General features: G+C 62.2%; 53 protein-coding genes and 1 tRNA gene (2 of these 54 cut by a window edge). 28 read left to right on the top strand and 26 right to left on the bottom strand.

The annotated features are described in order from the left end of the window. Together FFS37_RS17215 and FFS37_RS17210 are read left to right on the top strand one after the other, a co-directional pair. A protein-coding gene (locus FFS37_RS17215; RefSeq protein ID WP_137932147.1) for a bifunctional [glutamine synthetase] adenylyltransferase/[glutamine synthetase]-adenylyl-L-tyrosine phosphorylase crosses the window boundary here: on the top strand, positions 1-1,122 show its final stretch. 1,845 nt of this gene lie to the left of the window's left edge; the window shows 1,122 of its 2,967 coding nt (coding positions 1,846-2,967); the start codon falls outside the window, past its left edge; it ends in the stop codon at positions 1,120-1,122. A 42-nt stretch (positions 1,123-1,164) separates the two neighbouring features. After that, the gene (locus FFS37_RS17210) at positions 1,165-1,641 is read left to right on the top strand and encodes an EF-hand domain-containing protein (RefSeq protein ID WP_137932146.1); all 477 of its coding nucleotides are present in this window, start codon (positions 1,165-1,167) and stop codon (positions 1,639-1,641) included. 45 nt (positions 1,642-1,686) lie between these two features. Here the strand turns inward: FFS37_RS17210 and FFS37_RS17205 are convergent, their stop codons facing one another. Next, on the bottom strand, positions 1,687-4,008 hold the full coding sequence (locus FFS37_RS17205; RefSeq protein WP_137932145.1) for a PAS domain-containing sensor histidine kinase: 2,322 nt from the start codon (positions 4,006-4,008) through the stop codon (positions 1,687-1,689). Between the two features lie 187 nt (positions 4,009-4,195). Continuing rightward, positions 4,196-6,841: an aminopeptidase N gene (pepN, locus tag FFS37_RS17200; protein WP_137932144.1), complete on the bottom strand. Its 2,646-nt coding sequence runs from the start codon at positions 6,839-6,841 to the stop codon at positions 4,196-4,198. 222 nt (positions 6,842-7,063) lie between these two features. Here pepN and FFS37_RS17195 point away from each other — a divergent pair, with 222 nt between their 5' ends. Beyond that, the gene (locus FFS37_RS17195; protein WP_137932143.1) at positions 7,064-8,029 is read left to right on the top strand and encodes a DMT family transporter; all 966 of its coding nucleotides are present in this window, start codon (positions 7,064-7,066) and stop codon (positions 8,027-8,029) included. Here the strand turns inward: FFS37_RS17195 and FFS37_RS17190 are convergent, their stop codons facing one another. The 3 genes from FFS37_RS17190 to FFS37_RS17180 form a co-directional block, all read right to left on the bottom strand. Next, positions 8,030-8,842: a helix-turn-helix domain-containing protein gene (locus tag FFS37_RS17190; RefSeq protein ID WP_137932142.1), complete on the bottom strand. Its 813-nt coding sequence runs from the start codon at positions 8,840-8,842 to the stop codon at positions 8,030-8,032. It abuts the gene before it with no gap. Positions 8,843-8,895: 53 nt separating this feature from the next. Further along, positions 8,896-9,807 (bottom strand): uracil-DNA glycosylase family protein, encoded by a 912-nt coding sequence (locus FFS37_RS17185; protein WP_137932141.1) that lies wholly within the window; start codon positions 9,805-9,807, stop codon positions 8,896-8,898. A 108-nt stretch (positions 9,808-9,915) separates the two neighbouring features. Continuing rightward, on the bottom strand, positions 9,916-10,560 hold the full coding sequence (locus tag FFS37_RS17180) for a hypothetical protein (RefSeq protein ID WP_137932140.1): 645 nt from the start codon (positions 10,558-10,560) through the stop codon (positions 9,916-9,918). On the opposite strand from FFS37_RS17180, the gene FFS37_RS35780 reads away from it, so the two are divergent. From FFS37_RS35780 to FFS37_RS17170, 3 genes are all read left to right on the top strand, one after another. Continuing rightward, on the top strand, positions 10,559-10,717 hold the full coding sequence (locus tag FFS37_RS35780) for a hypothetical protein (RefSeq protein ID WP_171026307.1): 159 nt from the start codon (positions 10,559-10,561) through the stop codon (positions 10,715-10,717). The genes FFS37_RS17180 and FFS37_RS35780 overlap by 2 nt on opposite strands. A 63-nt stretch (positions 10,718-10,780) precedes the next feature. Next, complete coding sequence (locus FFS37_RS17175) at positions 10,781-12,460, top strand: electron transfer flavoprotein-ubiquinone oxidoreductase (RefSeq protein ID WP_137932139.1); 1,680 nt, start codon at positions 10,781-10,783, stop codon at positions 12,458-12,460. A 56-nt stretch (positions 12,461-12,516) separates the two neighbouring features. Beyond that, entirely contained in the window at positions 12,517-13,116 is a 600-nt protein-coding gene (locus tag FFS37_RS17170; protein ID WP_137932138.1) for a DUF922 domain-containing protein, read from the top strand. 22 nt (positions 13,117-13,138) lie between these two features. Here FFS37_RS17170 and FFS37_RS17165 read toward each other — a convergent pair whose 3' ends face one another. The 5 genes from FFS37_RS17165 to FFS37_RS17145 form a co-directional block, all read right to left on the bottom strand. After that, positions 13,139-14,167: an endonuclease/exonuclease/phosphatase family protein gene (locus tag FFS37_RS17165; protein WP_137932137.1), complete on the bottom strand. Its 1,029-nt coding sequence runs from the start codon at positions 14,165-14,167 to the stop codon at positions 13,139-13,141. Positions 14,168-14,275: 108 nt separating this feature from the next. Further along, positions 14,276-15,736: an AMP nucleosidase gene (locus tag FFS37_RS17160; protein WP_232375700.1), complete on the bottom strand. Its 1,461-nt coding sequence runs from the start codon at positions 15,734-15,736 to the stop codon at positions 14,276-14,278. Between the two features lie 114 nt (positions 15,737-15,850). Next, the gene (locus tag FFS37_RS17155; protein WP_137932135.1) at positions 15,851-16,045 is read right to left on the bottom strand and encodes a hypothetical protein; all 195 of its coding nucleotides are present in this window, start codon (positions 16,043-16,045) and stop codon (positions 15,851-15,853) included. Positions 16,046-16,084: 39 nt separating this feature from the next. Next, positions 16,085-16,312: a hypothetical protein gene (locus FFS37_RS17150; RefSeq protein WP_137932134.1), complete on the bottom strand. Its 228-nt coding sequence runs from the start codon at positions 16,310-16,312 to the stop codon at positions 16,085-16,087. Between the two features lie 131 nt (positions 16,313-16,443). Then, positions 16,444-16,785: a DUF2147 domain-containing protein gene (locus tag FFS37_RS17145; RefSeq protein WP_137932133.1), complete on the bottom strand. Its 342-nt coding sequence runs from the start codon at positions 16,783-16,785 to the stop codon at positions 16,444-16,446. A gap of 437 nt (positions 16,786-17,222) precedes the next feature. Between FFS37_RS17145 and FFS37_RS17140 the strand changes: the two genes are divergently transcribed. The 4 genes from FFS37_RS17140 to FFS37_RS17125 all read left to right on the top strand — a co-directional run bounded on the left by FFS37_RS17140 (position 17,223) and on the right by FFS37_RS17125 (position 21,907). Beyond that, positions 17,223-17,489, top strand: a complete 267-nt coding sequence (locus FFS37_RS17140) for an SEL1-like repeat protein (protein ID WP_010915070.1) — start codon at positions 17,223-17,225, stop codon at positions 17,487-17,489. Positions 17,490-17,925: 436 nt separating this feature from the next. Beyond that, positions 17,926-19,047 (top strand): branched-chain amino acid ABC transporter substrate-binding protein, encoded by a 1,122-nt coding sequence (locus tag FFS37_RS17135; protein ID WP_137932132.1) that lies wholly within the window; start codon positions 17,926-17,928, stop codon positions 19,045-19,047. A gap of 299 nt (positions 19,048-19,346) precedes the next feature. After that, a complete protein-coding gene (locus FFS37_RS17130; protein ID WP_171026306.1) occupies positions 19,347-20,699 on the top strand; it encodes a glycosyltransferase family 39 protein in 1,353 nt (450 codons plus the stop codon). Between the two features lie 56 nt (positions 20,700-20,755). Beyond that, the gene (locus FFS37_RS17125; protein ID WP_137932130.1) at positions 20,756-21,907 is read left to right on the top strand and encodes a glycosyltransferase; all 1,152 of its coding nucleotides are present in this window, start codon (positions 20,756-20,758) and stop codon (positions 21,905-21,907) included. A 21-nt stretch (positions 21,908-21,928) separates the two neighbouring features. Here FFS37_RS17125 and FFS37_RS17120 read toward each other — a convergent pair whose 3' ends face one another. The 4 genes from FFS37_RS17120 to FFS37_RS17105 all read right to left on the bottom strand — a co-directional run bounded on the left by FFS37_RS17120 (position 21,929) and on the right by FFS37_RS17105 (position 26,674). Beyond that, the gene (locus tag FFS37_RS17120; protein WP_137932129.1) at positions 21,929-23,911 is read right to left on the bottom strand and encodes an acetyl/propionyl/methylcrotonyl-CoA carboxylase subunit alpha; all 1,983 of its coding nucleotides are present in this window, start codon (positions 23,909-23,911) and stop codon (positions 21,929-21,931) included. 124 nt (positions 23,912-24,035) lie between these two features. Next, positions 24,036-24,413, bottom strand: coding sequence for a hypothetical protein (locus tag FFS37_RS17115; RefSeq protein WP_137932128.1), 378 nt, complete (start codon positions 24,411-24,413; stop codon positions 24,036-24,038). Positions 24,414-24,533: 120 nt separating this feature from the next. Continuing rightward, positions 24,534-25,064, bottom strand: a complete 531-nt coding sequence (locus tag FFS37_RS17110; protein ID WP_137932127.1) for an O-acetyl-ADP-ribose deacetylase — start codon at positions 25,062-25,064, stop codon at positions 24,534-24,536. 2 nt (positions 25,065-25,066) lie between these two features. After that, positions 25,067-26,674: a carboxyl transferase domain-containing protein gene (locus FFS37_RS17105; protein ID WP_137932126.1), complete on the bottom strand. Its 1,608-nt coding sequence runs from the start codon at positions 26,672-26,674 to the stop codon at positions 25,067-25,069. Positions 26,675-26,932: 258 nt separating this feature from the next. Between FFS37_RS17105 and FFS37_RS17100 the strand changes: the two genes are divergently transcribed. Beyond that, positions 26,933-27,325: a hypothetical protein gene (locus tag FFS37_RS17100; protein ID WP_137932125.1), complete on the top strand. Its 393-nt coding sequence runs from the start codon at positions 26,933-26,935 to the stop codon at positions 27,323-27,325. A 20-nt stretch (positions 27,326-27,345) separates the two neighbouring features. Here the strand turns inward: FFS37_RS17100 and FFS37_RS17095 are convergent, their stop codons facing one another. From FFS37_RS17095 to FFS37_RS17085, 3 genes are all read right to left on the bottom strand, one after another. Next, positions 27,346-28,509: an isovaleryl-CoA dehydrogenase gene (locus FFS37_RS17095; RefSeq protein WP_137932124.1), complete on the bottom strand. Its 1,164-nt coding sequence runs from the start codon at positions 28,507-28,509 to the stop codon at positions 27,346-27,348. Continuing rightward, positions 28,478-29,122 (bottom strand): TetR/AcrR family transcriptional regulator, encoded by a 645-nt coding sequence (locus tag FFS37_RS17090; RefSeq protein WP_137932123.1) that lies wholly within the window; start codon positions 29,120-29,122, stop codon positions 28,478-28,480. The genes FFS37_RS17095 and FFS37_RS17090 overlap by 32 nt, the downstream gene beginning before the upstream one ends. Positions 29,123-29,192: 70 nt before the next feature. Further along, positions 29,193-29,477 carry an acylphosphatase gene (locus FFS37_RS17085; protein WP_137932122.1) on the bottom strand — a complete coding sequence of 95 codons (285 nt, stop codon included), beginning with the start codon at positions 29,475-29,477 and terminating at the stop codon, positions 29,193-29,195. 183 nt (positions 29,478-29,660) lie between these two features. On the opposite strand from FFS37_RS17085, the gene FFS37_RS17080 reads away from it, so the two are divergent. Next, positions 29,661-30,185 carry a MarR family winged helix-turn-helix transcriptional regulator gene (locus FFS37_RS17080; protein ID WP_137932121.1) on the top strand — a complete coding sequence of 175 codons (525 nt, stop codon included), beginning with the start codon at positions 29,661-29,663 and terminating at the stop codon, positions 30,183-30,185. Here the strand turns inward: FFS37_RS17080 and FFS37_RS17075 are convergent. Then, on the bottom strand, positions 30,182-31,294 hold the full coding sequence (locus FFS37_RS17075; RefSeq protein WP_137932120.1) for a pyridoxal phosphate-dependent aminotransferase: 1,113 nt from the start codon (positions 31,292-31,294) through the stop codon (positions 30,182-30,184). The two genes, FFS37_RS17080 and FFS37_RS17075, sit on opposite strands and share 4 nt — an antisense overlap. Before the next feature lie 192 nt (positions 31,295-31,486). Here FFS37_RS17075 and FFS37_RS17070 point away from each other — a divergent pair, with 192 nt between their 5' ends. Together FFS37_RS17070 and FFS37_RS17065 are read left to right on the top strand one after the other, a co-directional pair. Continuing rightward, positions 31,487-33,136: a sulfotransferase gene (locus FFS37_RS17070; protein ID WP_137932119.1), complete on the top strand. Its 1,650-nt coding sequence runs from the start codon at positions 31,487-31,489 to the stop codon at positions 33,134-33,136. A gap of 100 nt (positions 33,137-33,236) precedes the next feature. Continuing rightward, the gene (locus FFS37_RS17065; protein ID WP_137932118.1) at positions 33,237-34,916 is read left to right on the top strand and encodes a tetratricopeptide repeat-containing sulfotransferase family protein; all 1,680 of its coding nucleotides are present in this window, start codon (positions 33,237-33,239) and stop codon (positions 34,914-34,916) included. 352 nt (positions 34,917-35,268) lie between these two features. Here the strand turns inward: FFS37_RS17065 and FFS37_RS17060 are convergent, their stop codons facing one another. Next, positions 35,269-36,441: a porin gene (locus FFS37_RS17060; protein WP_137932117.1), complete on the bottom strand. Its 1,173-nt coding sequence runs from the start codon at positions 36,439-36,441 to the stop codon at positions 35,269-35,271. 365 nt (positions 36,442-36,806) lie between these two features. Continuing rightward, positions 36,807-36,897, bottom strand: a tRNA-Ser gene (locus FFS37_RS17055). 453 nt (positions 36,898-37,350) lie between these two features. Here FFS37_RS17055 and FFS37_RS17050 point away from each other — a divergent pair. Beyond that, positions 37,351-38,472: a porin gene (locus tag FFS37_RS17050; protein ID WP_137932116.1), complete on the top strand. Its 1,122-nt coding sequence runs from the start codon at positions 37,351-37,353 to the stop codon at positions 38,470-38,472. Between the two features lie 239 nt (positions 38,473-38,711). Continuing rightward, entirely contained in the window at positions 38,712-39,791 is a 1,080-nt protein-coding gene (locus tag FFS37_RS17045; protein WP_137932115.1) for a tyrosine-type recombinase/integrase, read from the top strand. Between the two features lie 59 nt (positions 39,792-39,850). Here the strand turns inward: FFS37_RS17045 and FFS37_RS17040 are convergent, their stop codons facing one another. After that, positions 39,851-40,765 carry an alpha/beta fold hydrolase gene (locus FFS37_RS17040; protein WP_137932114.1) on the bottom strand — a complete coding sequence of 305 codons (915 nt, stop codon included), beginning with the start codon at positions 40,763-40,765 and terminating at the stop codon, positions 39,851-39,853. A gap of 92 nt (positions 40,766-40,857) precedes the next feature. Continuing rightward, entirely contained in the window at positions 40,858-42,891 is a 2,034-nt protein-coding gene (locus tag FFS37_RS17035; RefSeq protein ID WP_137932113.1) for a lytic transglycosylase domain-containing protein, read from the bottom strand. A gap of 351 nt (positions 42,892-43,242) precedes the next feature. On the opposite strand from FFS37_RS17035, the gene dapA reads away from it, so the two are divergent. The 3 genes from dapA (at position 43,243) to FFS37_RS17020 (ending at position 45,416) form a co-directional block, all read left to right on the top strand. Then, on the top strand, positions 43,243-44,124 hold the full coding sequence (gene dapA / locus FFS37_RS17030; protein ID WP_137932112.1) for a 4-hydroxy-tetrahydrodipicolinate synthase: 882 nt from the start codon (positions 43,243-43,245) through the stop codon (positions 44,122-44,124). Between the two features lie 25 nt (positions 44,125-44,149). Then, a complete protein-coding gene (gene smpB, locus FFS37_RS17025; protein ID WP_137932111.1) occupies positions 44,150-44,629 on the top strand; it encodes an SsrA-binding protein SmpB in 480 nt (159 codons plus the stop codon). 76 nt (positions 44,630-44,705) lie between these two features. Continuing rightward, a complete protein-coding gene (locus FFS37_RS17020; RefSeq protein WP_137932110.1) occupies positions 44,706-45,416 on the top strand; it encodes a glycoside hydrolase family 25 protein in 711 nt (236 codons plus the stop codon). A 102-nt stretch (positions 45,417-45,518) separates the two neighbouring features. Here the strand turns inward: FFS37_RS17020 and FFS37_RS17015 are convergent, their stop codons facing one another. Beyond that, the gene (locus FFS37_RS17015; protein ID WP_232375699.1) at positions 45,519-46,409 is read right to left on the bottom strand and encodes a DMT family transporter; all 891 of its coding nucleotides are present in this window, start codon (positions 46,407-46,409) and stop codon (positions 45,519-45,521) included. Between the two features lie 138 nt (positions 46,410-46,547). Here FFS37_RS17015 and FFS37_RS17010 point away from each other — a divergent pair, with 138 nt between their 5' ends. Further along, positions 46,548-47,021, top strand: coding sequence for an Lrp/AsnC family transcriptional regulator (locus FFS37_RS17010; protein ID WP_137932109.1), 474 nt, complete (start codon positions 46,548-46,550; stop codon positions 47,019-47,021). Between the two features lie 27 nt (positions 47,022-47,048). On the opposite strand, the gene FFS37_RS17005 is transcribed toward FFS37_RS17010, so the two are convergent. Then, positions 47,049-47,408, bottom strand: a complete 360-nt coding sequence (locus FFS37_RS17005) for a winged helix-turn-helix transcriptional regulator (protein ID WP_171026305.1) — start codon at positions 47,406-47,408, stop codon at positions 47,049-47,051. 111 nt (positions 47,409-47,519) lie between these two features. On the opposite strand from FFS37_RS17005, the gene FFS37_RS17000 reads away from it, so the two are divergent. After that, on the top strand, positions 47,520-48,533 hold the full coding sequence (locus tag FFS37_RS17000; RefSeq protein ID WP_137932108.1) for a zinc-binding alcohol dehydrogenase family protein: 1,014 nt from the start codon (positions 47,520-47,522) through the stop codon (positions 48,531-48,533). Positions 48,534-48,554: 21 nt separating this feature from the next. Here FFS37_RS17000 and FFS37_RS16995 read toward each other — a convergent pair whose 3' ends face one another. Further along, positions 48,555-49,211: a uracil-DNA glycosylase gene (locus FFS37_RS16995; RefSeq protein ID WP_137932107.1), complete on the bottom strand. Its 657-nt coding sequence runs from the start codon at positions 49,209-49,211 to the stop codon at positions 48,555-48,557. A gap of 11 nt (positions 49,212-49,222) precedes the next feature. Next, positions 49,223-49,804, bottom strand: a complete 582-nt coding sequence (locus tag FFS37_RS16990; RefSeq protein ID WP_010915096.1) for a LabA-like NYN domain-containing protein — start codon at positions 49,802-49,804, stop codon at positions 49,223-49,225. Between the two features lie 322 nt (positions 49,805-50,126). Here FFS37_RS16990 and rpoZ point away from each other — a divergent pair, with 322 nt between their 5' ends. The 7 genes from rpoZ to lepB all read left to right on the top strand — a co-directional run. Then, a complete protein-coding gene (rpoZ, locus tag FFS37_RS16985) occupies positions 50,127-50,528 on the top strand; it encodes a DNA-directed RNA polymerase subunit omega (protein WP_137932106.1) in 402 nt (133 codons plus the stop codon). Between the two features lie 128 nt (positions 50,529-50,656). Beyond that, positions 50,657-52,885 (top strand): RelA/SpoT family protein, encoded by a 2,229-nt coding sequence (locus FFS37_RS16980; protein ID WP_137932105.1) that lies wholly within the window; start codon positions 50,657-50,659, stop codon positions 52,883-52,885. Positions 52,886-52,914: 29 nt separating this feature from the next. Then, positions 52,915-53,493: an orotate phosphoribosyltransferase gene (gene pyrE / locus FFS37_RS16975; protein ID WP_137932104.1), complete on the top strand. Its 579-nt coding sequence runs from the start codon at positions 52,915-52,917 to the stop codon at positions 53,491-53,493. A 13-nt stretch (positions 53,494-53,506) separates the two neighbouring features. Beyond that, complete coding sequence (locus FFS37_RS16970; protein ID WP_137932103.1) at positions 53,507-53,887, top strand: VOC family protein; 381 nt, start codon at positions 53,507-53,509, stop codon at positions 53,885-53,887. A gap of 352 nt (positions 53,888-54,239) precedes the next feature. Continuing rightward, positions 54,240-54,839: a DUF2062 domain-containing protein gene (locus FFS37_RS16965; RefSeq protein WP_137932102.1), complete on the top strand. Its 600-nt coding sequence runs from the start codon at positions 54,240-54,242 to the stop codon at positions 54,837-54,839. Then, positions 54,836-55,249 carry a holo-ACP synthase gene (gene acpS / locus FFS37_RS16960; protein WP_137932101.1) on the top strand — a complete coding sequence of 138 codons (414 nt, stop codon included), beginning with the start codon at positions 54,836-54,838 and terminating at the stop codon, positions 55,247-55,249. The genes FFS37_RS16965 and acpS overlap by 4 nt, the downstream gene beginning before the upstream one ends. A gap of 77 nt (positions 55,250-55,326) precedes the next feature. Beyond that, on the top strand, positions 55,327-55,563 hold the beginning of the coding sequence (gene lepB, locus FFS37_RS16955) for a signal peptidase I (RefSeq protein WP_137932100.1). It continues 513 nt past the right edge of the window; only the first 237 of its 750 coding nucleotides appear in the window; the start codon lies at positions 55,327-55,329; the stop codon falls past the right edge of the window.

Here is a 55,563-nt window from a genome sequence, read left to right as displayed (position 1 = left end):
CCGGACCGTGCCTATCTCTCGGCGCGGCTTTCCGCCTTCCTCGAAGGCGACAGGGCTTATGAGGATGTCCTCGACCGGTTGCGCATCTTTGCCTCGGAGCAGAAATTCCTGATTGGTGTGCGGCTGCTCGCCGGCTCGATCGATCCCGCGCGCGCCGGCCGTGCGTTCTCGGATTTGGCCGACCTGACCATCGAGGCGGCCCTGCAGGCGGTGATGAGCGAATTCGCCTCGCGCCACGGCACGGTCGCGAGCGGTGTGGTTTCGCTGCTCGGCATGGGCAAGCTCGGCAGCCGCGAATTGACGGCCGGGTCGGACGTCGACCTCATCCTTCTCTACGACCATGATCCCGACGCCGAGGATTCCGACGGTGAAAAGCCGCTGGCGCCTTCGCACTACTACACCCGCATGACGCAGCGGCTGATCTCGGCTGTATCGGCGCCGACGGCGGAAGGTGTGCTCTACGAACTGGACCTGCGGCTGCGGCCGTCCGGCAACAAGGGCCCGGTGGCGACCCACATCGATGCCTTCAAGAAATATCAGCGCCAGGAAGCCTGGACCTGGGAGCACATGGCGCTGTCGCGTGCGCGCCCCATAGCCGGCGACGCCGGCCTGTGCGGCGAGGTCGAGGCGGAGGTTATGGCGGTGCTTGGCCAGCGGCGCGATGCCGCGAAGGTAAAGGCGGAAGCCCGCGACATGCGCGCAATGATCGAACAGGAGAAGCCGCCGCGTGACCTATGGGATATCAAGCTGATCCCCGGAGGCTTGATCGATCTGGAATTCATCGCCCAGGTCGCGGTCATTACCGGTCAGGTCGATGCGGCGCCACGCGCCACCGGCACGGCCGACATCCTGTCGCGTCTGGCTCCCCGTTTCGCCGATGCCGGGGTCAGGCAGGACCTTGGCGATGCCTATGCGCTCTATCTGGCGCTGACGCAGATGACGCGGCTTTGCCTCACTGGCGCCTTTGAACGCGATGACGTTCCGCCAGGGCTTTCGGATCTGCTTCTGGCGGTCACCGACCTGCCGGATTTCGGTGTGCTGGAAGCACATCTCAAGGAGACGTCGCAGAAGGTCAGGAAGGACTTCGATCTTCTGCTTCGTGCCGGACCGCCGCGAGGCTGACGTCCGGCCGCATCGGGGGTGACGATGCAACAGGAGAAGACCATGAGAAAGACAACCAAACTCGCCTTTGCCTTCATCGCCCTTGCCGGGGCCGTCGGCAGCGCGGCCTATGCCGAAAACGTCGACAGCGCGAAAATGCGCGAGCGCACCATGATGCGTCTCGACAAGGCGATGAACGACAATGGCGGCACCATCACCTTCGACCAGTTTTCCAATGCCATGGACGCGCGACTGAAAAAGCTTGTCGCCGACAATGGTGGCAAGCTGACCGTCGCCCAGCTCGCCGACGCGCTCGAGAAGGCGCGGTTCGAACGGATGGCCAGGCGCATCATCGACCGTTACGACTCCAAGGGCGACGGAACCCTTACGGCCGATGACATCACCGGCCGCGAGAAGAAGATCTTCGCCATGCTCGACAAGAACAATGACGGCAAGATCGAAAAGAGCGAACTGCCGAAGGACGGCCGCTTCGGCCATCGCCAGTGGAATGACGAGGGCGACGACGGCAGCATGCAGTGAGGACGTCGGATTTTCGGCTCCGGCAACATCGGCCGGAGCCGGTGATCAGGCCGCGGCCTTGATCGACGGAGCGCCTTTCTTCACCGGAATGCGCACCGACACGATGGTGCCGACACCCTCGGTCGAACGGATCTTCAGCGCGCCGCCCTGAAGCTCGGCCAGCGAGCGCGAGATGGCAAGGCCGAGCCCGGACCCGGCATGGTTCTTGGAGAACTGGTTCTGCACCTGCTCGAAGGGCCGTCCGAGCTTGCCGAGCGCTGCCCTTGGGATGCCGCAGCCATTGTCCTCGATGGTCAGCACCAGCGCTCCGGACGTGTTGCGCGCCCTGACCGATATGTGGCCGCCCTGGCCGGTGAATTTTACCGCGTTGGACAGAAGGTTGATGACGATCTGCTTGATCGCGCGACGGTCGGCGAACAATGTCAGGGCATCGGCGATGCGCGTTTCCACGGTGATCGCCTTCTGCGCCGCCTGCAGCGAGACGACCCGCACCGTCTCGCTGATCAGCGGGCCGAGGTCGATCTGCTCCTGGTCCAGCGAGAACTGGCCGGCCTCGATCTTGGACATGTCGAGAATGTCGTTGATGACGCCCAGAAGATATTTGCCTGAGCTGTTGATATCGGTCGCATATTCCTCGTAGCGCTCCGATCCCAGCGGGCCGAACAATCCCTGTTCCATCAGTTCGGAGAAGCCGATGATGGCGTTGAGCGGCGTGCGCAGTTCGTGCGACATGTTGGCGAGGAACTCGGATTTCGCCCGGTTCGCCGCCTCGGCGCGCTCGGTTTCCTTCATGTATTTGTGGTTGAGTTCGACCAGTTCGCGCGAGCGTTCCTCTTCGGCGCGGCGGGCGAGGCTGAGGTCATGGATCGTCGCCATCAGCCGGCGCTCGCTGTCGACCAGCTTTTCCTGATGCAGCTTGATCTGGGTGATGTCGGAGCCGACCGAGACGATGCCGCCATCCCTGGTCCTGAGTTCGTTGACCTGCAGCCAACGGCCATCGGCGAGCTGGCGCTCGAAGGTGGAGCCGCCCTGCGGCCCATTGGTGTTGGCAAGCCGCCGTTCCGATGCAAAGGCCAGCATGCGCTCTTCCAGGGCCGCGCGGGCCACGCCCGGCATAACGTCGCGATCCGACAGTCCGTTGTCCTGCTGGTACTTCGAGTTGCACATGATCAGCCGCTGGGAAGCGTCCCACAGCACGAAGGATTCGGTGATGTTCTCGATCGCGGTCCTCAGGCGAAGGTCGGCCGCTTCGGAGCGCAGCGCAAGATGACGCTGCTCGGTGACATCCACCGCAATGCCGATCAGTTGGATCTCCGGCGCCTCCGGATCCATGACCTGCGCCCGGGCGCGCATCCACACCCACTGGCCATCGGCGTGCCGCATCCGGAAGACCTGGTCGATATGGTCGATTTCGCGCGCGACGATCCGGTTGGCGAGCTGGAACAAGTCCCCGTCATCGGGATGGATGATCTCGTCGACCTCGCCGAAGGACAGCATCGTTTCACAAGGCTCGTAGCCGAGCATGTCGTACATCGAGCGCGACCAGTACATCTTGCCGCGCACCATGTCCCAATCCCACAGGCCGCAGCGGCCGCGAACCAGCGCCATGTCGATGCGCTGATGCGCTTCGAGGTAGATGCGGTCGGCCGCCTGCGCGCGCGCCGCCTGGCCGAAATAGGCGTAGAGGATGATGATCAGAACACCGGCGGTCAGAACGAACAGGGTCACGTTCAGCGAGACCGTCTTGCGCCATGTGTCGAAGACGGCTTCCTGCGGCACGAGCGCCGCCGCGGCCCCCTTCCTGTCCTTGGCGACGCTGACCGCGGCGTACCAGTCCGGGCCGCCGATGTTGACCTCCATGACACCGGCACGGTCGCCGAACATGAACAGCGGCTGGCCACCCTGGACCAGCCCGTCGAGCGAATGGCCCTGCCAGGGCATGGAACGTGGCGTCACCGCGGTGATCTTGAAGGCGCTGTCGGTTATGACGAGCACGTGGCTGCGGCCCATGGCGCCTTGGCGGCTGGTGGTTTCCAGCAGGTCCTGAATGGCGCCTGGCGGCGTGTCGGAGATGGTCGCGAGCGAACTGGCGAGCTGGCCCGCCGCCAGCGTCAGGACAGCCTTGGCGTCTCGCTCGACATCGTCGCGCTCATTCATCAGCGACAGCACGCGCAGAGCCGCGATGACGATCAGGAAGATGACGATCAGGGCCGGTATCGACCGGCGCAGCAACGGTTCAGCGGCGAGAAGCCGCTTGTAGGCCGGTTCGGCTATGAGCCGCGTGTTCCCGGCCAGGCCGTCGCTTGGCGTCTCGCGCCGCGCAAAAGCCATCCCTCCGGGCGCGCCCCACGCGTCCGCCTTCGCCATAAATGGCACTCCCCGAATTTGCCTATGCTGCTTGTTGATCCGGCAAACGCCGCACATCCGAATCGTCAGTAAAGAATCAAAGGTGATTCGCCTTGTCCAGTGGTCCGGCGAAAAAAGATTAAAAATTGATTGAAATATTAGGTTTCGGGAGGTGGGACGCCCCGCACCTCCACGGCAGGGCGGGCGGCTATGCCAGCGTCCTCTCCACAATATCGCGCAGATCCGCCGACAGGTTTTCGGCGTTGGCGATCGAAAGCAGCGCTTCCCGGGCCTTGGCCTGCCGGCCTGGTTCGAGCGACCGCCACGATCTGAGCGCCGTGGCCAGCCTTGCCGCCACTTGCGGATTGCGCTTTTCGACCTCCAGGACCGTCTGCACGAAGAACCGGTAGGCTTCTCCGTCGGGCCGGTGGAAGCCGGTCTGGTTGGCGCTTGAGAATGTGCCGATCAATGAGCGCACGCGATTCGGATTGCCCATCGAGAAGGCGCGATGGGCGGTCAGGGCGCGAACCGTGTCCACTGCCTGAGGGCCGGGCACGCTTGCCTGGATCAGGAACCATTTGTCCATCACCAGCGGGTCGTTCGCATAGGTCTGTTCGAAAGCCGCCAGCGCCTCGATCGCCTCGGATGAACCGTGATGACGATGCGCCAGCACGCTCAATGCGGCCGCGCGGTCGGTCATGTTGGTCGCCGACCGGAAGTGTTCAGCGGCGAGCGCGGCGCCACCCGGCAGCAGGGAGAGATACTCGAGCAGGCCATTGCGCAGCGCGCGCCGTCCCGCGCTCGCCGCGTCCGGACTGAACCCGCCTGTGTCCACGAGCTGGCCATAGAGGCGGGCGAAGGCATCGCGGCAGGCCCTGGCGATGGCGAGCGCCAGGGCCTGCCTGGCAGCGTGGATTGCATCCGGATCGATGTTCCTGCCGATGTCGCGGGCTATATCGGCTTCACCCGGCAGCGACAGCGCCAGCGCGCGGTAGGCCGGCTCCAGCGTCTCGTCGCTGGCGATGGTGCCGGCGAGTTCGATCAGCCGTTCCGGAAAAGCAGGCTGCTTGCCGCCGAGGATATCGCGGAAGGCAGCGATTAGCGCATCGGTGAGCAGCGTGTTGAAGGCCTGCCAGCGCGAGAAGGCGTCGCCGTCGTGGCGGGCAAGGAAGAACTGATCGTCTGCCTTCTGCTCCACCGACAGCGTCACTGGGGCAGAGAAGCCTCGGTTGAGCGACACTGCGGGACGTTCCGCTATGCCGCTGAAGCGCACGACATGGCGGCGCTTGCGGACATGGATGACGCCGTCCTCGACGCTGGCGCCATCGACGTCACCATACTCGACAGGCTTGCCGCCGGCGCCGATCAGGCCGAAGGCGAGCGGGATATGCATGAGCCGCTTGCGGCTCTCGGATGGTGTCGGCGGCACCGATTGCTCGATCTCGAGCGTGAATTCCCGGGCGGCCGGATTGTGCGACGAACTGATGGACAGGTTGGGCGTGCCCGCCTGATGGTACCAGAGCGCGAATTGCGACAGGTCGCGGCCCGACGCGTCCTCGAACACCTTGATGAAATCCTCGATCGTCGCCGCTTCGCCGTCATGCCGTTCGAAATAGAGATCCATGCCGGCGCGAAAGGCTTCGGTCCCGACAATGGTGCGGATCATGCGCACCACTTCGGAGCCCTTTTCGTAGACGGTCGCCGTGTAGAAATTGTTGATCTCGCGGTAGCGGCGGGGGCGCACCGGATGTGCCAGTGGCCCTTGGTCCTCGGGAAACTGATGGGCGCGCAGCGTCCGCACCTCGGCGATGCGCTTGACCCCACGCGAGCGCTGGTCGGCGGAGAATTCATGATCGCGGAAGACCGTCAGCCCTTCCTTCAGGCATAGCTGGAACCAGTCGCGGCAAGTGATTCTGTTGCCTGTCCAATTGTGGAAATATTCATGCGCGATGATCGCCTCGATATTGGCGAAATCGGCGTCCGTCGCGGTTTCCCGGTCGGCCAGCACATATTTGTCGTTGAAGATGTTGAGGCCCTTGTTCTCCATCGCGCCCATGTTGAAGTCGGACACGGCGACGATGTTGAAGACGTCGAGATCGTACTCGCGGCCAAAGGCTTCCTCATCCCATCGCATCGACCGCTTCAGCGCATCCATCGCGTAGCCGGCGAGCGTCTCCTTACCTGGCTCGACATAGATGCCGAGTTCGACCTTGCGGCCCGACATCGTGACGAAACTGTCGGCGACCCGGCCGAGATTGCCGGCTACAAGCGCGAACAGGTAGGACGGCTTGGGAAAGGGGTCGTGCCAGACCGAATAGTGCCAGCCATCGCCAAGATCGCCCTTGTCGACCGGATTGCCGTTGGACAGCAGCAGCGGCGCCTCGTGGCGCGGCGCCTCGATCCGCACCGTGTAGACAGAGAGAATGTCGGGGCGGTCGAGGAAATAGGTGATGCGGCGAAAGCCTTCGGCTTCGCATTGCGTGCAATAGACATTGTTGGAGCGGTAGAGGCCCATCAGCGCCTCGTTGCCGTCCGGCGCCAGTTCGGTTTCGACAAGCAGATGGAAGCGGTGCGCGGACGGCGGCTTCAGAAGGGTCAGCTGGTCGGGGCTGGCCGTCAGGTCCGACGGTTTGACTTTCTTGCCGTCGATCTCGACGCGCTTGAGCGACAGCCCGTCGCCGTCCAGGACCAGCGGAGCCGATACGGCCACGCCGTGACGGCGCTCGACCGTCAATGTCGCGATGACGATCGTGGCCTGAGGCGAAAGACGGAATTCAAGATTGGTTTCCGGAATGAGGTAGTCGCTGGGGCGATAGTCTTCGAGTTTGAAGACCTGGCCTGTGTCAGTGCGCATTCCCGGGCTTTTCCTGTCTTTTCCTGGGACCGGACATGGTCTGACTGGTCCAAATAATTCGAAGTCCGCGCTCTTTACACGAAACAGGCCCTCGACAAAACTGCGACAGGGACTATTCAGGCCTCCTTTGCGGCATCGCGGCAAAAGTCGTATCGACACGCCGAATGCCGCCGGCAATCCGGGCAACGATCGGGGACGCATCGCCAGCGTGATATCAACAGCGTGACATCGACAGCGGGGGCGCAACCAGAAACCAGCGGCGGCCACGATACGCTGCGGGGCATTGCCCTCAAGATCGTCTCCGTGGCGGTTTTTGTCGGCATGCAAACCTGCATCAAGGCGGCCGGTGACGTGCCCGCGGGGCAGATCGTCTTTTTCCGCTCGTTCTTCGCGATCTTTCCGATCATGGCTTTCCTTGCCTTCCAGAGAAAGCTCGCCACCGCCTTCACCACACGCAGGCCGTTCAATCACATCGCGCGCGGCGTTGTCGGTGTCGGGGCCATGGGGCTTGGCTTCTTCGCGCTGACGCGCCTGCCATTGCCCGAGGCGATCACGCTGAACTATGCCCAGCCGCTGCTGGTGGTGGTGTTTTCCTCGATCTTCCTCGGCGAGGCGATCCGCGTCTATCGCTGGAGTGCGGTTGCCGTCGGCCTGGTCGGCGTGCTCATCATCTCCTGGCCGGAACTGACACTGCTGAATTCAGGCGAAGGGCTCGATGACCAGGAGGTTCTGGGCGTCATTGCCGCGCTGGTTGCCGCGGCGATCTCGGCGGTCGCCATGCTGCTCGTGCGCAACCTGGTGCAGACGGAAAAGACGGCGACCATCGTTCTGTGGTTCTCGTCGACGGCGAGCGTGCTGTCGTTGCTGACGCTGCCCTTCGGCTGGCAATCGCTGACGGCCGCACAGGCCGCGCTTCTCGTCATCGCCGGCTTCTGTGGCGGGCTCGGCCAGATCCTGATGACGGCGGCTTATCGCCATGCCGAGGCCTCGGTCGTGGCGCCGTTCGAATACACCTCGATGATCCTCGGCGTCGTGGTCGGCTATTTCGTGTTCGGCGACGTGACGTCGCTCAGCACACTGATTGGCGGCGTGATCGTGGTGGCCGCCGGCATCTTCATCATCTGGCGTGAGCGCCAGCTCGGCCTGGAGCGCACGCGCACGCGCAAGGCGGCCCTGCCGCAGGGATGATCAGGATCGTTCGGCCCGCTCCTTACCCAGCCGCACCAGAACCGTTCGCGTCTGCTCGTCCGCCGGGAAGAAGGACTCGATCGCCAGCTCGGAGAGCGTGACGTCGAGCGGCGTACCGAACACGGTTATGGTGCTGATGAAGGAAAGCACCGTATCGCCATGAGCGAGCCGCAGGGGGTGGACGATGCCATCAGGCTCGATACGCGTCGGCCTGTTGGTCTTCAAACCTGACGGGTAGCCGCGCAATTCGCGCTCCAGATCGATCAGCACGGGGTCGCCGCTGGCGTCGTTCTGATGCTTGAGCCGTTCGAGCAGATGCGTGCGCCATTCCTGCAGGTTGACGATGCGCGGCGCGATGCCGCCGGGGTGAAGGCTGAGGCGGAGCACGTTGACCGGCGATGTCAGCAGCGAAGCCTCGCCGACATCGGCGAGGAAGGGCGCGATGGCGGCATTGGCCGACACGAGGTTCCAGTGCCTGTCGACGGCGAGTGCCGGGAAGGGCTCATGTCCCTTGAGCACGATCTCCACCGCCGCTATCGCCGGCGCCAGCGTCTGGTCGGTAAGCGGCCTTTCGCTGAAATTGGGCGCGAAGCCAGCGGCCAGCAGCAACTGATTGCGTTGCCGGAGCGGGATGGCCAGTTGCTCGGCCAGACGCAGCACCATGTCGCGCGAGGGCGCGGCCCGCCCGCTTTCGACGAAGGAGAGATGGCGCTGTGAAATCTCGGCTTCCATGGCGAGATCGAGCTGGCTCATGCGGCGGCGTGTGCGCCATTCGCGAATGAGGCTGCCGGCGGAGGTTTGTGCTGTTGTCATGGGAAATGACTAGGCCGGCACCGCATGCATTTCAATTACCTGCGAGGTTATGGTCAGCCGATCGCCCGCAGCTTTGCCTTCACCTCGAGGAAATCCCGCCACGCCAGCTTCTTGTGCGCCGGTGTCCGCAGGAGATACGCCGGATGCAGCGTCGGCATGGCCGGTATGGCAATGCCGGACGCTGTGGTGTGGGCGCGCCAGTTGCCGCGCAGCCGCAATATGCCTTCCGACGTGTTGAGCAGGGTCTTGGCTGACGGACCGCCGAGATTGACCAGCACCTTGGGGTTGACCAGTTCGATCTGCCGCTCGATGAACGGCCGGCAGATCTCGGTTTCGTGCGGCGTCGGCGTGCGGTTGCCAGGCGGGCGCCACGGGATGACATTGGCGATGTAGACCGAAGTGCGGTCGAGCCCGATCGCCGCCAGCATGCGGTCGAGCAGCCGGCCGGAGCGGCCGACGAAGGGCAGGCCCTCTATATCCTCGTCGCGGCCGGGGGCTTCGCCGACCAGCATGAGTGCCGACTCCGGATTGCCGTCCGCGAACACCAGGTGCTTGGCGGTGGCCTTGAGGTTGCAGCCGTCGAAGGCCTCCATGTGCCGGCGCAGTTCCTCGAGCGTGGAAGCGCTCGCCGCCATCTGCCGGGCGAGGGCTGCCTGCGCCTCGTCAGGCACGGTGGCGGACATGGCGCGCGCCGGCGCATCGGGTATGTTGCTTGCGTCCAGGCGGGGCGATGGCGCTTGCCGCTCGGGCGCACCGTCCTGATCGGAGCGCGGGGACGGGATTTCCTGGGGTCGGCTTTCGCGGACAGGCGTGGCCGCCGCGGGGGCGCGCTCGGTTTGTTTCGGCCGGGAAGCCTCCGCGAAGCGGTTGACGGGGGCGTCTTCCAGCGCATCGTCGACGCCAGTGCTGGCATAGAAGGCGAGCAGTTCGGCGATTTCGGCTGGGGTGCTGGGGGCGGCAATCATGCCGCCACCATCATCCGCGCGATCAGGATTTGCAAGTTTTTGAATGTCGAAGGCGACGATCCAACGCGCCGTCAGAGCATTTCCCGAGCCTGCCGCGAGCGATGCATCCTATCCCGTCGGAATGCGGGGATCCTGCACCACATAAAACGTCCATCGAGGCGTGTAGTCCGTCATCAGGAATTCGAAGCTGGCGGTCTTCAGTGGGTCGACCTTGCCGTTCCTGAACAGCAGCCGGTCATAGGGTTCGAAATCCCGGTCGAAGTCGGCGAAGTTGCTCGACCAGATGTTCTCGGGCGTCTTGTTGCGCTGGTCGAACGAAAGTCCGTCCCCGAAGACGCTGGGCTGGTTCAGTATTTCCTGAAGCTCGAACTGGAATTCGATCCAGGCCTGGCCGCTGTTGTTGAGCACGTTGAGGCGCATGTACATGATGCCGTTGGCGAACTCGCCGGCCTTGCCGAACGTCTGGATCGGCTTCGTCGTTCGGATGGTCAGCGTCACCGGTGTCGCCGAATTCAGCTCTTCGGTGATGACCAGCGGGTCGTCCCTGGTTCCGATGCCGGAGGCTCCGGTGATGCGGAAGCCGCCGAGTTCGTCGGAGAAGGAATACGCGCCTGTCGCCCAGACTTTTACCTCGTCCGCGGCGGCATAACCCGGTGCTAACGCCAGCAAGGCCAAAACAATCGCCCGGCAGGCCCGGCCGGGCGGGAAAAGAAAGCGCGTCGAAGGAAAGCCGGCTGGCCCAGGAATGCGCATGGCGACAAGTATGGCCGATAAGCAAGCCGCCGAACAATTAAAAATCGCGAGCGCGGCGGGTGCCGGCGTGCGCGAACACCTGTCGTGCCACCGGATGCGCGACTTTTTGGCCAAATCCGCATTGTCACGTATGCGCCGGTTTCCTGTCGCCAATTGATGCGCTATGCAGCGCAGGAGCCAGCAAGATACGCAACAGCGGCAAGCCAGTGCGGAGGGGTTGATGAGCGATATCGAACGCGAAAGCATGGAATTCGACGTGGTCATCGTCGGCGCCGGTCCGGCCGGCCTCGCCGCCGCCATCCGCCTCAAGCAGGTCAATCCCGAGCTTTCCGTCGTCGTGCTGGAAAAGGGTGGTGAGGTCGGCGCTCATATTCTTTCGGGCGCCGTCGTCGATCCGGTCGGCATCGACCGGCTGTTGCCGGGCTGGCGCGAAGAAGATGGTCATCCCTTCAAGACGCCGGTCACCGCGGACCATTTCCTGGTGCTTGGCCCCGCCGGCTCGGTGCGCTTGCCCAATTTCATGATGCCGCCGCTGATGAACAATCACGGCAACTACATCGTCTCGCTCGGCAATGTCTGCCGCTGGCTGGCGACCAAGGCCGAGGCGCTCGGCGTCGAGATTTATCCGGGCTTTGCCGCGGTAAGCCTCGTCTACAATGATGCCGGCGCCGTTACCGGCGTGATTACCGGCGACATGGGCGTCGAGAAGGACGGCACGCATGGCCCGGCCTATGCTCCCGGCATGGCGCTGATGGGCAAATATGTGCTGATCGGCGAGGGCGCGCGCGGGTCGCTCGCCAAGCAGTTGATCGCCAGGTACAAGCTTTCCGATGGCCGCGAGCCCGGCAAATACGGCATCGGCCTCAAGGAACTCTGGCAGGTCAAACCGGAAAACCACAAGCCGGGCCTCGTCCAGCACAGCTTCGGCTGGCCGCTCGACCTCAAGACCGGTGGCGGCTCCTTCCTCTATCATCTGGAGGACAACCAGGTCGCGGTCGGCTTCGTCCTCCACCTGAACTACAAGAACCCGTATCTGTCGCCCTTCGAGGAATTCCAGCGCTTCAAGACCCATCCGGCGATATCGGGCACGTTCGAAGGCGCCAAGCGCATCGGCTATGGTGCCCGTGCCATCACCGAGGGCGGCTGGCAGTCGGTGCCGAAACTGTCGTTCCCGGGCGGCGTGCTGATGGGCTGCTCGGCAGGCTTCGTCAACGTGCCGCGCATCAAGGGCTCCCACAATGCCGTCCTGTCTGGAATGCTGGCGGCCGAACATGTCAGTGAAGCGATCGCCGCCGGCCGCGCCAATGACGAACTCGCCTCCTACGAGGAAGCCTGGCGCTCGACCGACATCGGCAAGGACTTGAAGAAGGTTCGCAACGTCAAGCCGCTGTGGTCGCGCTTCGGCACGGTTGTCGGCATCGGGCTCGGCGGGCTCGACATGTGGCTGAACACGCTGTTCGGCTTCTCCCCCTTCGGCACGCTCAAGCACGGCAAGGCTGACTACGCCGCGCTCGAGCCAGCCGCCCAGCACAAGAAGATAACCTATCCGAAGCCGGATGGCGTGCTGACTTTCGACCGGCTGTCCTCGGTGTTCCTGTCCAACACCAACCATGAGGAAAACGAGCCGGTGCACCTCGTCGTCGGCGACCTGGCGCTGCAGCAGCGTTCCGAACACGATGTCTTCGCCGGGCCCTCGACGCGTTACTGCCCGGCAGGCGTCTATGAGTGGGTCGACAAGGACGGCAACGCCGCCGCCGATCCGGCGGCGAAGGATGTGCGCTTCGTCATCAACGCGCAGAACTGCGTCCACTGCAAGACTTGCGACATCAAGGATCCGAACCAGAACATCAATTGGGTGCCGCCGCAGGGCGGCGAGGGGCCGGTCTACCAGAACATGTGAGGTCAGGGCCGGCGGCACGCGGCCGTTGGTCCTTCGACGCCGGGAAGGGAATGGATATGCGTTTGACGGCGCTTTCAGTTCTGACGGCTATCGGCGCATTGTCAGGTTTCGTCTCTGCCGCGCAGGCTGACGTCAAGGTTCTGGTCAAGACGCAGACATATGATGTTGCCGGCGCCACCGGCGAGGCGCTTATCCGATCCATGGATCGCAATGGCCCCAGGCACAGTTTCATGGCCCGGGCCATCGCCCAGACCAGCTATACCAAGGATTGGGATTTCGACTTCGCCAAGTCCAAGGGTGCTTGCCGTATCGCGAAGGCGAATGGCACGCTCAATCTGAGTTTCACCTACCCGCGTGTCACCTCCGTCCTGCCTGCGCCCCTCGATCGCCGCTGGGCGCGGTTTTTTGAAGGCGTGCGCAAGCACGAGGAAACACATGGCGAGATCGCCAGGCAGATGATGACGGCGACCGAGAAGGCGCTCACCGGGTTGACGGTTCCCAATGACCCGCAATGTTCCCAGACGCGTCGCGAGGCACGCAGGCGCATAGACGCTGTCTTTGATGAGTACGAGGCGAAGCAGAACGCTTTCGACGCCCGTGAGCACAGGGAAGGCGGCCATGTCGAATACCTGGTCGACGCGCTGGCGAAGTCCTAGCTGGCGCCTCTCAGGGGCATGATCAGCTTCGCGGCATGAGCGGCAGCGACACCGTCGCGGTTTCATGCTCGTCGACCGGCTTGTCCGCCTCCGGGTGCAGCGAAAACTCAACCAGCACCGGCAGGTGGTCGGAACCGGTATCCTCCAGCCGGGTCGACGACAGGATGGTCAATCCGCCCTTGCTGAACACCTGGTCGATCGGCAGGCCCGCATAGCGGCGCAGCATGTCGGGCAGTGTCCGGTGGATCCAGGTCGAACCGGCCGAAGGCATGATCGTCAGGCCGCCGAGAGCGGCGACACGCCGCACCGCCGCGCTCCACGGCACGGCATTGCAGTCGCCGGCCATGATCGCCGTCTTGCCCAGCGCGGCCAGCGGTTCGGCCAGTTCGCCGATCTGCCAGTATTGCTCCTTCGGCCACGGCCAACTCAAATGGATGGCGGCGACATCGACGTCGATGCCGCCGAAATCGATGGTGGCGGTCGCCATGGCGCCGCGCGGTTCGCAACGTGGTGACGTGCCGGCGGCAAACGGCCGCCGCGACAGCAGAGCGACCCCGAACATGCCGTTGGGGTAGTCGCAGAGGATGCGGTAGGGATAGGCGCTCTTGATGTAGTCGAGTTCGGTCGCCCACATCTGCGACACTTCATCGAGCGTGATCACGTCGGGATTGGTGCGGCCGATCAGCGAGAGCACTTTCTTCGGCGTCGGATTGTTGAAGCGCAGATTCATCTGCAGCAGGCTGTAGACGGCCTGGCCGGCGGGCCTGGCGACAGCCGGCTCCGGCCACAGCCTGGGCAATGCGTTCGCGGTGGTGGCAAGGCAGGCGATGGCAAACAGCAGCGCCGCTGCTGCCTGAAGCCGATAGGAACTGGCCAGCAGCGGCAGTGCCAGCAGTGCCATCAGCAGGCTGAAATGAATGCGGAAATGCGAGAAGGAATCGAAAGCCGGATGCAGCGTACCGAAGAAGCCGGCCAGCAGCGCGGCCGACAATCCCGTCATCGCCAGGAATGCCAACCCAGCCATCATGTTCAAGCGCGTGCCCGTTGCCATCGAGGTCGTGTCTGCCCAATGCCGCCTGCCGATCCGTTCGGCCTGCTTAGCGGGCAAATTGCGGCCTGAACAAGACGACCAATTGCCTCGCTCCAGCGCCGAGGCGGCTTATTGGAACGCCGTCTCCGAAAAGCTTCTGAGCTTGCGCGAATGCAGCCGCTCCATCGGCATTTCGGCCAGCTTCTCCATCGCCCTGATGCCTATGGTCAGGTGCTGCGCCACCTGGCGCTTGTAGAACTCGGTCGCCATGCCGGGCAGTTTCAATTCGCCATGCAGCGGCTTGTCGGAAACGCAAAGCAGCGTGCCGTAAGGGACACGGAAGCGGAAGCCGTTGGCCGCGATCGTCGCCGATTCCATGTCGAGCGCGATGGCGCGCGACTGCGAAAGGCGTTGCACCGGCCCGCGCTGGTCGCGCAGTTCCCAGTTGCGGTTGTCGATGGTGGCGACCGTGCCGGTGCGCATGATGCGCTTGAGATCATAGCCGGACAGGCCGGTGACCTCGGCGACAGCCTCCTGCAGCGCGACCTGGATTTCGGCGAGCGGCGGGATCGGTACCCAGACCGGCAGGTCGTCGTCCAGCACATGGTCCTCGCGCACATAGGCGTGTGCCAGCACATAGTCGCCCAGCGCCTGGGTGTTGCGCAGCCCGGCGCAATGGCCAAGCATGACCCACGCATGCGGCCTCAGCACCGCGATATGGTCGGTGATCGTCTTGGCGTTGGACGGGCCGACGCCGATATTGACCATGGTGATGCCGCCATGGTTCGGCTTCTTCAGATGGTAGGCGGGCATTTGCGGCAGGCGCGCCGGCGGCGTGCCCTCGCTTGGCGCTCCGGCGCCGGCACGTGTCACGACATTGCCTGGCTCGACGAATTCAACATATCCGCCGCCGCCGCTCTCCATCAGGTCGCGCGCGCGGGCGACGAATTCGTCGATGTAGAACTGGTAGTTGGTGAACAGCACGAAGTTCTGGAAATGCTGCGGGCTGGTCGCGGTGTAATGCGTCATGCGATGCAGCGAATAGTCGATGCGCTGCGCGGTGAACGGCGCCAGCGGCCGTGGCTCGCCGAACGCGACCTCGAATGTGCCGTTGGCGATCTGGTCGTCGGTGCCATCGAGGTCCGGCACGTCGAACAGGTCGCGGATCGGCCGCTTGATGCGCTCGGCGGCCGCGCTGTCGACATAGGCGCCTTCGAGGAAGGCGAAATGCAGCGGGATGGGGGTGGTCGATTCCGAGACCGTCACCGGCACGCCGTGATTGCGCATGATCAGCCGAAGCTGCTCGACAAGGTAGCTCTCGAACAGCCGCGGCTGCGTGACCGTGGTGGCGAAATGGCCCGGTGTCGGCATATGGCCGTAGGCTTGGCGCGAGTCGACCTGGGTGAACGAGCTCGTGGTGACGCCGATCTCGGGGTAGAAGGCCCGGTAGCGCTTGCTGCTGTCCCCACCGGCGGCAAGGGCATTGAAGGAATCGCGCAGGAACTTGGTGTTGCGGTCGTAGAGCACCTGAAGTGCCGCGACTGCTTTTTCGGCGTTGTCGAAGCTTTGCCGGCCAAAAGGCTCGGGCATGACGACAGATTCGATGGCTTGGGGATAGATTCGCTTTTCCATGGCTCAATATAGAGACTTGGATGAGCTGTTGGGAGGGGGCTCGCCAACGAAGATGCCAGAAGCGCCGTTTTTCTATCCGCGCTGCAGGCTGACCAGCAGGACGAAACCGACGCCGGACTTCTTCAGGGCCGGAGCCTCGATCGTCGAACCGGCATCGGCGCGCATCGTCGGCACCGCCAGGACCGGGGCGGCCAGAAGCATCAGGATGAGCGCCGCCCGCGGCAGAAGCCGGAGGGTCTCAAGGGCGTTGGCGGTGATGCGGTTCATGATTTTTCTGCTTTTCTTTGCGAGGTCCGGGTCGTTGTTTCAGTGACGAAGGTTGGTCGGGCAGCCGAAGCCGCAGATTCTGGTGGCTTCGTCCCAGGAGCGAGCCGGGCGGCCCGCTTCGGCGACGAGGATGGCGAAGAACATTCCAAACAGGCTCATCAGCAGGCAGACGATGGTGAAGCGGCGGGCGAGCATTGGGGTCGTGTCTCCTTCAATGCGTGGAGAATGCCCTGTTGCCTCTGAACCGGCTCTGATGGCGGCGTTCATCTGCCGTTCAAATTGATTGACGGGAATTCGAGGGTGGCCGCCGCTCCGAAGAATGCCGGGTCAATTCGGCCGCTGAAACGAAAACGGGGCCCGTCGGGCCCCGTCAATCCTGGTTTTGAGCATGCGCTCGATCAGAGCTTGTGCCAGGTCTGGCTCTTGCAGATCAGTCCGCCCAGCACGCAGCCGCTCATCTTGAGCGAGGTGCCCGACAGGGTTGCCTTGCCCGAGTAGGTCTTGTCATTCGCCGGGTCGGTGATGTTGCCGGTGTACTTGTTGTCGCCGGCCGCCTTCAGCGAGCCGATGGTCTTGCCGGCGTACTTACCGGTCTTGAGCGTGATCGAAAACGAACCGGAGCCACCGATGGCGGCGGTGTCGCCGGCCTGCGTCTTCCAGTTGCCCTCAATCGGATCGGCCCAGGCCGCGCCCGACATGATCAATGTGGCTGCGAGAGCCAGGCTCACTTTACGAAACATGTCTTCCTCCCTTTGGATAGCCGGCCGGATGCTCCGCCTCGCCGGTCTGCCGCTTACGCAAACGTAAGCTAATCCAGCTTCCGCCAAAACAAAAGCGGTGCCGCTGGGGAAGGGTTTGGCATTTTGAAGGCCCCTGAAACGGCCCTGCCTGCGGGAAATGAAAACGATCGGCGGATTGTGTTCGTTTCCTAGGGTTAGCGGAGTCTTGAAACCGCTCTCGAAAATTTTCGTCAAATTTAGCGAAAACCGGCCGAATTGCTGGCTTTGTATCCTTAACGAATTTTCGTGTTTACCTCTTGTTTTAGCTTTGTTTTCCTCAAATTAAGCACGCCATTTAACGACGGATTCAAGCCTCGGCGGCATTCTCGGAAGCATCGAAAGAGCGGCCCGGACGAGACAAACGGAGGCAGCTCTCGGGAGCCAGACAGGGGACTAAAATGGCACGTTTTGAAATGCTTGAAGCAGGTTTCGGCGCCATGGGGGCAACTGCCCAGGCCGACATTCTTTTCGAACTGGGCATGATGTATGCGACCGGCCGCGATTGCGAGACCGACGTCGTTGCCGCCCACAAATGGTTCAACATCGCCGCCATCAAGGGGTCAGCCCGCGCCGCGGAATTGCGCTCTGAACTGTCGGCGGCCATGTCGAAGGTCGAGATCGCCAAGGCGCTTCGCGAAGCCCGCGAATGGATGACCATGCACTGAGTTTCGCCGGACGGGGACTTCGGGTTCAGGCCGCTCAAAGACGGTCGGGCTCAAACAGGGACAAGGCTGCGCAGACAGCCAGGCCAAAAGGCCATCAACGACAAGAACGCGGCGGGCAGAAATGCCGAAGCCACGCAATGGCCCATGATACCGGATGCCGAACTCCATTTTCGGGGGATCATGGTCAGCAGGAAGACAGGGAAGGCAAGGTTGGGATTCGTGGCGCGGGGGCGCTGGGGAAAACAGCCGACAGGCAAAAAAGCCACGACCGGCCGGAACAAGGCTGGCGTGGCTTTTTTGCGTGGATGAAGCCTCGCAGGCCCAATCGAGCGATGCCGATGCGCCTAGACAGGCCCGGCGAAGGATGAAATTGTCCCGCCTCTCTGGAAGAAGCGCGGCCGGGGCGGCCGCGCGTGAGTGGAGGAGTTCTATTGCCATGAAAAAAATGAGTATTTTGAGCGCGGCCATTTTCGGCCTGATGATGAGTGCGCCGGTCGCATTCGCCGACGACATCACCATTTCGGTGGTCGGCCCGATGACCGGCCAGCTCGCCACCATCGGCGATCAGTTCAAGCAGGGTGCCCAGGCCGCCGCCGACGCCATCAACGCCGCCGGTGGCGTCAATGGCTCGATGATCAAGCTCGATATCGAGGACGACCAGTGCGACCCCAAGCAGGCCGTTTCGGTCGCCAACCGCATCGTGGCCAATGGCGTCAAGTTCATCGACGGCCATGCCTGCTCCGGTTCGAGCATTCCGGCCTCGGCCGTCTATGCCGAGGCGGGCGCGCTGATGATGAGCCCGGCGTCCTCGAACCCGGTGCTGACCGATGCAGCTGCCAAGGCCGGCTGGCCGACGATCATGCGTCTCTATACGCGTGACGATGCCCAGGGCGCCTTCATCGGCCCGTGGATCGCCAAGAAGTATGCCGGCAAGAATGTCGTCATCCTGCACGACAAGAGCGCTTACGGCCAGGGCGTGGCGGATGCGGTGCGCGCGACCATGAACACCGGCGGGCTGAAGGAAGTCTACTATGACGCCATCAACCCCGGCGAAAAGGACTATTCGGCGCTCGTCACCAAGCTCAAGGACCTCAAGGCCGATGTCGTCTATTTCGGCGGCTACCACCCTGAAGCCGGCCTGATCCTGCGTCAGTCCGCCGAACAGAACCTGAAGTTCCAGCTGATCATGCCGGACTCGATCGCCTCGCCGGAATTCTGGCAGGTTGCCGGGCCGGCCGGCGAGGGCACGATGTTCGTGTTCCCGTCCGATCCGCAGGCAAAGCCGGAAGCCAAGGCGGCCGTGGAAAAGATCAAGGCCGGCGGCTTCGTGCCGGAAGGCTTCACGCTGTTCTCCTACGCCGTGGTCCAGGCTATCGCCGAAGGCGTCAAGCGCGCCGGCAGCGACGATCCGGCCAAGGTGGCTGAAGCGCTGAAGAACGGCACGCCGTTCAGCACCGTTGTCGGCGACGTGACCTTCGACGAGAAGGGCGACCTCAAGAATGCCAGCTACGACATCAACCAGTGGCATGACGGCAAGTACGCGCCGATCGCGCAGTAATCACGGACACCGCTTCGGCGGTCAGGAAACTTGAAAAAGTGGCCGGGTTCGTCCCGGCCATTTTTTGTTGGAAACAGCGCCCGGCATTTCGCGCCCGGAAGAAATGGACGCATCACTCTGTAATTGCGCTATTAGGGAAGGCTTTTTTAGGCCAGAAAGATGAGCGCAGGGGTCGATTCCCCCTGCGCTTCGCGGTTTTAACGCAGGCGGATCCGTTCGCCAAAGCGTGAGGGCGGCGAAGTATCGACGTGCCCCATTCGCAAAACCAGATCCGGACCTGGCGCCCTATGAATTCAACCATGAACCAGGCCGGTGGGATTGCCTTGACCCGCCGCACCTCCATCATGATCGGCTGCCTCGTCGTGCTGACCGCCTTGGCGGCCTTGTGGCCGATTTATCGGGCGTTCCTCAATATCGAGATCGATACCAATGAGGGATGGAATGCCTACTATGCCGATGCGGCGATGGGGCGGATGCCGCTCTATCCCGCTGCCCATCAGCTGATTGCCAACAATTATCCGCCGCTTTCCTTTTATATAGTCGGTGGTCTGGGGCGATTGGTCGGTGACGTCGTCCTGGCCGGACGGTTGCTGTCGCTCGCAGCCATTCTGGTAATCGCCTGGGGCGTTTTTCGGTCGGTTCGCCTGCTGGGCGGGGATGCGACATCCGCGTGGATCGGCGCACTGTTTTTCGGCGCCACCATGTGCCGCTTTTTTACCGGCTATGCTGGGATGGACGACCCCCATTTGCTGGCCCAGGCAGTCATGGTGGTTGGCTTTGTCGCCTTCCTCAAGGCCCGGTCGCAGGATCGCGGCTATTCCCTGCCCATTCTTCTGATGGTGGCCGCCGGGTTCATCAAACACAACATCGTGGTGATGCCGCTGACGGCGATGATCTGGCTGGGCATCAACAAGCCCCGGCAAATGGTCAAATCCGCGATCCTGGCGGCCTTCGCCATCGCTCTGGGTTTTACCATTTGTTACCTCGCCTACGGCCCCGATTTCTTCAGCAATCTGAGGTCGCCGCGCGCCTATTCGTTGAAACCCGCCTTGGGCGCCATCGGACATCTGCAGTGGATTGTTGTTGGCCTGGTCGCCTGGGGTTACGTCGGCATCACGCGCAGAACCGATCCCAATATCCGGTTGTGCAATCTCTTGAACATCCTTGGCCTGGTGATGTTCTTTGTCCAGAAAACCGGCGATGGCGTGGCCTACAACGCGCAATTCGAACTGGTCTTCGGAGTATCCATTGCCACCGGTCTCGCTTTCGCGAACGCGCCGCTTTTGCCGCTCGCGCGGCGCTGGTCACCGGAGGCGCTGCGGTTCGTCCTTCTGCTCGCCATTTGTCTCCGCCTGGTGGCGTCTTCGCGCATTGAACCGGTGAGATTGTTGATCGATCCCAGCTTTCACGAGGAGATAGCCGCGCGCGAAGCCGCCATGTCCGCGACGGCCGCGCGCCTCAAAAGCGTCGCCGGGGATGCGACCTGTTTCTGTACGCTCGCCAGCTACCGTTCCGGCAAACCGTTCATCGTAGATCCCTTCTACGTCCGCCAGCAGGTTCTCGCCGGTCGTCTTCCCCCTGATGCCGTGGACAAACTCGTCGCCGCCGGAAAGTTGACCGTCGTGCAGGCGGATCCCCTTCTGCATTGGTGATTTTTATTTCATGGTGTCGCCGACCTACGCGTCTCGCCAATAGCCAGGGGTTGATTTTGAACTTCGATGTCAGAGACAGTCAAAATGCGACCTCGCATTTTGCCCCATTGGTTTCAGTGATCATTCCGACATTCAATGAATTCGCGAATGTGTCCAAGGTCGCCGCGGCTGTCGGGGTGGCGCTCAAGGGCAAAGACCACGAGATCGTCTTTGTTGACGACGACTCCTCTGACGGAACCAGAACCGAAGTGGCAAAGCTGGCTGCCGCTCTCCCGGGAATTCGGCTCATCCATCGGATCGGCCGGCGCGGGCTGTCTACTGCCGTCACCGAAGGAATGCTGAGCACGACGACACCGTTCATGGTTGTGATGGATGCCGATCTTCAGCATGACGAGGCCATCATACCGGCAATGCTTTCCTTCCTCGAAGCCGACACCGCTGATCTTGTGGTTGGCTCAAGGTACGTCGAAGGGGGTGGGGTGGGCTCCTGGGACAAACGCCGGGCACAGATTAGCGCTTTTGCAACGCGGCTGGCCAAGATGGTGACGAAAAGCGATCTCACGGACCCGATGAGCGGCTTCTTCGCCATTACGAGATCGGCTTTCGATAATTCGGTCAGGGATTTGTCAGGTCAAGGCTACAAGATCCTGCTGGATATCTGCGCGTCCTCGAAATCTCCGTTGAGAATCCAGGAGGTCGCTTACCAGTTTCGCACGAGGCAGGCCGGCGAGAGCAAGCTGGATGCATTGGTTACGTGGGAGTACCTGATGTTGCTGGCCGACAAACTGGTCGGTCACATCATTCCCGCGCGCTTCATATCCTTTTCCCTGATAGGCGGCCTTGGCGTCTTCGTTCACATGGTTGTCCTGTCGGTGCTTCTTGCCACGGGTCTTGCGGACTTCATGGCCGCTCAAGGTCTCGCGACAGTCACCGCGATGGTGTTCAATTTCTTTGTCAACAACACGCTGACCTATCGGGATAGACGCCTCCGGGGCGCCAGGGAGGTGATCTTTGGCCTGTTCACTTTCATGCTCGTATGCTCCGTGGGTGCTTTCGCGAATGTAGGCATTGCGAACTATCTGTTCGCCAACAGTCACTACAGATGGTGGTCGGCCGGTCTGGCCGGCATCCTCCTCGGCGCGGTCTGGAACTATGCGGCCACGTCGATCTTCACCTGGAGGGTGAGAAAACGACCGAGCGGTGCCTAAAACGCCTCGACGCGCCAGCCGTCAGACCCCCGCCCCGCTCGAAGCGTTCGGTTCTTCGACGAAACGCACCAGCACCGTCCCATCGCTTACCTGCGAACCCTCGGCCGCGATCTCGGCGATCGTCCCATCGTGAGGTGCCGTGATCGTGTGCTCCATCTTCATCGCCTCGAGGATCAGCAGCGGCTGTCCCCTGGCTACGACGTCGCCCTTTGCGGCCCGCACGAGCTTGACCAGGCCAGGCATCGGCGCGCGCAGGCTGCCGGAAGCCGCCGCCGCGTCATCGCTTCTGGCCAAAGGATCCGGTGCGGTGAAGGTGTAGCCGACCGCGCCGTCGAAAACGGTGACGTGGCCTGGCCAGCGGGCAAGACGGGGAATGGCGCGCAGGTCGTGCGAATTGGTGTTGTCATAGGGCGCATCGAGCGCCACCTGAAAGCGACCATCCGGCCGCACCGAGATCCTTGCCCCGATATCGTCCTCGCCGAATTTCAACCGCGTGCGCCGCGCCATGCCGTGGAAATGCGCGTAGCCCGCAAGCGAGGACCAGGGATCGTTCGACGATGGCAATGATCCCGCGTCCGAGGCGGCAAGCGCGGCCGCCGCGACGATCTCGCCCGTCGGCGGCGCGACATCGGTCAGGGGCTGCTGATGCCTGGCGATCAGGCCGGTGTCGACATCGCCGGCACGAAAATCCGGGTCGGCGGCAAGAGCGGCAAGGAAAGCGGTGTTGACCGTCGAGCCGGCAACCTCGGTTTGCGACAGGGTCGTTCCCAAGGCTTCCAGCGCCGCCGGCCGATCTTTTGCATGGACGACCAGCTTGGCGATCATCGGGTCGTAATAGGGGGAGATCGCATCGCCGGCCCGCACGCCGGTCTCGATGCGCATCGAGGCACCTTCCGGTACAGCCTGGGGAAACTTCAGATGATGCAGCGTGCCGGTTGCCGGCAGAAACCCTTTCGCCGCGTCCTCGGCATAGATGCGCGCCTCGAAGGCGTGGCCATTGAGCGCGATCTCGCCTTGCTCCTTCGGGAGTTTTTCGCCGCTTGCGACCCGTAGCTGCCATTCGACCAGATCGGTGCCGGTGACCATTTCGGTAACCGGGTGCTCGACCTGCAGGCGCGTGTTCATTTCCATGAACCAGAAACGGTCGGCCTTGAGACCTTGCGAGGCGTCGACGATGAACTCGATCGTTCCCGCGCCGGAATAGTTGATCGCCTTGGCCGCTTTCACCGCGGCTTCCGTCATCGCCTTGCGCAGCGCCGGTGTCATGCCTGGCGCCGGCGCTTCCTCGATCACCTTCTGGTGGCGGCGTTGTGCCGAGCAGTCGCGTTCGTAGAGATGTACGGCATTGCCGAAATTGTCGCCGAACACCTGCACTTCGATGTGGCGCGGCTTGTCGACATATTTTTCCACCAGCACGCGGTCGTCGCCGAAGGCAGCCTTTGCCTCGCGCCGGGCGCTCGACAGCGCCTCGGAGAAATCGTCGGGATGCTCGACCCGGCGCATGCCCTTGCCGCCGCCGCCGGCGCGTGCCTTGATCAGCACGGGATAGCCGATCTCACGCGCCTTGGATGCCAGCAGCACGATTTCCTGTGCCTCGCCATGGTAGCCCGGAACGACCGGCACGCCGGCCTTTTCCATCAGGCGCTTGGCGGCGTCCTTCAGGCCCATGGCGCGGATCGAGGCCGCCGACGGGCCGATGAAGGTCAGGCCCGTCGCCACCACCTGGTCGACGAAGTCGGGATTCTCAGACAGGAAGCCGTAACCGGGATGGATGGCCTGTGCCCCCGAGGAAAGCGCCGCCGCGATGATCCTGTCGCCGCGCAGATAGCTTTCACCGACGGGCGAGGGGCCGATATGAACCGCCTCGTCGGCCATCTCGACATGCAGGGATTGCGCGTCGGCATCCGAATAGACGGCCACGGTGTGCACGCCCAGTCTGCGGGCCGTGCGGATGACGCGACAGGCGATTTCGCCGCGATTGGCGATCAGGATTTTGCTGAACATGGAGCCTCCGCGAGCAAGAACCAGACCCGGGACGGCGATCGAAGCCGACCCCTCCCTGATGATTGTGGAGGGGACATTTGCCGGTTGGTATCTGTGTCGCGAGGATAAAGCGCGCGGGCGGCGACTATTTCGACGCAGAGATCGCGCAGCCGCCGCTGGCGGTCTTGACCTTCCACCGCTTCAGCCCAGCCTCGCAACTGCGCAACGCGAACTCTTCCGCCGCCTTCTGTGACGGCGCGTTGAGCTTGGTGCCGCAGATGATGTAGAGGTCCACCACGCGCGAATAGAACGTCGTGGCGTAAGCCGAGTGGCCGCTTGAGGCGACATAGGCCTTGTAAGCGACGTTGCATTGGCTTTTCGGATCTGTGCCCAGGGTTGGAGGAAAGCGCATGTTTCCCTTGCTGCCCGCCAGAGATTCCGCCGAGGCGGCGTTGGCGCTCATGAATATAAGAAAGCCCGCAAGTAACGAGGCCGTCATACTGCGGAAATTGACCAGTTTCATGCCCACCCAACCCTATTTGCCCATTATAGGGTGAGCAGTACCGAATATTCGGATACTCTGCCAGATTGCCGAAGCCAAAATGGCATTGCCTGTATCGAAGAATCGATTGGTCCATCCAGGTCAGCTCTCTTGCAGGTCAGAAAGCGCGCGGCGGTATAGTTCGGCCATGGGCTCGTCAAAGCAGCAGAAAACGACGATTTCCGGGAGCGCACTGCTTTCCAAGAAGTGACCGGTAGTCTTGATCGCGATATGGACCGCCTGATCTTTCGGATATCGGTAGACGCCCGTCGAGATGGCGGGAAATGAGACCGAGCGGCAGTCGTTGGCGACTGCAAGTTCCAGCGAACGTCGGTAGCAGGACGCCAGCAACTCGGCTTCGCCTTTGCCGCCGCCCTGCCATACTGGACCGACCGTATGGATGATATGTCGTGCCTGGAGGTTGTAACCCTTGGTGATCTTGGCATCGCCGACCTTGCAGCCATTCAGCATCCGGCATTCGAATTCAAGCTCGCGGCCCGCCGCGCGATGGATCGCGCCATCGACGCCGCCGCCGCCAAGAAGCGACGTGTTGGCGGCATTGACGATTGCGTCGACATCAAGCTTCGTGATGTCCCCTGTGTGAATGCGGATCCTGTCGTGCGTCGTGCTCATCGTCACATCCTGAACACGCCGAAGCGCGTGTCCTCGATTTCGGCGTTGAGCGCGGCGGAAAGGCTGAGCGCCAGTACTTCGCGCGTCTTGGCCGGGTCGATAATGCCATCGTCCCACAGGCGCGCTGACGAATAGAGCGGGTGCCCCTCATGCTCGTACTTCATCAGGATCGGCTTCTTGAATTTCGCCTCTTCCTCGGCGCTCCACTCGCCGCCCTTGCGCTCGATACCGTCGCGCTTGACCATGGCGAGCACGGTCGCTGCCTGCTCGCCGCCCATCACCGAGATGCGGGCGTTCGGCCACATCCACAGGAAGCGGGGGGAATAGGCGCGGCCGCACATGCCGTAATTGCCGGCGCCGAACGAGCCGCCGATGATGACGGTCACCTTCGGCACCCGGGCGGTGGCCACGGCCATCACCAGCTTGGCGCCGTCCTTGGCGATGCCGCCTGCCTCGTATTTGCGGCCGACCATGAAGCCGGTGATGTTTTGCAGGAAAACCAGCGGAATCCTGCGTTGGCAGCACAGTTCGATGAAATGCGCGCCCTTCACGGCGCTTTCGGAAAACAGCACGCCATTGTTGGCGATGATGCCGACCGGCATGCCGTGGAGGTGGGCAAACCCGGTGATCAGCGTGGTGCCGTAGTTCTGCTTGAACTCATCGAATTCGGAGCCGTCGACGAGGCGCGCGATCACCTCGCGCACGTCATAGGGCTGGCGCAGATCGGTCGGCACGATGCCGTAAAGTTCGTCCGCCGGATGAAGCGGCGGAGTCGATTTGTGTAAGTTCAGGCTTACAGTCTTGTTCCGATTCAGGTTCTTGACGATGCGCCGGCAAATGGCCAGCGCATGCTCGTCATCAAGCGCGTAGTGGTCGGCGACGCCGGAAAGCCGCGTATGCACGTCCGCTCCGCCCAGATCCTCGGCGCTGACATCCTCGCCGGTCGCCGCCTTCACCAGCGGCGGGCCGCCGAGGAAGATCGTCGCCTGATTGCGCACCATGATGGTCTCGTCCGACATCGCCGGCACATAGGCGCCGCCGGCGGTGCAGGACCCCATGACGCAGGCGATCTGCGGAATGCCGGCCGCCGACATATTGGCCTGGTTGTAGAAGATGCGGCCGAAATGCTCGCGGTCTGGAAACACCTCGTCCTGGTTGGGCAGATTGGCGCCGCCGCTGTCGACCAGGTAGATGCAGGGAAGATTGTTCTGCAGCGCGATCTCCTGCGCACGCAGATGCTTCTTCACCGTCAGCGGATAATAGGTGCCGCCCTTCACCGTGGCGTCGTTGACCACGATCATCACCTCGGTGCCCTCGACGCGGCCGATGCCGGCGATCATGCCCGCCGAGGAAATCTCCTCGCCATACATCGACCATGCCGCGAACTGGCCGATCTCGAGGAAGGGCGAGCCGATGTCGAGCAGTTGCGCCAGCCGCTCGCGTGGCAAAAGCTTGCCGCGCGAGATGTGCCGCTCGCGCGCCTCCTCCGAGCCGCCGCGTTCGACCGCCGAGGCCTTTTCGGAGATGTCGGCGACCAGCGCGCGCATCCGTTCGGCGTTGGCGCGGAAGGTTTCGGACGAGGGCGAGATCTGGGTTTGCAGCGTGGCCATCTTGTTAGCGCTTCCTCAAATCCCTTGATGCTTCAGCTCGATCAGTGTATCAGCCCGCGCCCGGCTGTCGTGTGTGCCGTTTTCTGCACGGCGGTCTCCCGTAACCGACACTCCTCGGAGGCAACGATGAAAAGCATGCTTTTGCATTTCACCAGATGTCTCCCTTCGGCGATGGCCTGACGCCGCCGAAGGGCGGCCTTCCACGTCCCGAACTTGAGCAAGAGGAACACCGCGCTTTGAGGCGCGGTGGGTGTCAAAATGTATTTGCGGTTCGTAACGCCGCTGATCCACCCGAAGAGCCGGGTGGAGACGGGCTTCTTCCATGCGGCCGGGTATCTGCATCATACCGGCTGCGCGGATTGGATTCACAGCGAATTGGGAGACCAGTTCGACTGGTTCAATCGGTACTTGCCGCTCCCCGGTAGGATCGGCCGCCATTTCAAGCGGCGAAATTCGATCTGGGGCATCTGCTGGTTCCATCCGGACGCCAGGGAAGCGATCAGCCGCGCCCGCTATTGCGCCTGGCTGATCGAGGAGGGCGGCTTGCCTGTGCGCTCGATCACAATGGCGCGCCAGCGCGAGGTTCTGTGGCGCGATGCCTATCAGATTGTCGCCAAGCCAACCGATAACCTGCCCAAGGCGTTCGGTTGAATTGATGGAGGGAGAGGACATCACACCCCCTCCGCCATGATCTCGCGGCCGATCAGCCAGCGCCGGATCTCGCTGGTGCCCGCGCCGATCTCGTAGAGCTTGGCGTCGCGCAGCAGCCGGCCGGTCGGATAATCGTTGATATAGCCGTTGCCGCCCAGCAGCTGGATGGCGTCGAGCGCCATCTGGGTCGCCTTTTCCGCGGCGAACAGCACGCAGCCGGCGGCATCCTTGCGCGTGGTCTGGCCGCGGTCGCAGGCGGCGGCGACGGCATAGACATAGGCGCGCGCGGCATTCATCACCGTGTACATGTCGGCCAACTTGCCTTGCACCAGCTGGAACTCGCCGATCGGCTGACCGAACTGCTTGCGCTCGTGCACATAGGGGATGGCGACGTCGAGGCAGGCCGCCATCAGGCCGATCGGCCCGCCGGCGAGCACCGTGCGCTCATAGTCGAGGCCCGACATCAGCACCTCGACGCCGCGCCCTTCCTCATGCAGCACATTGTCAAAGGGTACTTCGACATTCTCAAACACCAGTTCGCCGGTGTTGGAGCCGCGCATACCGAGCTTGTCGAGTTTCTGCGCCACCGAGAACCCGGCAAAAGCCTTCTCGACGATGAAAGCGGTGATGCCGCGCGATTTGCGCTCCGGATCGGTCTTTGCGTAGACGACCAGCGTTTCGGCATCCGGGCCGTTGGTGATCCACATCTTGGTGCCGTTTAGCACATAGCGGTCGTTGCGCTTTTCAGCGCGCAGCTTGAGCGAGACGACATCGGAGCCGGCGCCTGGCTCCGACATGGCAAGCGCCCCGACATGCTCCCCCGAACACAGCGGCGGCAGGTATTTCTCCTTCTGCGCCGGCGTTGCCCAGCGGTTGATCTGGTTGACGCAGAGATTGGAGTGGGCGCCGTAGGAAAGGCCGACCGACGCCGATGCCCGGGAAATTTCCTCGACCGCGATGACATGGGCGAGGTAGCCCATGCCGCTGCCGCCGAAATCGGGATCGGCGGTTATGCCGAGCAGGCCGAGCGCGCCGAGCTCGCGCCACAGATGCGCCGGAAATTCATTTTCCCGGTCGATGTCGGCGGCGACAGGCGCGATCCTGTCCTGCGCGAAGCGCCGCACCATGTCGCGCAGCGCCTCGATCTCCTCGTCATGACCGAAGCTGAGCGTGTTCGTGTACATCTCGTTCCTCCCCGGTATGGGTCGTCGCGCCCACCAGGCGCATTGTCATCGAAAGATATGTCGCCGTCACTTCAGCCACCGACAGCCGCTCGCCAGGCCGGAACCAGACGATGACGCCAGTCATCATCTGTATGAGTGCCATTGCCGTCAGGCCTGTGTCCTCGATGCTGAACACGCCCGCCTCGGCGCCATCGCGCAGGATAGCGCGCAGCTCCTTTTCGTAAGCCGTGCGCATGCGCAGGATCTGCGTCAGCCTGTCCGGCGACAGGCTGCGCAATTCCATGTTCGACACATGCGTGGCATGCCGGCGTTTTATGTGAAAGGCGATGTGGTTGCGCACATAGGCCGAGAGCCGCTCGCGCGGGTCCGGACCGGCTGGCCGTGCCTTCTGCCATGCCTCGCCCAGCCCCTCCATGTGTTCCCGCATAATCGTGAACAGCAGCTCTTCCTTGGTCGGGAAGTAGCGATAAAGCGCGGCGGCCTGCACGCCGACCTCGGCGGCCAGCTGTCGCATCGACATCGCCTCGTAGCCCTGGCGCGCGATCAAGCTGACGGCGGCCTCGCGGACCGCTGCCTCCGTTCGCCCGCCGTCGGATCCTGTCGTTCGCGCCATGGTCGCCCCATCCAGAAGCCATAATAAAACAAACGTTCAATTAATTCAAGAGAAGCGGCGTCGCATGTATCTAGGCGACGATCCGGAAGTCCCCAGGCGTGGTCCATGTGTCGAGCTCTTCAAGGTCGATGCGTGAGACGGCCGTTCCGGGCGGGCCTTGCCAAAGCCGTTCGGTCATTGTCGAGACCGCCGCATCGGCCCCGGCGAACCACACGGTCACCGAACCATCCCTTTCATTGCGCACCCAGCCCATCAGGCCGAGCCTCGCGGCCTCGGCGCGCGTCCAGTTTCTGTAGCCTACGCCTTGCACTTTGCCCAACACGCGGGCTCGCACGGCTCGTTGCCGGTCTCCCATGGCTTTCTCCCTTGCAAGGAATCTGGCGCGGGGTCGAATGAAGGCAATCGCCAGCGAGGGATTCCTGTGGCGGCGAGCCAGGCCTCGCCAGCCTATATGCGGCTCAATCCAATGAATGGTTGACTGAGTCAATATTCTGGTGATGATCGGATGTCATGAAAATCCCTGTGGGGCGCGCCGGACATGCCGGATAACAGGAATGCCTTGGTCGGCGACATCCGCCTTTTCAACCGCTTCTATACAACTCGCATCGGGCTTCTCGACGAAACCTTGACGCAAAGCGCCTACACGCTGACTGAGGCGCGCGTGCTGTTCGAGCTGGGCCAGCGGCCGGGCCATATCACTTCCGGCTCTAGCGGGATGGCAGGCTTTCTGACGTGGGCACTGCATCTCGATTTTGAACCAGCAGCATCCGAAATTGCCCGGGAGCTCGAGTTGGATCCCGGCTACGTACTGAGGATCCTTCGAAAACTCTCCGCGTCGGGCCTGGTCGGAATACGCAGGAGTTCCGCCCCCTTGTCTCGGCGCATGCTTTCGCTCACCGCGCGCGGCCAGGCCGCGCTTGCCTCGCTCCAGGCGGCTGCCGATCGCGATCTTGCCCGCCTGACGGGCGGCTTGGGTGACGAAGAGGCGGCGGAACTGTCGGAATTGTTGGCGCGTGTCCGGCACTTGCTCGACGGAGCGACGGCTTGCGGGCGCTTGCCCTAATTCCCTCGTGCCGCGGCCAGTGCGCCGGGCAGTTCCTCGGCGAAAATATCCAGTTCATGGTCGAGGCCGACGCTGACGCGGATGCAGCGGTCGAGCCCTGGCGCCATCGGCTTGCGGATGAATACGTCGCGCGACAACAGCCCCTGCAGAACCTTCAGCGCGAAGGCGCCATCATGGCCGCAGTCGATGGTGACGAAATTGGTCGCCGATGCCAGTGGCTTCAGCGCGTTCTGCTCGGCAATGGCCGCGATGCGCCGGCGTCCGGCGGCTACTCGCGCCACTACGGTCTCAAGATAGGCCTGGTCGGCAAGCGCCTCGACGCCGGCGACCTGCGCCATGCGGCTGACGCCGTAGTGGTTGCGGATCTTCTCGAAGTCGCGGATGACCTCCGCTTCTGCCACCGCATAGCCGCAGCGTATGCCGGCAAGCCCGTAAGCTTTTGAAAACGTGCGCATGCGGATGACGTTCGGCTTGGAGATGTCGATCGGCGGCAAGGCCGAGGCCGGACCCAGCTCGCCATAGGCCTCGTCAAGCACCAGCATGGTGGTTTCCGGCAGGGCCTCGATAAAGCGGATGATCTCGTCCGCTTCCCACCAGCTGCCCATCGGGTTGTCCGGGTTGGACAGATAAACCAGCGGCGCCTTCTCCCTGGCGACCGCGGCGAGCAGACCTTCCAGGCTTTCGTGGTCGTTTGCGTAGGGAACGGTCACCAGGCGTCCGCCGACACCGGCAACGTGGAAGTTGAAGGTCGGGTAGGCGCCGAGCGAGGTGACAACCGCGTCGCCGGGCGCCACATACATGCGCGCCACCAGGCTGAGCAGTCCGTCAATGCCCTCGCCGACAACGATGTTCTCGATCGCGACGCCATGATGCGCGGCCGCGGCAACCTTCAGGTCGAAATTGTCGGGGTCGCAATACATCCACATGTCCTGGGCGATGTCCGACATACGGGCGATGACGCGCGGCGAGGGGCCGAAGCTGCTTTCGTTGGCGCCAATTCGGGCGCGAAAGGGCCGGCCGCGCTCCCGCTCCTGCGCTTCAGGCCCGACAAACGGCACGGTCGACGGAAGCGCCACGATAACGGGCGTAAGGGCAGGGCGCAGGCGCATGGCGGAAGCTCGCGTGAAAAGGGCCTTCTTGCTAGCGTGACGGCTGGATGTGTGCAAGTTCGGCCGCGGATTGAATTGGGGCGTTCTGGGGAACGTCATTTCAACTTCGCGGCGATCGGCATCGGTTTCATCCTATACCTCGACATTTCTCGTGTACTGGATTCCGCAGACCGATTTTGCTAGCGAGGCAAGATGAGCACACGATTGCCGCCCGCCTGGTCCAAGCATCTCAAGGTTCAGCCCGCACGGCACGTTGAACCACCGAAGGCTCGCCCGGTGTCCGCGCCGACGGACGACATGCTGTTGCGGCAAGCGCTGGAGCTGCAGCAGGCCAAGAGATTCCCCGAGGCTGAGGAGCTTTGCCATCGTGTCCTGGCGCGCTCGCCCAACCACGCGCTGGCGCTCTACATTCTGGGTACACTGGGGCTTGGCTTCGACGACGAACTGGCGATCAGCTTTCTAGCGCGCGCGGCTGCCAGCGAGCCGGAGAACCCCTATTACCAGCTCAGCCTCGGAGAGGCCTGCCTTAAGGTCGGGGACTACCCGATGGCGATAACGCATTTGCAGCGTGCTTGCGAACTGAAGCCGGGCCTCATTGAATCCCTTTGTAGCTTGGCCCAAGCCTATGCCAAGTGTGACAAGGCCGATATGGCATTGGCCGTTTACGAGAGGGCATTGGAGATCAACCGAGACCATTCGCAAGCCCGAATCGGCATGGCGAGTACACTCACCGACCTGGGGCGGATGGATGATGCCGCGGGTGTTTTGAGGATGGCCGTTGCCCAGCGCGTCGGTGTCGCAGGGGCCTACCGCGCTCTTGTGAACATTCGAAAATTTTCCAGCGAACCACCCGAACTGCAGTCCATCATGGGAGAACTCGGGAAGCCCACGAATTCCGCCGATGAGACAAAGAATCTTCACCAGGCGGCGGGCAAGGTTCTGAACGACCTTGGCCGCTACCACGAAGCATTGGACCATTTTCTGAAGGCCAAGGCACTTGCGGACGGCAAATTTGACATCGATGTCTATCGCGCCCGCATTGATTCTCTTATCGAACTTTTCAATGCGGACTTCCTGGCATCCAAAGCAGCATTTGGCAGTCCTTCCGAAGTGCCGGTGTTCGTCCTGGGAATGCCACGTTCGGGCACGACCTTGACTGAGCAGATCTGCTCCAGCCATCCGCAGGTTCATGGAGCCGGAGAGCTTACCAAGCTGGGGCGAATGGCGGCCTCGATCGGGTTGAAGTTGGGCGCGGAACAAAATTTTAAGCGAACAGCAGGTTCCATGACGATCCAGCAGTCGTTTGCGCTGGCCGAGGAATATCTGTCTAATCTCAATCTTTATTCGCCCAAGGCGACGCGAATTGTCGACAAGATGCCTCACAATTTCGAGCTAGTCGGCCTTATCGCCGTTCTGTTTCCAAATGCCCGCATAATTCACTGCAGGCGCGATGCCATCGACAATTGTCTTTCGTGCTTCTTTTCGAATCTTAGCCCAGGACACAGTTACAGCTACGATCTTGCGACCCTTGGTTTGGCGTATCGCGAATATGACCGGCTCATGCGTCATTGGCAGGCGGTGCTCCCAGGGCGAATTTTTGAGAATCGCTATGAAGACATGGTCGCCGACCAGGAAGGGCAATCGCGTCGCCTGATCGACCACCTCGGCTTGATCTGGGACGACGCTTGTCTTCGCTTTTATGAAAAAGCAGGATCAGTCAGAACGATCAGCCGCTGGCAGGTGCGCCAACCGATCTATCGGTCTTCGGTCAAGCGCTGGAAAAATTATGAAGGCGGGATTCAGCCATTGATCGATGCGTTGGGCGATCTGGCTGAAACGTAGGTCAGCGCCCTGTGTGTCTGGAGCGGCTCAACGCATCCAAACCTTTGTAACGGAAGCTGAAATTGTGGATTCGGCTGGGTTTTTTTGCTACCCAGACAGGATGAACAACAGACTGCCGCCCGCCTGGGCCAAACACCTCAAATCCGGCGCTGTGCCGAACCCCAGATTGCCACAGGCAGCTTCAGGACAGGGAAATCTGCCGAAAACAAATTCGTTTGCGCGCGCACAGGCTGACGAATTGTTGCTGAAGAAAGCCTACGAATATCAACAGGCCAACCGGCTCGATGCGGCTCGCGATCTGTGCCTGCAGGTTTTAGCGCGCACGCCAAACCATCCGCTGGCGCACTACATCATGGGCACCGTCTATGTGGGCCACGACGACGAGGCGGCTCTGCGTTTCTTCGCACGCGCGGCCGGCGAGGAGCCTGGAAACCCCTATTATCATCTCAGCCTCGGTGAGGCTTATGGCAGGCTGAGCGAATTCTCGACGGCGATCAAGCACATCCAGCGTGCCTTGGAAGTACGGCCCGATCTTGTAGAGGCCCTGTGCGCCCTGGGTCGCGTCTATACCCAGTTCGACAAACCCGACCTGGCCCTGCCGCTTTATGAGAAGGCGCTGAAAATCAACCGAGATCACTCCAAGGCGCGGATCGGAATGGCCGCAGCCCTCACCGGCCTGGGGCGCATGGAGGAGGCCGGCGTCTATCTCAAAGAGGCGATCGAACACCGCGTTGACGTGGAGACGGCTTATTACGACCTCGTGCAGACCCGAAAGTTTACCGAAGAGCCTGCGGAACTCCAGTCGATCCTTCGCGAGATCGACGGTCCACGCCTTAAATCGGAGGCCGTGCAGAGCCTGCATTACGCGGCCGGCAAGGTGCTGAACGACCTCAAGCGCTACGCCGAGGCGTTCGACCAGTTCAACAAGGCGAAGCAGGCGGCCGGCTACAAGTTCGACATCGATCAGTACCGTCGTTTCGTTGACTCGATGATTGAGATCTTCACGCCGGGCCTGTTTGCCGCTGCATCCGGCTTTGGCAATCCTTCCGATCTCCCGGTGTTCGTCGTCGGCATGCCCCGTTCAGGAACGACGCTCACGGAACAGATCCTGGCCAGTCATCCCGGGGTCCACGGCGCGGGAGAGCTTGAAAAACTGAGGCGGATGGCAAACGCAATCGGCCTCAAATCGTCGGCTGAGGATTTGAGCAAGTCCGTCAATTCCCTCACACCGGAATTGACCAAGGCGCTGGCCGAAGAGCATCTATCCTACCTCAGGGAGCGCGCGCCCGCAGCGCTCCGCGTCGTCGACAAGCAGCCGCACAATTTTGAGCTGATCGGTCTTGTCGCCCTTCTGTTCCCCAATGCGCGCATCGTTCACTGCCGCCGCGACGCCATCGACAATTGCGTGTCATGCTATGTTCTGCCCTTCAGCGAGGCGCACGGCTACAACACGGACCTGAGGACACTTGGCCTGTACTATCGGGAATATGACCGTTTGATGCGTCACTGGAACGAGGTTTTCCCAGGCCGTATATTTGAAAATCGCTATGAGACGCTTGTCGAAGACCAAGAGGCGCAGTCGCGCCGGCTCATCGATTATCTCGGCCTGCCTTGGGATGACGCATGCCTGCGATTCTTCGAGAGGGAAGGGGCGGTCACCACGCCCAGCCGATGGCAGGTTCGTCAGCCGATCTACAAAACGTCCATGAAGCGCTGGAAGAACTACGAAACCGAGATCCAGCCCTTGATTGAAGCGCTAGGCGATCTCGCCGACGCTTGACTGGTGGTTTCTAGGCCAGGACACGTCTAAGCGCAGAAGCGAATCTGAAAGATCGCGGCGCCTTTAGGGTGGTTGGGTGCCTGGTGGAATCACCAATGCGATGCCAGTGAGCCGTCGTCATCCTCGGCTCGGTCGGTCTGACCCGACGGATACTTGCCCCTGAGAGGCGCCGCGGCAGGGCAGAACTTCTCCACCGAGCTCCTCGGCAAAACTCCCGCGTGAATCTTGGGCCTTCGCGTCGCGCCATTATGGCTAAAGTGCGCGACGCTTTGGGACGGCGATATACATCCAAACAAAAAAGAACCCGGCGGTTGCCCGCCGGGTTCTCCTGTCTCCCCAGAAATATCTGGTCTTAGAAATCGCGCTGGAAGCGGATGAGGGCGCCGACGGAGTCCTTCTTCTCGGCACCAGCCCAGACGTTTCCGGCGTTGATCGCGCCCGAACCGACGTGCTGGTAGTCGATTTCCGGCGTGACCGTGAGGCCGGGAACGACGGTGTAGGCGATGTTGGCCGCGACCGCGTAATCCTTCCACTGATCACCCGACACCTGGACGTTGAACGAGGCCTTGTCGGTGAACTTGTAGGTACCGCCAGCCCAGAAGCCCCAGTGACCGCCCCACGGCTTGTAGAAGCCGCGACCGTTCGCGAAGTCGAGCGCCGCGTCGTTGAGCTTGCCTTCGCTGGCGTAGCCGAACATGCCGAACAGGGACAGCTGGCTGTTGATGTTCACATCCAGGCGAACCTTGCCGGACACGTATTCGTAGTTGCTGTCGTAAGCAACGACGCCGACGATATCGCCCCAGCCCTGCGTGTACTTCACGCCGCCGACGACATGCGGAACATAGCTGTCGACCGTGCCGACACCATAGCCATAGGTAGAACCTGGTGTCTGTGCCTTGCCGCCCGAACCTTCTTCGAGAGAGGCCACGGCCGAGAAGCCGTTGCCCGCGTCGAAGTAGTACTGAACGACACCGGTCTTGAAGCCGCCGTAGGGTACGATGGTGTCGTTGAGGACGTTACCAGCGTAGCCGACGAAGGTGTCGAAAGCCGATTCGTCAACACCGACACGCAGGCCGCCGAGCTGGATCCAGGCGAAGTGCATGTCGAAATTGTTGGAAGCGTTGTTCGCATTGCCGTTGTCGAGCGGCGAATTCTGGAAGTTCATGCGCGTTTCAGTATAGGTCTTCAACGTGCCGAGTTCGGTTTCCTGGCCGGTCCAGGTCTTCAGCGTGAAGCGGGCGTCCTTGTACCAGGTGCCCTGGTTCTTGCCGCTCACGACGTCGTCGGCGCGTGCGCCGGTGAACGTGCCGACATCGCCAGCGCCGATGTCGTAACGAACATAGCCGCCGATGCGCAGGCAGGTTTCGGTGCCGGGGATGTAGAAGTAGCCAGCGCCGTAGACGTCGCAGATCTTGACGTATTCAGCGGGCTCCGGCTCGGCGACGACGACGGCGTCGGCGGCGCGCGCACCGGAAACTGCGATCAGGGCCGCAGCGGAGCCGAGAAGAAGGCTCTTGATGTTCATTTTCTGACCTCCAGTCAGAATCGGGACTGGAGGCCGACAAAAAAGCGATCGGAGAAGACTTTTTTGTTTTATTTCAGATAGATAACCATAAAACGCCGTTCGGCTGCTCTATCCGCTAAAAAACGCTTGCGTGCAAAAGTCTTGCCCGGGCCGGACCTGAAATGTCGTTCGGACTGCCGCGCGCTGGCTGCGTTTCAACCCCGGGACGGGCTTTCAAGGCTGTAGGAGGATTAGCTTTGGCCGACGTTCTGCGCCGGTCGATGCGATTCGGAAATCGCCGACTCGGATCGCTTGTCGATCCGGCGTGAACAATCGCAGTTGTGGGGTGCTCAGTTTGCGGCCGCCAAGGCTCGCAGGGCATAGGGTGGCGGAGAGGATGGGATTCGAACCCACGAGAAGCTTTTGACCTCTACTCCCTTAGCAGGGGAGCGCCTTCGACCACTCGGCCACCTCTCCGTTGCGCCGCTGGATAAAGAAAAGCGCCGGCACAATCAACAAGCCCGCGTCATTAATATGGAAAAATAAGAGCGTACTAGCAGGCGCTGCTCGGCGCGGGGCGGCGGTTCTGCGGCAATTCCCAGGCCACTGACTCGCGGCCTTGCCATGATTCCGTCCGCTGGTTGCCGGATTCGGCCGGAAACAAGCCCAGGCGGCGGGCCTGATGGTTAACGAGAGCTTTCTGAGTGAGGCCAAATCGTGTCATTTGTGCAACAACGCTGGGGGATAGCAGCCGAACAGCCCTTTCGCCGGTACGATCGTTGTTGAACGCCGCCGGCTCATGGGTAATGTCGATTTCGAAGGAGCGGCGCGGTGCGCATCTTTTTCGGTAGTGGGGATGGGGCAGGGAACGCTGTCCTTCAGCAAAGAATACCCAGACCCGTTTTTTAACTTTTGACTGGAGGTCAGAAAATGAACATCAAGAGCCTTCTTCTCGGCTCCGCTGCGGCCCTGATCGCAGTTTCCGGTGCGCGCGCCGCCGACGCCGTCGTCGTCGCCGAGCCGGAGCCCGCTGAATACGTCAAGATCTGCGACGTCTACGGCGCTGGCTACTTCTACATCCCCGGCACCGAAACCTGCCTGCGCATCGGCGGCTATATCCGCTACGACATCGGCGTGGGTGACCGCGAAGGCGCGCAGAACGTTCCGGACCATCTGGACGCCGGCAAGACGAACGACACCTACTACAAGCAGGCTCGCTTCACGCTGAAGACCTGGACCGGTCAGGAAACCGAACTCGGCACCTTGAAGACCTACACCGAGACCCGCTTCAACTTCGGCAACAACGCCGGCAATTATGCCGTTGCGACTTCCGAAACCGAAGACAACTGGCAGGCTCGCAACAGTGGCATTTCGCTGAACTTCGCCTGGATCCAGCTCGGCGGTCTCCGCATCGGTAAGGACGAATCGGCCTTCAACACCTTCACGGGTTATGCCGGCAACGTCATCGACGATACGCTCGTTCCCTACGGCCGTTTCGACACCAACGTGATCCAGTACTACTTCGACGCTGGCAACGGCTTCTCGGCCGTGGTCTCGCTCGAAGAGGGTGACAAGCAGTGGACGATCGACAGCTACGTGCCGCATGTCGTCGGCGGTGTGAAGTGGACCCAGGGTTGGGGTGGCATTTCCGGTGTCGTTGCTTACGACAGCAACTACGAAGCTGTCTCGGGCAAGGTTCGCTTGGACGTCAACGCCACCAACGAGCTCTCGCTCTGGGTGATGGGCGGTCTTGGCAATAAGGCTGCTTACTTCGACAACCCCGTGAAAGGTCACAACTACTACAAGAACTGGGATGGCAGCTGGGCCATCTGGGGCGGCGGCACCTACAAGTTCAACGAGAAGACCTCGTTCAACGTGCAGGCCTCGTATGACAAGGGCAAGACCTTCGGTCTCGCCGCCAACGTGTCCTACGACATCGTCCCCGGCTTCAATGTCACGGCCGAAGTCGATTACCAGAACTTCGGCGCCAGCGACTGGCACGGCAAGTCGGACGGCATCGGCGGCATCCTCCGCTTCCAGCGCTCCTTCTAAGGGCTGGTTCTCTACAGGTGAAATCCAGCCCGGGCGCACACACGCCCGGGCTGTTTTTGTTTCGTGACTGGGTCAACGCAGACATGAGGAAAAGGGGGAATCGGTAGCTGAACAAATCCCGTGGTGCGATTTCGTGGGATCCGCAGATGGGCGGATGAGATCACAACCGCGTGATTTAATCTCTTGAAAGGACGCTTCCAAGCGGTTAGGGCTGACCTATCCACTCGGGGGTGTGGCGAATGATGACAAACGAAGCGATTCAAGAGGGATACCCCTCCGATCAGTTTTCGATATTTTCTTCTCAGAACTCAAAGATAAAATACACCTACAATAAGATCAGAGAAGTAAAGTCGCATAGGGTTGGAGAGCTTTTTTCAGCTTATCGGGACATATTGTGGGATGATGGGCGACATAAATACAATGTCAGCTCTTTCATCGGTGAGATAGACGAGATTCTCCTCGGAGAGCGCTTCAGCGCCTTCGACCAGAGTACCCTGGATAACCTTATCGGCACCTTGCGCCAGCGCGGCAACAGCAACGCAACCATCAACCGTAAGATGGCTGCCCTCAGCAAACTGCTGCGCAAGGCTTACAAGATGGGGGATATCCACAGCTTGCCCGAGTTCCGCCGCCAGAAGGAGCGGGCGGGACGGATTCGTTTCCTCGAAAGGGACGAGGAAGCCAGGCTGTTTGCCGCCATCAGAAGCCGCAGTGAGGATGCTTACCGGCTTTCCGTTTTCCTGGTCGACAGCGGATGCCGCCTTGGTGAGGCGCTTGGGCTGATCTGGAACGACATACAGGAGCATCGCGTCTCCTTCTGGATCACCAAATCCGGTCGCAGCCGCACCATTCCGATGACCGAGCGGGTCAAGGAGGTGATCAAATTGCCTCCATCCGAAGGACGCCGGCCAAAAGGCCCGTTCACCACATTCAGCCAGGCTCAATATCGCGCCATCTGGAATGAAGCGAAAGCTGAAGTCGGGCTTGCGGCCGACGACCAGGTCGTGCCGCACATTCTGCGCCATACCTGTGCTTCGCGTCTCGTCCAGGGCGGCATCGACATCAGGCGCGTGCAGATGTGGCTTGGTCACCAGACCCTGTCGATGACCATGCGTTATGCGCATCTGGCCACCAATGATCTCGACGGCTGCGTGGTTGTTCTGGAGACACCGCGCTGCGACCAATCCGCCAGCGACGCCCAGAACTCCGTGTTCGCATCGCCCGTGACCGCGCCTTCGCCTCTCAAGGCTGGCCGCAAACAGGCCGGTGACGCAAAGATGCCGGCGAAGGTCGCTCGGAAAAACTCAAAAGCCAAATAGGCCGGAAACGCCGGCCTATACTATGATTGTGGTCCTGGAACTCTGTCTGGCCTTGGAGTTTACTTAGTTTTGCCCTGAAATTCCTCTCGGGCCTGCGAATCCGCCCGGTCGAGAAAACGCGTGATGCCGGCGGGCAGCTCGCCGGTTTCGAGGAAGGGGGCGTGGCCCTGGCCAGAAACCGTGATTGTCTCGAGGCCGGGATGACGCTCTTGCATCTGCGCCAGCGTTTCAGCCGATAGCAGTCTCGAATTGGCGCCGCGTATAACCAGCAGGGGAATGGCCGCCAGCGTGTCGAACTGCGTCCACAGGGCCGGCAATGGCTGCGACAGGTCGAGACCGGCAACCGTGTCGACAAGCTTCGGATCGAAATCGGGCAGCAGTCCTTCGTCGGTCTGGCTGTAGATGGCGCGCACCATGCGCTCCCAGTCGTGATCGCTCAGTGCCGGAAAATCCCTTCCATGAGCGCCGCGCTGCGCGTCCAGCGCTTCGCCGGGCGATTTCGGTTTCGGCGCGGGGTCGAGATAGGACTGGATGTGAGCAAGGCCGGCCGGTTCGATCACCGGCCCGATATCGTTCAGCACGATGGCTTTCAGCGCCGCCGGCCGCAACGCGCCGAGCACATGGATGATCAGCCCGCCACGCGAGGTGCCGATGAAGGCAGCGCCATCGATGCCGAGTACTGCCAGGCCAGCCAGGATGTCTCCGGCCTCGACGCCGACATTATAATGGCTCACATCGGGATCGTAGGCCGACTGCCCGCGGCCGCGGTAGTCAAAGGCGATGACCTTGCGTGGCTTGTCCGCTCTCCCCGAGAGATGGAGCGCGAGCTCATGGAAATCCCGGGCATTGCGGGTAAGGCCGGGCAGGCAAATCACCGGCCAGCCGGTGCCCGCCTCGCCATAGATCCGGGCATGGAGTTGCAGTCCATCGGGCGCGGCATAGAAGAAGTCGGAGAAACCCTCGCTGTCCGCCATCTCGGTGTCGCTCCTCGCTAGAGCATCGTTCTAGTCTCTGCGCGACAGCTACAGGTGAGGGCCGGGATCGTCAAATGGGTAAAGCTTGAGCGTCAGCTGCGCCCGTTCACCAGGTCGCCGACAATGTCGTACTTGCCGGAGATGCGCATCTTGTAGACCTCGTAATTCTCCATCACACGCTGTACGTAACTTCTTGTTTCTGTGTAGGGAATTCGCTCTATCCAGTCCACCACCGCATCAATGTCCTTGCCGCGCGGATCACCGTACTTCGCCACCCACTGCGACGCGCGGTTGGGACCGGCATTGTACCCGGCGAAGGTCAGCACATAGGAGCCGTTGAAACGATCGAGCTGCTGGCCCAGAAAGGCCGCGCCGAGCGTGGCGTTGTAGCCGGCATCGGTGGTCAGCCGCGCCTGAGAAAACTGCAAGCCAGCCTTCCTTGCCAGTTGCCTGGCGGTTTCCGGCATCAACTGCAGCAGCCCGCGCGCGCCCGCGCTGGAAACGGCGCCGACGTTGAATTCGCTCTCCTGGCGGGCGATCGCGTAGGCCAGCGCCTTGCCCGAACCGGAAATATCAGCCGAATCGGGGATGACCCCGAGCGGATGCGACAGCGCGCCGACATCGATGCCGCGCGCCCCGGCGATCTTGCCGATCTTCAACGCCATGAAATGGTTGTTCTGCTTCTCGGCAAGGACTGCGAGCAGCGCCAGTTCGCCGGGACTGGTCAACTGCCCGGCAAGGTCGCGGTAGAGCGTGTCGGCGTACCGGTCATAGCCTGCTTCCTGCAGTCGCTTGATGGCGGCGACAGCTTCGCGGCCGGCAAAATTCTCCCGGTCGGCGGTGCTTGGCGTGGGATAGACGATGTTCAGCGCCTGCCGGCCGACCCGTTCGGCGGCGAGTTGACCGTAAAACGTCGTGCCATAAGTGGCGGCGCGCGAAAAATAGTCCTTGGCGTTGCCGGGACCGCCGACTTCCGCGGCGCGCCCGAGCCAGTAATAGGCGCGCGAAAGGCTCATCGGCCCCTGGGCGAGCGCCGCTATGCCTGCAAAATGCGTTGCGGCGAGCTTCGGGTCGTTCAGGCCGCGCAAAGCGTACCAGCCGGCATGGAATTCGGCCTCCGCCGCGCTTGTGGCGCTTTCGGCGGCATGCGCGGCAACGATCCTGTAAGCCGTCTTCATGTCGCCTTGATCGACCAGTTCGCGCGACAGCACACGGCGCTCGACCCACCAGGCGTCCGGGTCCACCAGGGCTTCGCGGTCTGTCGGTGCCTTCATCAAAACAGCCGCGGCGCCGGCGAAATCCTCCTGCTTGCGCAGATACTCGGCCTGGGCGAAGAGATAGCCGGCCGAACGCTGTGCCATCGGCACGGCCTTCAGCAGTTTTGCAGCATTCCTGTCGCCTTTGTCGGCTGCCGCCCAGGCGTCGGCCAGTTGCTGGGCGCCGGCGAGCCCCGTGACGCGCAGCGCTGAATTGACGCGGTCGGCATAGAACATGCGCTCCATGCGAAACCGATGATCGGCGGCCGGGATCAGGCCGCTGAACTCCTTGATCAGCGCCGTCTCGTCCTTGGCTTCCAGGATCGCGGTGCGCCAGAAGGGCACCAGCACCGAGCTTGCCGCCTTGGCATTGCCGGACGACACATAGGCGCGCGCGAGAACCATCACGCCTTCGAAAGTCTGCGGCTGGCTGCCGTCGAATGCCTTGACGATGACGTCGGCGGCCGGGTTTTCGCGATAAAGCGCCCGCTCGCTGTTACGGCGCAAGGCGGCCATGCCCGGCCAGTTGGGCAGCATCTTGGCCGCCGCGGCGATCTCGCCGCTCGGAACCTTGTCGCCGCCGTAAAGCGCGATCGCCCAGGCCAGAATGTGCTGGTCGAGCGATTGTGCGGGCAGGGCATCGCGCACGCCGCGAGCGCCGGGAATATCGCCGGCGGCCAGCGCATCGAGCCCGGTCTTGAGGAGCGTCACGCTGGGCGAGGAGGGGGTCGGCTGCGCCTTGTCCTGAAGGCCTGGCATCGGGATCGCCGAAGTGACGCGCACGTCGACGCTGCCGCTGATCGCCACGCTGGGGATCAGCCCGGCGATGGCGCCTAGCAGCGCGAAGAAATGTGGCCGATTGGCCGGCATGATCCCGTGTCTTTCCCTAATCCAGCATTTTTACCAGCAGGCGAAGAAGCCTCGAAGCCTAGACTTAGGTCGTGAAGGGCTCGTAAACAAAGGGTTATCGAGGCCGTTCGAATTGCGCTTGCTGGCACCATGGCAATGCTTGCCGCGCAACCATGTCGAGACTATGGTGCGCGGCTTCGCTTTCGGCTAGAAGGCGCGCACGACAGAACACCGCTGCATGTCGCCCCAAAAGTGGATACCGGTTTTGGGACAACGACATGCACAAACTGAAAACGCATGTCGCTCTAAAAAACGGTTCCCGTTTTGGGTCGAAGACATGCAGAAACTGAAAGTCCCAAGGAGTTGGACGACATGCTGAGAGGCTCGCTTACTGCGCTCGTGACACCGTTCGAAAAGAGCGGGCGTTTCGACGAGAAAGCCTTTCGTGCGTTTGTCGCCTGGCAGCTTGCGGAAGGCACGACCGGCCTGGTTCCTGTGGGCACGACCGGCGAGTCGCCGACACTGTCGCATGACGAGCACCGCCATGTCGTGAAGGTCTGCATCGAGGTCGCCAAGGGCCGCGCTCCGGTCGTTGCCGGCGCAGGCTCCAACAACACCGAGGAAGCCGTCGGGCTGGTGCAATATGCCGAGCAGGCTGGTGCCGATGCCGCCCTGGTGGTCACCCCCTATTACAACAGGCCGACGCAGCGTGGCCTCTACGAACATTTCGCGGCCGTCGCCAGGGCGACCAAGCTGCCGATCATCATCTACAACATCCCGCCGCGTTCGGTGATCGACATGATGCCCGAGACGATGGGCAGGCTGGCGCACGACTTCAAGAACATCGTCGGCGTCAAGGACGCCACGGGCAAGGTCGAGCGCGTATCGGAGCAGCGCATGACCTGCGGCAAGGACTTCATCCAGCTTTCCGGCGAGGATGCCTCCGCGCTCGGCTTCAACGCGCATGGCGGCGTCGGCTGCATCTCGGTGACGTCAAACGTCGCGCCGAGGCTTTGCGCCGAATTCCAGGAAGCGATGCTTTCCGGCGACAGCGCCAAGGCGCTGGAACTGCAGGACCGTCTCCTGCCGCTGCACAAGGCGATCTTTCTGGAGCCGGGCGTTTCCGGTGCGAAATACGCATTGTCGAAGCTCGGCAAGGTCGAGAACGTGCTGCGGTCGCCGCTCGTCACGGTCGAGCAGTCGACCGCCGAAAAGATCGATGCGGCGATGAAGCACGCCGGCTTGATTAACTAGGGATGAGGCGCCACCTCTCCGCATTATGAATCAAGTCAAAAAAGCCGATCCCAACAACAAGACCGTTGCGGAAAACCGCAAGGCGCGGTTTTCCTATGAGGTGCTCGACACGATCGAGGCCGGCCTTGTGCTGACCGGAACCGAGGTCAAGTCGCTGCGCCAGGGCCAGGCCAATATTCAGGAGAGTTACGCCTCGGTCGAGGGCGGCGAAATCTGGCTGATCAATTCCTATCTTCCGGAATATCTCCAGGCCAACCGCTTCAACCATGAACCGCGCCGGCGACGCAAACTCCTGCTCAACAAGCGGGAGATGGCAAAGCTGTCGCAGAGCGTCGATCGCGAAGGCATGACGCTGGTGCCTCTGAAAATCTATTTCAACGACCAGGGCCGCGCCAAGCTTTTGCTCGCCGTAGGCCGCGGCAAGAAACTGCATGACAAGCGCGAGACCGAGAAGCAACGCGACTGGTCGCGTGAAAAAGGCCGGTTGCTGAAAGAGCGTGGCTGAACCGGCGATAGCCTGAAAAAAGCGAGCAGCAGGGCTTTCAAGTTCGAACAACCGGCAAGTCCAACAGGGGATGGTCTTGAAGAAACGGATTGTTCTCTGGAGCCTGGTCGGCCTTGCTCTGGTTTGTGTCGTCGTGGTGGGCGCGCTGACCTATTTCCACACCTACTCGCCCGATCGAGGCAGATACCCGGTAAGGGGCATCGATGTCTCCCATCATCAGGGCCGGATCGACTGGCGGCGTGTTGCCGCCGACGATGTCGCCTTTGCCATCATCAAGGCGACCGAGGGCGGCGACCATGTCGATCGCGCCTTTGCACTCAATCTGCGCGAGGCCCGCGCGGCCGGGCTTGCCGTCGGCGCGTATCACTTCTTCACCTTCTGCCGTCCTGGCGCCGACCAGGCGAAGAATTTCATCTCCGTGGTGCCGAACGATCAGCCCTTGCTGCCGCCGGTGGTCGATATCGAATTCGGCGGAAATTGTCCGCAGCGTCCATCGCCCGAGCAATTGAATGCCGAGCTTCAGGCATTCCTCGGACCTGTCGAGGCGGCATTCGGCAAGACGGCAATCGTCTATCTGACCGATGAGGCCGAGGCGACCTATGCCGGGCAGATCGCCGCCCGGCCACTCTGGCTTCGCTCCTTGCTCATGGAGCCGGATCGCCACGACTGGGTCTATTGGCAGTATCACAACAAGGGGCGCGTCGACGGTATCGTCGGCGATGTCGACTTGAACGTTTTGCAGGGGGGACCCGAGAAATTGGCGGCGCTGCTTGCATCAACGCCTTGAGATTTTTCGGGCGAATCGATCGATCTGCATATCTGAACAGATTTCCGTTCAACTCGGTCCATGCTGTTGAATTCACTGACGGTCCCGCTGCCGCGGGCATGATCACGCTTGCTTGGCAGCACGTCTTGTCATCGCTGAGAAGCCCATCCCCGCAGCCATGATCGCGATGGCCGCGAATTGGATCGCGGTCGGGGTCTCGCCGAGCACGATCATGCCGACCACCACCGTGGCTATCGGCACGCCCGGCATGAACAACGATGCCGCCTGCGAACCGAGTTGGCCGACGATATAGGTGTAGAGGAACATGGCAGCCGCGCCGGCAAGCAAACCCTGGATGAGCACTTGGCTGATGATCTCGGCGCCTGCCGCGGCATGGAAGCCGCTTGGCGCGAGGAAGGTGAGAAATGGCAACGGCAGGCATGACAGAAGCACGACGGCCGAGGTGGCCGTGAGCGGGTCGACACGCCATTGCCGCACCAGCGTTGCGTAGGCGGAAAACATCAGCCCCGATGCAACGAACAGCAGATCGCCAAAAAGGATCTCGTGCGCGCCGCCGCGCGCCGGTGTGACGAACAGCAACAGCCCGACTATTATAGCGACGACGCCAATGGTGCGTGGGTATGAAGCGCGCTCCTGGAAGAGCGATAGCAGGAACGAAAAGAACACGATCGAGGCAGGGCAAAGCGCCGCGCCATGGACGGCGGGGGCATAGATGAGGCCCCAATTGATGATCAGCGGGTAGGGCAATCCGGCCAGCACCGCCAATGCCAGTGCCCGCCGCCAGCCGAGTGCCTTTACCCGTTGGAAGCCGCTTCGCCAGACGACCGGCAGGAACACCATACCCGCACCCGCAAAGCGTAAGGTCGCCATGTCGGTCGCCGTCAGATGGTCCCTGAGGCTGAAGCGGGCGGCGACGAACTGGACGGCATAGATGCCGATCATGGTCAGCCCGGCGATGACCGCCAGCCTTGCGTTTCCTGTGCTCTGCGCCACGTCCTGCTACCTTAACGACATCGCCGCCGGACAATCCCGAACGTTGCGAGGTCACAGGTTATTGTGAGGAAAGCTGCGGTAAAATATACTGATTTCAGGAGCATTGAGTGCAACTCACGCAAATAGGGCAATGCGAGCGTGAATTCGGAATCGGATAGTCTCGACGCCATCGACCGCAGTCTGCTGCGCTTGCTGCAGGAAGATGGACGCCGCACCACGCTTGACCTGGCGGCGCGCGTCGGCCTGTCGCCGACCGGGGCGAGCCAGCGCGTGAAACGTCTGTTCCGCGACGGGTTCATCACCGCCGTCAGGGCCGTGCTCAATCCGGCAAAGATTGGCCGCGGTACGCTCGTCTTCATAGAGGTGCGGCTGGATCACACGGCCCCGCATATCTTTGACCGTTTCGCCGAGGCGGTGGCAAAGGCGCCCGAGGTTCTGGAATGTCACATGGTCGTCGGCGGCTTCGACTATCTGGTGAAGGCGCGCATCGCGGAGATGGCCGACTATCAGGACTTTCTCAAACGCGTCATCCTGCCACTGCCGGGGGTGAAGGAGACACACACCTATGCCTCCATCGGCGACGTGAAACCGGATGGCCTGCTGCCGGTATGAACTCTGTCAGTTCCCACAGTCGCCGCTTCACGCCACAGCCCGGGATTCCGGCGCCAGCGTCACATTCGCATCACCCCAGACTTTCAGCGCGGTGATCACCGGCTCCAGGCTTCTGCCGCGAGGCGTCAGGCTGTACTCCACCTTCGGCGGGACTTCCGGATAGATCTTGCGGGCAATCAGCCCATCGGCCTCCAGTTCGCGGAGCTGGTTGGTCAGCATGCGCTGGGTGCAGTTGGGAATGCGCCGGCGTATCTCGTTGAAGCGCAGCGTGCCTGCCAACAGATGGTAGAGCACGACGCCCTTCCACTTGCCGTCGATATAGCGGAGCGTGCCTTCCACGGTGCAGCCGGGGCTGCAGTCGAATCGCTCATGGCGGATGCGCGGCATGACAGTATCCTTTTCGACACTATGTGCTTTATATGTGCATTCTTGCGCCATCAGCACATAATCCGCATCTCTGCCCTGCACAATCTCAACAGCAATCGCGGAGAAATCAGAATGCGCGCCGTCGGCTATCAAATTCCAGCCCCCATCACCGATGAGGCGTCCCTCGTCGATATCGAGCTGCCCAAGCCGGAGCCGAAGGGGCGTCAATTGCTGGTCGAGGTGAAGGCGATCTCGGTCAATCCGGTCGACACCAAGATCCGGAAAGGCGTCCGGCCCGAAGCCGGAAGCTGGCGCGTGCTCGGCTGGGACGCAGCCGGCCGGGTCGTCGCCACGGGTTCGGACGCCAGCCTGTTCAAGGCCGGAGACGACGTCTTTTATGCGGGTGCGCTGGCGCCGCAAGGCACCAACGCCGAATTCCACCTCGTCGACGAGCGCCTTGTCGGCCGCAAGCCGAGCGCGCTCCGCTACTCCGAGGCGGCGGCGCTGCCGCTGACGGCGATCACCGCCTTCGAGGCGCTGTTCGACCGCCTTGACATAAAGAAGCCTGTCACGGGCGCCACAAATGCCATCCTGATCATCGGCGGCGCCGGCGGCGTCGGCTCGATCGGGGTCCAGCTTGCGCGCCAACTGACCGATCTGACCGTGATCGCCACCGCATCGCGGTCCGAAACGCGCGACTGGGTGCTCGGGCTCGGCGCCCATCATGTCATCGATCACTCCAGGCCGCTCGCCGCCCAGATTGCGGGCCTCGGCATCAGCGCGCCGGCCTTTGTGTTCTCGACGACCAATACCGACAAGCATCTGGCCGAGATCGCCGAATTGATCGCCCCGCAAGGGCGTTTCGGCTTGATCGACGACCCTCAGACGCTCGACATCAACCCATTCAAGCGCAAGAGCGTTTCAGTCCATTGGGAGCTGATGTTCACCCGCTCGTTGTATGAGACGCAGGACATGGCCGCGCAGGGCGAGCATCTGAACAAACTGGCGCGGCTCGTCGACGACGGCACCGTTCGCACCACGCTCGGCGAAACGTACGGCCCCATCAATGCCGCCAATCTGAAACGCGCCCATGCGCTGATCGAAACTGGCAAGGCCAAGGGCAAGATCGTGCTGGAAGGGTTCTAATCAATAAAAACAAACACGGAGCTATGTTCGCAGGAATGCTGCGATCTCGGCGAACACCTTGACGAACATGGCTTCCGTCAAGACACCGGTATTGGTGTTGTAGCGCGAGCAATGATAGCTGGAAAACAGCGTGATGCCGCCGGCCGGCAATTGCCCGCCATGCTTGAACGGGTAGGCAGCGACACGCCCGCCCAGCGCGCGCACCGTCGACTGGTGCGCGATCGACCCCAGCGCCAGGACGGCGCGCAGCTTGGGAAAGCTGGCGATCGTCGGCACCAGGAACGTCCGGCAGGTCGATATCTCGGCGCCGACCGGCTTGTTCTCCGGGGGCACGCAACGCACTGCGTTGGTGATCGCGGTGCCGACAAGTTCCAGTCCGTCATCGGGGCGCGCCTTGAATTCCCCACGAGCGAAGCCGTGCGAGATCAGCGTGGAATAGAGCAGGTCGCCGGCATAGTCGCCGGTGAAGGGGCGCCCGGTGCGGTTGGCGCCGCGCAGGCCGGGCGCAAGCCCGACGATCAGGAGCTGGACCGCGTCGTCGCCTTCCGGCGGCAGAAAAGTTGGCACCGGCGCATTGAACCAGGACGGCTCGCGCCGCCGCCACTCGGCGATGAAGTCATGCAGCCTCGGGCAGAGCGGGCAGTCGCGATCGGGTTCGGAAACGGAAGGGGCGGTCAAGGCGACCGGCCTCAGTAGTCGTCCTCGTCCACTTCGGCCGGTTCGGGTCGCCGCACCGGCCGCTCGGAAGGATCGCGTCCCACCTCGTTCTTCAGCGTCGTCAGATCGATGAAATGGTCGGCCTGGCGACGAAGGTCATCCGAAATCATCGGTGGCTGCGAGGCCATGGTCGAGACGATGGACACCTTGCGGCCTCGCCGTTGCAGCGCCTCCACCAGCGTGCGGAAATCGCCATCGCCCGAGAAGATGACGTAGTGGTCGACGACATCGGCAAGTTCCAGCGCATCGACCGTGAGCTCGATGTCCATGTTGCCCTTGATCTTGCGGCGGCCGGTCGAGTCGGTGAACTCCTTGGCCGGCTTGGTCACCACCTTGAAGCCGTTGTAGTCGAGCCAGTCGATCAGCGGCCGGATCGAAGAATATTCCTGATCCTCGACCAGTGCCGTGTAATAATAGGCGCGCAGGAGATAGCCGCGTTTCTGGAAGCTCGACAGAAGCTTTCTATAGTCGATATCGAAGCCGAGGGCCCGCGACGTCGCGTAGAGATTGGCGCCGTCGATGAAAAGGGCGATTTTTTCTCGGGGATCGAACATGGAAAATTGTCCTTTTCGAAAATTCAGCCGTCAAAACGAAATGCGGTAGCCACTATCGGTCAGGCTCTTAATAAACCGGCTGACCTTGGCCAACCGAGATAACGCCAGTTTGGCGGCAATCCAAGGGCGCCCAGGGCTGTGCAAGCAATTGTGATCGCGGCGCGAACCTTGGGTGCGGCCCGGTTCCCGCCAGATCGCAGGCAGGGTCGAGGGTTTGAGTTTCCGTTGAGGCCACCCTTGCCAAGAAGCTTGTATTTTGGCGGCGTTCGGGTTATGGACCGCGCCTGTTTTCCATTAAATCCAGGCATGAAAGGGGCAATCCATGGCCCGCGTAACCGTTGAAGATTGCATCGACAAGGTCGACAACCGCTTCGAACTGGTGCTCCTGGCAGGCCATCGCGCTCGCCAGATCAGCCAGGGCGCGCAGATCACCGTTCCGCGCGACAACGACAAGAATCCGGTCATCGCCCTGCGCGAGATCGCGGATGAGACGCTGTCGCCCGATGATCTCAAGGAAGATCTGATCCATTCGCTGCAGAAGCATGTCGAAGTCGATGAGCCCGAGGCTGACGGCGAGGCGATTGCGGATCAGACCGGCACTGCTGTCGCCACCGCCGAGACCGACGACGCGGAAGACAACATCGCCTTCGATCGGATGACCGAGGAAGACCTGCTGGCCGGCATCGAAGGTCTCGTACCCCCGGAAAAGAGCGACGACTACTAAGACAGTTCCCGGCAGGCGCCTGGAACAATCTTCCGGCACTTCCGTCTCGTCAGTTTCGTGGCTATCTATGACATGCGTCGCACATCAGTGCGGCGCATGATTCATTTCATCGCCGAGAGATTGTGCCCATGATGCGTCAGTATGAGCTTGTCGAGCGCGTCCAGCGCTACAAGCCTGACGTCAACGAGGCGTTGCTTAACAAGGCCTATGTCTACGCCATGCAGAAGCATGGCCATCAGAAGCGTGCGTCCGGAGACCCCTATTTCTCGCACCCGCTCGAAGTCGCCGCCATCCTCACCGAGATGCACATGGACGAGGCGACGATCGCGGTCGCCCTGCTGCATGACACGATCGAGGACACCACAGCGACGCGGGCCGAGATCGATGAACTGTTCGGGCCCGAAATGGGCAAGCTGGTCGAGGGCCTGACCAAGCTGAAGAAACTCGACCTCGTCTCCAAGAAGGCCGAGCAGGCCGAAAACCTGCGCAAGTTGCTGCTGGCTATCTCGGAAGATGTCCGCGTGCTCCTGGTCAAGCTCGCGGACCGCCTGCACAACATGCGCACGCTCGACCACATGCCGGAGGCCAAGCGCCTGCGCATCGCCGAGGAGACGATGGACATCTATGCGCCGCTGGCCGGCCGCATGGGCATGCAAGGCATGCGCGAGGAGCTGGAGGAGATCGCCTTCCGCTATATCAATCCGGAAGCCTATCGCGCCGTCACCGCCCGGCTGGCCGAGATATTCGAGCGCAACAAGGACGTGCTGTCCGAGATCGAGAAGGCGCTTTCGGGCCTGTTCGAGAAGCACGCCATCAAGGCCGGCGTCAAAAGCCGCCAGAAGAAGCCGTGGTCGGTGTTCCGCAAGATGGAGGCCAAGGCGCTGTCCTTCGAGCAGTTGTCCGACATTTTCGGCTTCCGAGTCGTCGTCGACACGGTCGAGGATTGCTATCGCGCGCTTGGCGCCATCCACACGACCTGGTCGATGGTGCCGGGCCGTTTCAAGGACTACATCTCGACGCCGAAGCAGAACGACTACCGCTCGATCCACACCACCATCGTCGGCCCCTCGCGCCAGCGCGTCGAACTTCAGATCCGCACGCGCGAGATGAACAAGATCGCCGAATACGGCGTCGCCGCCCATTCCATCTACAAGGACACCGGCGGCAAGACGAATGGCGCCGCCCATGCGATCTCGAAGGAAACCAACGCCTATGCCTGGCTGCGGCGCACCATCGAGCAGCTCGCCGAAGGTGATAATCCCGAGGATTTCCTCGAAAACACCAAGCTGGAGCTGTTCCAGGACCAGGTGTTCTGCTTCACGCCCAAGGGCATGCTGATTGCCCTGCCGCGCGGCGCCACGCCCATCGATTTCGCCTATGCGGTGCACACCGACGTCGGCGACACCTGCGTCGGCGCCAAGGTCAATGGCCGCATCATGCCGCTGATGACGGAACTGAAGAACGGCGACGAGGTCGAGATCATCCGCTCCAAGGCGCAGGTGCCGCCCGCCGCCTGGGAATCGGTCGTCGTCACCGGCAAGGCGCGCGCCGCCATCCGCCGCGCCACCAAGAATGCGATCCGCAAACAGTATTCGGGGCTTGGCGCGCGCATTCTGGAGCGCGCCTTCGAGCGGGCCGGCAAGACTTTCACCAAGGAGAGCCTGAAGCCCGTGCTGCACCGGCTGGCGCGCAAGGACATCGAGGACGTGCTGGCCTCCGTCGGCCGTGGCGAACTGGCCTCCACCGATGTCATGAAAGCGGTGTTTCCCGACTACAAGGACGAGCGCGTAACGCCCGCCGCGCCCAAGCAGCGCGAGGAGGGCTGGTCGAAGATCCGCAATGCCGCCGGCATGCTGTTCCAGATTCCGGGACGGGCGGCGCGCAAGGACAAGGACCAGCCGCGCGACGGCGCGGTGCCGATCCGCGGCGTGCGCGGCGACCTGCCGGTGCGTTTCGCGCCGGAAGGCGCCGTTCCCGGCGACCGCATAGTCGGCATCGTCCAGCCCGGCACCGGCATCACCATCTATCCGATCCAGTCGCCGGCGCTGCAGGCCTTCGACGATCAGCCGGAGCGCTGGATCGACGTGCGCTGGGATATCGATGAGCGTACCAAGGAGCGTTTTCCAGCCCGCGTTTCCGTCACCGCCATCAATGCGCCTGGATCGCTCGCCGATATCGCTCAGGTCGTTGCTTCCAACGACGCCAACATCCATACGCTGTCGATGGTGCGTACCGCGCCCGACTTCACCGAAATGCTGATCGATCTCGAAGTGTGGGATCTGAAGCATCTCAACCGGCTGCTGTCGCAGTTGAAGGACAATTCCAGCGTCAGCGATGCGCGGCGCGTGAATGGCTGACGCAGCTCATCCATGAGGGGTAGGGGACGATGAATACCGATGAAGTGCTGGGCATTTTCCGCGAGGCGGGCGCTGTTCTGGAAGGACATTTCATCCTGACGTCGGGCTTGCGCAGCCCGGTCTTCCTGCAGAAGGCACGGGTGTTCATGCATGCCGACAAGACCGAGCGCCTTTGCACGGCGCTGGCTGCAAAAATCCGCGCCGCGGTGCCGGGCAGGATCGATTATGTCGTTGGCCCGGCGATCGGCGGCCTGATCCCGGCCTACGAGACCTCGCGCCATCTCGGCGTGCCGGCGATCTGGGTCGAGCGGGAAGGCGGCGAGTTCCGCCTGCGCCGCTTCGAGATCGACAAGGGGGCGCGTGTCGTCATCGTCGAGGACATCGTCACCACCGGACTGTCGATCCGCGAAACCATCGATTGCCTGCGTGAACTGGGCGCCGAAGTGGTCGCGGCCGCCTGCATCATCGACCGCTCCGCCGGCAAGACCCATGTCGGCGTGCCGCTGATCGCCCTGGCCGAATACGAGGTTCCGGCCTATCCGCCGGACCGCCTGCCGCCGGAGCTTGCCGCGCTGCCGGCCATCAAGCCCGGCAGCCGCAACATCTGACGGGGAGGCAGAAATGATCGTCGGCATCGATCATTTCGTGTTGACGGTGGCTTCGCTCGAGGCGACCTGCGATTTTTATCAGCGCGTCCTGGGTTTCAAGCGCATCGATACGCCTGGCCGTCCGACCGCCCTGGTCTTTGGCAATCAGAAGATCAATGTCCATGAGATCGGCCGCACCTTCGAGCCGAAGGCGAAGTCGCCTACGGCGGGTTCAGCTGATTTCTGCCTGATCACGGATGGGCCGATCGACCAGTTCCTCGCCAGCCTGGACGCCAGTCGTGTGGCCGTCGAACTTGGCCCGGTAGAACGCACCGGAGCGCTGGGGGCGATGATGTCGGTCTATTTCCGCGACCCGGATGACAATCTTGTCGAGGTCAGCCGGTACCTGTCCTAGGAGCAATTTCAGGAAAAGTGTGAGCGCTTTTCCCGGGAGAAGCGCGTAACGCTTGCTCTTGGGAATTACGCAAAACAAGACCTCCAGGCGCCTCGGACATCCGGCTGCGGCAAAAAGCCGAAGATACTTCTCAAATCCGCCGTGATTATCCGGTGTTGGAGGGAAGAACCTTACCAAAAATTATGGCGGTGCGGTCCCTGTACGAAAGGCCGTCGGTTGTTGTCTGGGTCGCGTATGGCTATATCAGGGAGGCAATTGCCTGATTGCGACCGCAGGGCGCAAGATGTGGCATTTGGAACCCGGCTGGAAGCGGCCGGACTGCAAATCGTAAAGTGTCGGGAATAGGAAAAGAGTGCTTTTTCGTCGCCGCGAACCGGATGGTTTTCTTGAGCGGGTGCGCACCTATCTGTGGCCGCGCCGTTCGTTCTCGCGTTCGCTCCAGTATTTCTCCAAGCGTATCCTGCGGCTGAAGGCCACGCCTCACGCGGTGGCGGCGGGTGTCGCTGCCGGCGTCTTCGCGTCGTTCTTTCCGGTCGGGTTCCATTTCATCATTGCCGCTGTCTTGTGCTGGGTGATCGCAGGCAACCTGGTGGCGGCCGCACTCGGCGCTGTATTCTTCGGCAACCCGCTCACCTTCCCGCTGCTCTGGGGCGCATCCTGGGAGACCGGCAAGCTCATCCTGCATGACCGACTGCCCGCGCATGGCCCACCGGCGCATCTGGGCGAGATGATGCACAAGCTTTCCTTCGCCAAGCTCTGGCATCCCGTGCTGGAGCCGATGCTGATCGGCGCGGTGCCGCTCGGGCTGATTTTCGGCCTCGCCTTCTATGGCATCACCCGCTGGGGCATGAATGTTTTCCGCGAGCAAAGACGCAAGCGGCTGGCGGAGCGCGCGAGCCGGCGGGAGCAGTCGGTCCATCCCGGCGCAAGCGTCGGTTCCGCCGCGCAATGATCATCGGCATCGGCAGTGACCTGATCGACATCAGGCGTATCGAGAAATCGCTGGAACGTCACGGTCACCGCTTCGTCCAGAGGATCTACACAGAGGTCGAACAGGCGCGCTCGGAAAACCGCCGCGCCCGCGCCGCCTCCTACGCCAAGCGCTTCGCCGCCAAGGAGGCTTGCGCCAAGGCGCTGGGCACGGGCCTGGCGCAAGGTGTGTTCTGGCGCGACATGGGCGTGGTCAACCTGCCCAGCGGCGCGCCGACAATGGCGCTCACCGGCGGGGCCTTGGCGCGGCTGGAGAAGATATTGCCTCGCAACCACAGGGCGTTGATCCACCTCACCATCACGGATGATTTCCCGCTCGCTCAAGCCTTTGTGATCATCGAGGCGCTACCCGTCGAACAAGCGCCACATTGATTGCATCTGACGACGGGCAATGACGTTGCCCAGCGCGCGCCGAGACTCTATACATCCAACGCACAATCGAGGACGACATGAGCGTGGCTGAAAAATCCCAGAAGAAATCCGGCGGGCTTGGCGAAACCGTCAGCGTCATCGTCCAGGCGCTTTTGCTCGCGCTTGTCATCCGCACGCTGCTGTTCCAGCCCTTCTCGATCCCGTCGGGTTCGATGCGGCCGACGCTTCTGGAAGGCGACTATCTGTTCGTCACCAAATGGTCCTACGGCTATTCGCGCTATTCGCTGCCTTTCGGGCCTGACCTCTTCTCGGGC

Origin of the sequence: Mesorhizobium comanense (genome assembly GCF_005503535.1) — a bacterium.
GTDB lineage: Bacteria > Pseudomonadota > Alphaproteobacteria > Rhizobiales > Rhizobiaceae > Mesorhizobium > Mesorhizobium comanense.
Note: the sequence above shows the minus strand (reverse complement) of the source record. Positions and strands in the feature narration are given on the sequence as shown.

What these genes read in the sequence shown, in the direction of transcription:
- FFS37_RS17210 (WP_137932146.1), top strand. Translation starts at nt 1,165, where the DNA reads ATGAGAAAGACAACCAAACTCGCCTTTGCCTTCATCGCCCTTGCCGGG.
- FFS37_RS17205 (WP_137932145.1), bottom strand. Translation starts at nt 4,008, where the DNA reads ATGGCGAAGGCGGACGCGTGGGGCGCGCCCGGAGGGATGGCTTTTGCG.
- pepN (WP_137932144.1), bottom strand. Translation starts at nt 6,841, where the DNA reads ATGCGCACTGACACAGGCCAGGTCTTCAAACTCGAAGACTATCGCCCC.
- FFS37_RS17190 (WP_137932142.1), bottom strand. Translation starts at nt 8,842, where the DNA reads ATGACAACAGCACAAACCTCCGCCGGCAGCCTCATTCGCGAATGGCGC.
- FFS37_RS17185 (WP_137932141.1), bottom strand. Translation starts at nt 9,807, where the DNA reads ATGATTGCCGCCCCCAGCACCCCAGCCGAAATCGCCGAACTGCTCGCC.
- FFS37_RS35780 (WP_171026307.1), top strand. Translation starts at nt 10,559, where the DNA reads ATGGCGACAAGTATGGCCGATAAGCAAGCCGCCGAACAATTAAAAATC.
- FFS37_RS17180 (WP_137932140.1), bottom strand. Translation starts at nt 10,560, where the DNA reads ATGCGCATTCCTGGGCCAGCCGGCTTTCCTTCGACGCGCTTTCTTTTC.
- FFS37_RS17175 (WP_137932139.1), top strand. Translation starts at nt 10,781, where the DNA reads ATGAGCGATATCGAACGCGAAAGCATGGAATTCGACGTGGTCATCGTC.
- FFS37_RS17170 (WP_137932138.1), top strand. Translation starts at nt 12,517, where the DNA reads ATGCGTTTGACGGCGCTTTCAGTTCTGACGGCTATCGGCGCATTGTCA.
- FFS37_RS17165 (WP_137932137.1), bottom strand. Translation starts at nt 14,167, where the DNA reads ATGGCAACGGGCACGCGCTTGAACATGATGGCTGGGTTGGCATTCCTG.
- FFS37_RS17160 (WP_232375700.1), bottom strand. Translation starts at nt 15,736, where the DNA reads ATGCCCGAGCCTTTTGGCCGGCAAAGCTTCGACAACGCCGAAAAAGCA.
- FFS37_RS17155 (WP_137932135.1), bottom strand. Translation starts at nt 16,045, where the DNA reads ATGAACCGCATCACCGCCAACGCCCTTGAGACCCTCCGGCTTCTGCCG.
- FFS37_RS17150 (WP_137932134.1), bottom strand. Translation starts at nt 16,312, where the DNA reads ATGAACGCCGCCATCAGAGCCGGTTCAGAGGCAACAGGGCATTCTCCA.
- FFS37_RS17145 (WP_137932133.1), bottom strand. Translation starts at nt 16,785, where the DNA reads ATGTTTCGTAAAGTGAGCCTGGCTCTCGCAGCCACATTGATCATGTCG.
- FFS37_RS17140 (WP_010915070.1), top strand. Translation starts at nt 17,223, where the DNA reads ATGGCACGTTTTGAAATGCTTGAAGCAGGTTTCGGCGCCATGGGGGCA.
- FFS37_RS17135 (WP_137932132.1), top strand. Translation starts at nt 17,926, where the DNA reads ATGAAAAAAATGAGTATTTTGAGCGCGGCCATTTTCGGCCTGATGATG.
- FFS37_RS17130 (WP_171026306.1), top strand. Translation starts at nt 19,347, where the DNA reads ATGAACCAGGCCGGTGGGATTGCCTTGACCCGCCGCACCTCCATCATG.
- FFS37_RS17120 (WP_137932129.1), bottom strand. Translation starts at nt 23,911, where the DNA reads ATGTTCAGCAAAATCCTGATCGCCAATCGCGGCGAAATCGCCTGTCGC.
- FFS37_RS17115 (WP_137932128.1), bottom strand. Translation starts at nt 24,413, where the DNA reads ATGAAACTGGTCAATTTCCGCAGTATGACGGCCTCGTTACTTGCGGGC.
- FFS37_RS17110 (WP_137932127.1), bottom strand. Translation starts at nt 25,064, where the DNA reads ATGAGCACGACGCACGACAGGATCCGCATTCACACAGGGGACATCACG.
- FFS37_RS17105 (WP_137932126.1), bottom strand. Translation starts at nt 26,674, where the DNA reads ATGGCCACGCTGCAAACCCAGATCTCGCCCTCGTCCGAAACCTTCCGC.
- FFS37_RS17100 (WP_137932125.1), top strand. Translation starts at nt 26,933, where the DNA reads ATGTATTTGCGGTTCGTAACGCCGCTGATCCACCCGAAGAGCCGGGTG.
- FFS37_RS17095 (WP_137932124.1), bottom strand. Translation starts at nt 28,509, where the DNA reads ATGTACACGAACACGCTCAGCTTCGGTCATGACGAGGAGATCGAGGCG.
- FFS37_RS17090 (WP_137932123.1), bottom strand. Translation starts at nt 29,122, where the DNA reads ATGGCGCGAACGACAGGATCCGACGGCGGGCGAACGGAGGCAGCGGTC.
- FFS37_RS17085 (WP_137932122.1), bottom strand. Translation starts at nt 29,477, where the DNA reads ATGGGAGACCGGCAACGAGCCGTGCGAGCCCGCGTGTTGGGCAAAGTG.
- FFS37_RS17080 (WP_137932121.1), top strand. Translation starts at nt 29,661, where the DNA reads ATGCCGGATAACAGGAATGCCTTGGTCGGCGACATCCGCCTTTTCAAC.
- FFS37_RS17075 (WP_137932120.1), bottom strand. Translation starts at nt 31,294, where the DNA reads ATGCGCCTGCGCCCTGCCCTTACGCCCGTTATCGTGGCGCTTCCGTCG.
- FFS37_RS17070 (WP_137932119.1), top strand. Translation starts at nt 31,487, where the DNA reads ATGAGCACACGATTGCCGCCCGCCTGGTCCAAGCATCTCAAGGTTCAG.
- FFS37_RS17065 (WP_137932118.1), top strand. Translation starts at nt 33,237, where the DNA reads ATGAACAACAGACTGCCGCCCGCCTGGGCCAAACACCTCAAATCCGGC.
- FFS37_RS17060 (WP_137932117.1), bottom strand. Translation starts at nt 36,441, where the DNA reads ATGAACATCAAGAGCCTTCTTCTCGGCTCCGCTGCGGCCCTGATCGCA.
- FFS37_RS17050 (WP_137932116.1), top strand. Translation starts at nt 37,351, where the DNA reads ATGAACATCAAGAGCCTTCTTCTCGGCTCCGCTGCGGCCCTGATCGCA.
- FFS37_RS17045 (WP_137932115.1), top strand. Translation starts at nt 38,712, where the DNA reads ATGATGACAAACGAAGCGATTCAAGAGGGATACCCCTCCGATCAGTTT.
- FFS37_RS17040 (WP_137932114.1), bottom strand. Translation starts at nt 40,765, where the DNA reads ATGGCGGACAGCGAGGGTTTCTCCGACTTCTTCTATGCCGCGCCCGAT.
- FFS37_RS17035 (WP_137932113.1), bottom strand. Translation starts at nt 42,891, where the DNA reads ATGCCGGCCAATCGGCCACATTTCTTCGCGCTGCTAGGCGCCATCGCC.
- dapA (WP_137932112.1), top strand. Translation starts at nt 43,243, where the DNA reads ATGCTGAGAGGCTCGCTTACTGCGCTCGTGACACCGTTCGAAAAGAGC.
- smpB (WP_137932111.1), top strand. Translation starts at nt 44,150, where the DNA reads ATGAATCAAGTCAAAAAAGCCGATCCCAACAACAAGACCGTTGCGGAA.
- FFS37_RS17005 (WP_171026305.1), bottom strand. Translation starts at nt 47,408, where the DNA reads ATGCCGCGCATCCGCCATGAGCGATTCGACTGCAGCCCCGGCTGCACC.
- FFS37_RS17000 (WP_137932108.1), top strand. Translation starts at nt 47,520, where the DNA reads ATGCGCGCCGTCGGCTATCAAATTCCAGCCCCCATCACCGATGAGGCG.
- FFS37_RS16990 (WP_010915096.1), bottom strand. Translation starts at nt 49,804, where the DNA reads ATGTTCGATCCCCGAGAAAAAATCGCCCTTTTCATCGACGGCGCCAAT.
- rpoZ (WP_137932106.1), top strand. Translation starts at nt 50,127, where the DNA reads ATGGCCCGCGTAACCGTTGAAGATTGCATCGACAAGGTCGACAACCGC.
- FFS37_RS16980 (WP_137932105.1), top strand. Translation starts at nt 50,657, where the DNA reads ATGATGCGTCAGTATGAGCTTGTCGAGCGCGTCCAGCGCTACAAGCCT.
- pyrE (WP_137932104.1), top strand. Translation starts at nt 52,915, where the DNA reads ATGAATACCGATGAAGTGCTGGGCATTTTCCGCGAGGCGGGCGCTGTT.
- FFS37_RS16970 (WP_137932103.1), top strand. Translation starts at nt 53,507, where the DNA reads ATGATCGTCGGCATCGATCATTTCGTGTTGACGGTGGCTTCGCTCGAG.
- acpS (WP_137932101.1), top strand. Translation starts at nt 54,836, where the DNA reads ATGATCATCGGCATCGGCAGTGACCTGATCGACATCAGGCGTATCGAG.